General features: G+C 60.2%; 56 protein-coding genes and 2 pseudogenes (1 of these 58 cut by a window edge). 16 read left to right on the top strand and 42 right to left on the bottom strand.

The window, feature by feature from the left end; all coding sequences use genetic code 11:
• Positions 1–781 carry the 3' portion of an LLM class flavin-dependent oxidoreductase gene (locus BKP54_RS20890; RefSeq protein ID WP_084814787.1) on the top strand. Its footprint begins 320 nt before the window's first position, so only the last 781 of its 1101 coding nucleotides appear in the window; its start codon lies beyond the left edge, outside the window; the stop codon is at positions 779–781.
• Positions 778–1731, top strand: a complete 954-nt coding sequence (locus BKP54_RS20895) for an amidohydrolase family protein (protein WP_084814788.1) — start codon at positions 778–780, stop codon at positions 1729–1731. Before BKP54_RS20890 ends, BKP54_RS20895 begins: the two co-directional genes overlap by 4 nt.
• A gap of 90 nt (positions 1732–1821) precedes the next feature.
• Here BKP54_RS20895 and BKP54_RS20900 read toward each other — a convergent pair whose 3' ends face one another.
• The 5 genes from BKP54_RS20900 to BKP54_RS20920 are packed head-to-tail and all read right to left on the bottom strand — an operon-like array spanning position 1822 to position 6805.
• On the bottom strand, positions 1822–2883 hold the full coding sequence (locus BKP54_RS20900) for an aldo/keto reductase (RefSeq protein ID WP_084814789.1): 1062 nt from the start codon (positions 2881–2883) through the stop codon (positions 1822–1824).
• Positions 2884–2897: 14 nt separating this feature from the next.
• A complete protein-coding gene (locus BKP54_RS20905) occupies positions 2898–3842 on the bottom strand; it encodes an oligopeptide/dipeptide ABC transporter ATP-binding protein (protein ID WP_084814790.1) in 945 nt (314 codons plus the stop codon).
• Positions 3820–4818, bottom strand: a complete 999-nt coding sequence (locus BKP54_RS20910; protein ID WP_025430801.1) for an ABC transporter ATP-binding protein — start codon at positions 4816–4818, stop codon at positions 3820–3822. Before BKP54_RS20910 ends, BKP54_RS20905 begins: the two co-directional genes overlap by 23 nt.
• Before the next feature lie 2 nt (positions 4819–4820).
• Complete coding sequence (locus BKP54_RS20915) at positions 4821–5819, bottom strand: ABC transporter permease (RefSeq protein ID WP_084814791.1); 999 nt, start codon at positions 5817–5819, stop codon at positions 4821–4823.
• Entirely contained in the window at positions 5819–6805 is a 987-nt protein-coding gene (locus BKP54_RS20920; RefSeq protein WP_025430803.1) for an ABC transporter permease, read from the bottom strand. The genes BKP54_RS20915 and BKP54_RS20920 overlap by 1 nt, the downstream gene beginning before the upstream one ends.
• A 298-nt stretch (positions 6806–7103) precedes the next feature.
• On the opposite strand from BKP54_RS20920, the gene BKP54_RS20925 reads away from it, so the two are divergent.
• The 7 genes and pseudogenes from BKP54_RS20925 to BKP54_RS20955 all read left to right on the top strand — a co-directional run bounded on the left by BKP54_RS20925 (position 7104) and on the right by BKP54_RS20955 (position 14542).
• Complete coding sequence (locus BKP54_RS20925; protein ID WP_084814792.1) at positions 7104–8144, top strand: ABC transporter substrate-binding protein; 1041 nt, start codon at positions 7104–7106, stop codon at positions 8142–8144.
• A 13-nt stretch (positions 8145–8157) separates the two neighbouring features.
• Positions 8158–9390 carry an acyl-CoA dehydrogenase family protein gene (locus BKP54_RS20930; RefSeq protein ID WP_025430805.1) on the top strand — a complete coding sequence of 411 codons (1233 nt, stop codon included), beginning with the start codon at positions 8158–8160 and terminating at the stop codon, positions 9388–9390.
• A 10-nt stretch (positions 9391–9400) separates the two neighbouring features.
• Positions 9401–10435 carry an ABC transporter substrate-binding protein gene (locus BKP54_RS20935; RefSeq protein WP_084814793.1) on the top strand — a complete coding sequence of 345 codons (1035 nt, stop codon included), beginning with the start codon at positions 9401–9403 and terminating at the stop codon, positions 10433–10435.
• Positions 10432–11310, top strand: coding sequence for an NmrA family NAD(P)-binding protein (locus tag BKP54_RS20940; RefSeq protein WP_084814794.1), 879 nt, complete (start codon positions 10432–10434; stop codon positions 11308–11310). Before BKP54_RS20935 ends, BKP54_RS20940 begins: the two co-directional genes overlap by 4 nt.
• Entirely contained in the window at positions 11307–12557 is a 1251-nt protein-coding gene (locus BKP54_RS20945) for an NAD(P)/FAD-dependent oxidoreductase (protein WP_084814795.1), read from the top strand. The genes BKP54_RS20940 and BKP54_RS20945 overlap by 4 nt, the downstream gene beginning before the upstream one ends.
• An 18-nt stretch (positions 12558–12575) precedes the next feature.
• Entirely contained in the window at positions 12576–13226 is a 651-nt protein-coding gene (locus BKP54_RS20950; protein WP_084814796.1) for an NAD(P)-dependent oxidoreductase, read from the top strand.
• Positions 13227–13241: 15 nt separating this feature from the next.
• Positions 13242–14542: pseudogene (locus BKP54_RS20955) on the top strand (NtaA/DmoA family FMN-dependent monooxygenase).
• 183 nt (positions 14543–14725) lie between these two features.
• Here BKP54_RS20955 and BKP54_RS20960 read toward each other — a convergent pair.
• From BKP54_RS20960 to BKP54_RS36640, 15 genes and pseudogenes are all read right to left on the bottom strand, one after another.
• On the bottom strand, positions 14726–15223 hold the full coding sequence (locus BKP54_RS20960) for a GNAT family N-acetyltransferase (protein ID WP_084814797.1): 498 nt from the start codon (positions 15221–15223) through the stop codon (positions 14726–14728).
• Positions 15220–15516, bottom strand: a complete 297-nt coding sequence (locus BKP54_RS20965; RefSeq protein WP_084814834.1) for a DUF1778 domain-containing protein — start codon at positions 15514–15516, stop codon at positions 15220–15222. Before BKP54_RS20965 ends, BKP54_RS20960 begins: the two co-directional genes overlap by 4 nt.
• A 247-nt stretch (positions 15517–15763) precedes the next feature.
• Entirely contained in the window at positions 15764–16681 is a 918-nt protein-coding gene (locus tag BKP54_RS20970) for a LysR substrate-binding domain-containing protein (RefSeq protein WP_025430813.1), read from the bottom strand.
• 73 nt (positions 16682–16754) lie between these two features.
• On the bottom strand, positions 16755–18143 hold the full coding sequence (argH, locus tag BKP54_RS20975; protein WP_084814798.1) for an argininosuccinate lyase: 1389 nt from the start codon (positions 18141–18143) through the stop codon (positions 16755–16757).
• A gap of 56 nt (positions 18144–18199) precedes the next feature.
• A complete protein-coding gene (locus tag BKP54_RS20980) occupies positions 18200–19561 on the bottom strand; it encodes an MmgE/PrpD family protein (protein WP_084814799.1) in 1362 nt (453 codons plus the stop codon).
• The gene (locus tag BKP54_RS20985; RefSeq protein WP_084814800.1) at positions 19554–20447 is read right to left on the bottom strand and encodes a polysaccharide deacetylase family protein; all 894 of its coding nucleotides are present in this window, start codon (positions 20445–20447) and stop codon (positions 19554–19556) included. Before BKP54_RS20985 ends, BKP54_RS20980 begins: the two co-directional genes overlap by 8 nt.
• The gene (locus BKP54_RS20990) at positions 20444–21337 is read right to left on the bottom strand and encodes a polysaccharide deacetylase (protein ID WP_084814801.1); all 894 of its coding nucleotides are present in this window, start codon (positions 21335–21337) and stop codon (positions 20444–20446) included. Before BKP54_RS20990 ends, BKP54_RS20985 begins: the two co-directional genes overlap by 4 nt.
• A gap of 168 nt (positions 21338–21505) precedes the next feature.
• Entirely contained in the window at positions 21506–22333 is an 828-nt protein-coding gene (locus BKP54_RS20995) for an ABC transporter substrate-binding protein (protein WP_025430818.1), read from the bottom strand.
• 34 nt (positions 22334–22367) lie between these two features.
• Positions 22368–23129 carry an amino acid ABC transporter ATP-binding protein gene (locus BKP54_RS21000; protein ID WP_025430819.1) on the bottom strand — a complete coding sequence of 254 codons (762 nt, stop codon included), beginning with the start codon at positions 23127–23129 and terminating at the stop codon, positions 22368–22370.
• Positions 23129–24016, bottom strand: a complete 888-nt coding sequence (locus tag BKP54_RS21005) for an amino acid ABC transporter permease (protein WP_025430820.1) — start codon at positions 24014–24016, stop codon at positions 23129–23131. The genes BKP54_RS21000 and BKP54_RS21005 overlap by 1 nt, the downstream gene beginning before the upstream one ends.
• Positions 24017–24522: 506 nt before the next feature.
• Positions 24523–24966: a D-aminoacyl-tRNA deacylase gene (gene dtd / locus BKP54_RS21010; protein WP_025430821.1), complete on the bottom strand. Its 444-nt coding sequence runs from the start codon at positions 24964–24966 to the stop codon at positions 24523–24525.
• Between the two features lie 361 nt (positions 24967–25327).
• Positions 25328–25846: a hypothetical protein gene (locus BKP54_RS21015; protein WP_245317869.1), complete on the bottom strand. Its 519-nt coding sequence runs from the start codon at positions 25844–25846 to the stop codon at positions 25328–25330.
• 90 nt (positions 25847–25936) lie between these two features.
• Entirely contained in the window at positions 25937–26452 is a 516-nt protein-coding gene (locus tag BKP54_RS35250) for a hypothetical protein (protein WP_128090459.1), read from the bottom strand.
• Between the two features lie 229 nt (positions 26453–26681).
• Positions 26682–27110, bottom strand: a complete 429-nt coding sequence (locus BKP54_RS21020) for a SyrB-like regulator (RefSeq protein WP_084814802.1) — start codon at positions 27108–27110, stop codon at positions 26682–26684.
• 289 nt (positions 27111–27399) lie between these two features.
• Positions 27400–27589 (bottom strand): annotated as a pseudogene (locus tag BKP54_RS36640) (hypothetical protein); the annotation flags it as partial.
• A 260-nt stretch (positions 27590–27849) separates the two neighbouring features.
• Here BKP54_RS36640 and BKP54_RS21030 point away from each other — a divergent pair.
• Together BKP54_RS21030 and BKP54_RS35890 are read left to right on the top strand one after the other, a co-directional pair.
• On the top strand, positions 27850–28716 hold the full coding sequence (locus tag BKP54_RS21030; RefSeq protein WP_025430823.1) for a hypothetical protein: 867 nt from the start codon (positions 27850–27852) through the stop codon (positions 28714–28716).
• 100 nt (positions 28717–28816) lie between these two features.
• Positions 28817–28972 carry a hypothetical protein gene (locus BKP54_RS35890; RefSeq protein ID WP_158071713.1) on the top strand — a complete coding sequence of 52 codons (156 nt, stop codon included), beginning with the start codon at positions 28817–28819 and terminating at the stop codon, positions 28970–28972.
• 345 nt (positions 28973–29317) lie between these two features.
• Here the strand turns inward: BKP54_RS35890 and BKP54_RS21035 are convergent, their stop codons facing one another.
• The 4 genes from BKP54_RS21035 to BKP54_RS21050 all read right to left on the bottom strand — a co-directional run bounded on the left by BKP54_RS21035 (position 29318) and on the right by BKP54_RS21050 (position 32757).
• Complete coding sequence (locus tag BKP54_RS21035) at positions 29318–29554, bottom strand: hypothetical protein (protein ID WP_025430824.1); 237 nt, start codon at positions 29552–29554, stop codon at positions 29318–29320.
• Between the two features lie 444 nt (positions 29555–29998).
• Complete coding sequence (locus BKP54_RS21040) at positions 29999–30502, bottom strand: SRPBCC family protein (protein WP_084814803.1); 504 nt, start codon at positions 30500–30502, stop codon at positions 29999–30001.
• A complete protein-coding gene (locus BKP54_RS21045; protein ID WP_025430826.1) occupies positions 30486–30842 on the bottom strand; it encodes a helix-turn-helix domain-containing protein in 357 nt (118 codons plus the stop codon). Before BKP54_RS21045 ends, BKP54_RS21040 begins: the two co-directional genes overlap by 17 nt.
• Positions 30843–31518: 676 nt before the next feature.
• Positions 31519–32757 carry a M20 aminoacylase family protein gene (locus tag BKP54_RS21050; protein WP_348626750.1) on the bottom strand — a complete coding sequence of 413 codons (1239 nt, stop codon included), beginning with the start codon at positions 32755–32757 and terminating at the stop codon, positions 31519–31521.
• Positions 32758–32999: 242 nt separating this feature from the next.
• Between BKP54_RS21050 and BKP54_RS21055 the strand changes: the two genes are divergently transcribed.
• Entirely contained in the window at positions 33000–33698 is a 699-nt protein-coding gene (locus tag BKP54_RS21055) for a GntR family transcriptional regulator (protein WP_025430867.1), read from the top strand.
• 248 nt (positions 33699–33946) lie between these two features.
• Here BKP54_RS21055 and BKP54_RS21060 read toward each other — a convergent pair whose 3' ends face one another.
• From BKP54_RS21060 to BKP54_RS21095, 8 genes are all read right to left on the bottom strand, one after another.
• The gene (locus BKP54_RS21060) at positions 33947–34396 is read right to left on the bottom strand and encodes a gamma-glutamylcyclotransferase family protein (protein ID WP_025430868.1); all 450 of its coding nucleotides are present in this window, start codon (positions 34394–34396) and stop codon (positions 33947–33949) included.
• The gene (locus tag BKP54_RS21065) at positions 34393–36108 is read right to left on the bottom strand and encodes a cobalamin-dependent protein (protein WP_198956852.1); all 1716 of its coding nucleotides are present in this window, start codon (positions 36106–36108) and stop codon (positions 34393–34395) included. Before BKP54_RS21065 ends, BKP54_RS21060 begins: the two co-directional genes overlap by 4 nt.
• Positions 36109–36217: 109 nt before the next feature.
• A complete protein-coding gene (locus BKP54_RS21070) occupies positions 36218–37036 on the bottom strand; it encodes a pyrroline-5-carboxylate reductase dimerization domain-containing protein (RefSeq protein WP_128090460.1) in 819 nt (272 codons plus the stop codon).
• Between the two features lie 74 nt (positions 37037–37110).
• Positions 37111–38067 carry an oligopeptide/dipeptide ABC transporter ATP-binding protein gene (locus BKP54_RS21075; protein WP_025430871.1) on the bottom strand — a complete coding sequence of 319 codons (957 nt, stop codon included), beginning with the start codon at positions 38065–38067 and terminating at the stop codon, positions 37111–37113.
• Positions 38064–39071 carry an ABC transporter ATP-binding protein gene (locus BKP54_RS21080; RefSeq protein ID WP_084814806.1) on the bottom strand — a complete coding sequence of 336 codons (1008 nt, stop codon included), beginning with the start codon at positions 39069–39071 and terminating at the stop codon, positions 38064–38066. The genes BKP54_RS21075 and BKP54_RS21080 overlap by 4 nt, the downstream gene beginning before the upstream one ends.
• Positions 39072–39119: 48 nt before the next feature.
• Positions 39120–39959: an ABC transporter permease gene (locus tag BKP54_RS21085; RefSeq protein ID WP_025430873.1), complete on the bottom strand. Its 840-nt coding sequence runs from the start codon at positions 39957–39959 to the stop codon at positions 39120–39122.
• Complete coding sequence (locus BKP54_RS21090; RefSeq protein WP_025430874.1) at positions 39956–40885, bottom strand: ABC transporter permease; 930 nt, start codon at positions 40883–40885, stop codon at positions 39956–39958. The genes BKP54_RS21085 and BKP54_RS21090 overlap by 4 nt, the downstream gene beginning before the upstream one ends.
• Before the next feature lie 135 nt (positions 40886–41020).
• Positions 41021–42622 carry an ABC transporter substrate-binding protein gene (locus BKP54_RS21095; RefSeq protein ID WP_025430875.1) on the bottom strand — a complete coding sequence of 534 codons (1602 nt, stop codon included), beginning with the start codon at positions 42620–42622 and terminating at the stop codon, positions 41021–41023.
• Positions 42623–43091: 469 nt separating this feature from the next.
• Here BKP54_RS21095 and BKP54_RS21105 point away from each other — a divergent pair, with 469 nt between their 5' ends.
• The gene (locus tag BKP54_RS21105; RefSeq protein WP_025430876.1) at positions 43092–43295 is read left to right on the top strand and encodes a cold-shock protein; all 204 of its coding nucleotides are present in this window, start codon (positions 43092–43094) and stop codon (positions 43293–43295) included.
• 86 nt (positions 43296–43381) lie between these two features.
• Here BKP54_RS21105 and BKP54_RS21110 read toward each other — a convergent pair whose 3' ends face one another.
• From BKP54_RS21110 to BKP54_RS21120, 3 genes are all read right to left on the bottom strand, one after another.
• Positions 43382–43675 (bottom strand): hypothetical protein, encoded by a 294-nt coding sequence (locus BKP54_RS21110; protein WP_198956853.1) that lies wholly within the window; start codon positions 43673–43675, stop codon positions 43382–43384.
• A 784-nt stretch (positions 43676–44459) separates the two neighbouring features.
• Positions 44460–45077 carry an RES family NAD+ phosphorylase gene (locus BKP54_RS21115; RefSeq protein WP_025430878.1) on the bottom strand — a complete coding sequence of 206 codons (618 nt, stop codon included), beginning with the start codon at positions 45075–45077 and terminating at the stop codon, positions 44460–44462.
• The gene (locus tag BKP54_RS21120) at positions 45078–45740 is read right to left on the bottom strand and encodes an XRE family transcriptional regulator (RefSeq protein WP_084814808.1); all 663 of its coding nucleotides are present in this window, start codon (positions 45738–45740) and stop codon (positions 45078–45080) included.
• A 488-nt stretch (positions 45741–46228) separates the two neighbouring features.
• On the opposite strand from BKP54_RS21120, the gene BKP54_RS21125 reads away from it, so the two are divergent.
• The gene (locus BKP54_RS21125) at positions 46229–47026 is read left to right on the top strand and encodes an inositol monophosphatase family protein (protein ID WP_084814809.1); all 798 of its coding nucleotides are present in this window, start codon (positions 46229–46231) and stop codon (positions 47024–47026) included.
• Here the strand turns inward: BKP54_RS21125 and BKP54_RS21130 are convergent.
• The 7 genes from BKP54_RS21130 to BKP54_RS21160 are packed head-to-tail and all read right to left on the bottom strand — an operon-like array spanning position 47007 to position 54085.
• Positions 47007–47825 carry a glycerophosphodiester phosphodiesterase family protein gene (locus BKP54_RS21130; RefSeq protein WP_084814810.1) on the bottom strand — a complete coding sequence of 273 codons (819 nt, stop codon included), beginning with the start codon at positions 47823–47825 and terminating at the stop codon, positions 47007–47009. The genes BKP54_RS21125 and BKP54_RS21130 overlap by 20 nt on opposite strands.
• The gene (locus BKP54_RS21135; protein WP_084814811.1) at positions 47822–48877 is read right to left on the bottom strand and encodes an ABC transporter ATP-binding protein; all 1056 of its coding nucleotides are present in this window, start codon (positions 48875–48877) and stop codon (positions 47822–47824) included. The genes BKP54_RS21130 and BKP54_RS21135 overlap by 4 nt, the downstream gene beginning before the upstream one ends.
• A gap of 36 nt (positions 48878–48913) precedes the next feature.
• Positions 48914–49723 (bottom strand): ABC transporter permease subunit, encoded by an 810-nt coding sequence (locus BKP54_RS21140; protein ID WP_025430883.1) that lies wholly within the window; start codon positions 49721–49723, stop codon positions 48914–48916.
• The gene (locus BKP54_RS21145) at positions 49720–50574 is read right to left on the bottom strand and encodes an ABC transporter permease subunit (RefSeq protein ID WP_025430884.1); all 855 of its coding nucleotides are present in this window, start codon (positions 50572–50574) and stop codon (positions 49720–49722) included. The genes BKP54_RS21140 and BKP54_RS21145 overlap by 4 nt, the downstream gene beginning before the upstream one ends.
• A 17-nt stretch (positions 50575–50591) precedes the next feature.
• Complete coding sequence (locus tag BKP54_RS21150) at positions 50592–51734, bottom strand: extracellular solute-binding protein (protein WP_084814812.1); 1143 nt, start codon at positions 51732–51734, stop codon at positions 50592–50594.
• A gap of 36 nt (positions 51735–51770) precedes the next feature.
• Positions 51771–52700 (bottom strand): carbohydrate kinase family protein, encoded by a 930-nt coding sequence (locus tag BKP54_RS21155; protein ID WP_158071715.1) that lies wholly within the window; start codon positions 52698–52700, stop codon positions 51771–51773.
• Positions 52700–54085, bottom strand: coding sequence for a 6-phospho-beta-glucosidase (locus tag BKP54_RS21160; RefSeq protein ID WP_084814814.1), 1386 nt, complete (start codon positions 54083–54085; stop codon positions 52700–52702). Before BKP54_RS21160 ends, BKP54_RS21155 begins: the two co-directional genes overlap by 1 nt.
• Positions 54086–54208: 123 nt before the next feature.
• On the opposite strand from BKP54_RS21160, the gene BKP54_RS21165 reads away from it, so the two are divergent.
• Positions 54209–55000 (top strand): GntR family transcriptional regulator, encoded by a 792-nt coding sequence (locus BKP54_RS21165; protein WP_128090462.1) that lies wholly within the window; start codon positions 54209–54211, stop codon positions 54998–55000.
• A gap of 28 nt (positions 55001–55028) precedes the next feature.
• The gene (locus tag BKP54_RS21170) at positions 55029–55505 is read left to right on the top strand and encodes a YdeI/OmpD-associated family protein (RefSeq protein WP_084814815.1); all 477 of its coding nucleotides are present in this window, start codon (positions 55029–55031) and stop codon (positions 55503–55505) included.
• Positions 55506–56042: the final 537 nt, after the last annotated feature.

The following is a 56042-nucleotide window of genomic DNA, read 5'->3' on the forward strand; positions in this document are numbered from 1 at the left end:
TGGTGGATCCGACGCGGATCAGGCTCGCGACGGCGACTTCGAGGACCACGATACCCGCTACGCCCGCACAGACGAGTACCTGACGGTGCTGAAGACGGTCTGGGAGAGCGACCAGCCCTTCGACCACGAGGGGCGCTTCTATAAATTCAAGGGCGCCTTCAGCCAGGTGAAGCCCTTCCAGAAGCCACGGATTCCAATTTCCTTCGGCGGTTCCTCGGAAGCGGCGATCGCCGTTGCCGGCAAGCATGCGGATATCTACGCGCTCTGGGGCGAACCGCTCGACGGCGCGCGGGAAACCATCGGGAAGGTGCGGGCGGCTGCGGTTGCCAATGGTCGCGCCGCAGACGATATCCGCTTCACCCTCGCCTTTCGTACCGTCGTGGCGGAGACTGAAGACGCGGCCTGGGCAAAGGCAGCGGATATCCTCGATAAGGTCAAGGCGCAGGTCGCACGCTCGGCCGGCGGCAACGGCGAGAAGCTGCCGACGAACGTCGGTTCCGTTCGCCTACGGGAGGCCGCCAGCCGCGGCAAGGTCCTCGACAAGCGGCTGTGGACCGAAGTCGCGGAAGCGAGCGGCGCCGGCGGAAACTCTACAGCGCTGGTCGGCACGCCTGAGCAGGTCGCCGACGCCATCCTCGATTACTACGACGCCGGGGTCTCCAACTTCCTCGTTCGCGGCTTTTACCCGACGGAAGATACCGTCACCTATGGACGCGATGTCGTGCCGCTCGTCAAAGCGGGTATCGCCGAACGCGAAGCCAGAAAGGTTGCAGCCGAATGACCGCGCCGCTCGATATCGTCGACATCCATGCCCATCTCTGGCCGCCAGCCTGGCGCCCGGGCGGCAGATATGAAAAGCCAGCTGGCGCATTTTCGCCGGAGATACACCGAAAGATCATCACCCCCCAGGCACTCGTCGATGAACTCGAGCAAAGCGGCGTATCGCTAGCCGTGGTTACCGCGACGGTCGAAAGCCTCTTCGGAATGGAAGGGATCGTGCCGCTTAAAGCGGTCCGGGAAGCCAACGACTGGCTGGCAACGCTTTCGCATGCGCATCCGACGCTCACCGGCTTTGCTGTCGTCGACGCCTTTGCCGGGGAGGAAGCGGCGCGCGAGGCCGAACGGGCGATCGTGGAGCTCGGTCTGACGGGTCTGGTAATTGACTCTTCGCGCGACGGCAAGTTCATCACCGATCCCTCAGCTCGACCAACCCTCGACGTCGCGGCGCGTCACAAGGTTCCGGTGTTCGTCCACCCCGTTGCGCACCCGAACGCAGAAGCTTTGATCAAAGGTGCCGGCAATCTCGGCAATTCGCTCGGGCGTGGTCTAATGAACGGCGTCGCATTCCTGTCGGTGATCCAGTCGCCCATCCTTGATGAACTGCCGGACCTGCATCTGGTCTTTGCCACCCTTGGTCTTGGCGCAATCGTCCAGGCGGCGCGCGGCGGCATCTACGGTCGCGCCGAGCGGGCGGCGGGACGGCGGCCCAACATCTACTTCGATACGATGGGTCATGATCCGGACATCGTCCGAACGCTCACCGGTTTTTTCGGTGCGGAGCGGGTCCTCGCCGGCACGGATTGGCCGATCCTTGCGGCTCTCGACCGGGACGAATTTCAAGAAAGTCTGGCGCAGGCCGGGCTGAATGAGCGGGAGGCACGCCTCGTCGCCGGCGGCAATGCCCGGCGCCTCCTCGGCCTGCGGCATGATCAAGCCGCGGCAGCAGAATAGGCCCGGCAAAACGAAGCCCCGGATCACTGATCCGGGGCTCTCTCTTTACAAGAGAGCGGCAGCGATGGTGCGCCGCCCGGTCGAAACCCGTCAGGCGACTCGCTGAGAACGGGCAAGCGGAACGATCTCGGCTTCGGTCGCACCGAAACGAGGCTCGCGGCCCTCAAGTGGATGGCCCGGATCGGTGAAGCCCGGGGTGGACGGATGACCAGGCGCGACCAGGCGATCGACCAAAGCCTCGTCTTCCGCGTCAAGCTTGACGCCAAGCGCGCGGATGTAGGCATCCCAATGCTCTTCGGTGCGTGGACCAGCAATCGTCGAGGTGATCAGCCGGTTGTTCAGCACCCAGGCAAGCGCGAAATCGGCGGCCGCGATGCCCTTAGCGTGGGCATGTGCGGCAATCTGCTTGGCGATCGCGATCGATTCTTCGCGGAACTCGACGTCATGCATGCGCTTGTCGCCGCGCCCGGCGCGCGTATCGGCGGCCGGTGCTTCACCGGGATTGTACTTGCCCGTCAGAACGCCGCGCGCCAACGGGCTGTAGGACACGGCACCAAGTCCGTAAGCGGCAGCCGCCGGCAACTGCTCCGCTTCGGCGGTGCGGTTGACGATGTTATAGAGTGGCTGGCTCGCGATCGGCCGGTCGATGCCGAGTTGATCGGCGAGGTGGGCGACTTCAGCGATGCGCCATCCACGGAAATTCGAGACCCCGAAATAGCGCAGCTTGCCGGCCTTGATCAGATCGGCGATCGCCCGCACCGGCTCTTCGAGCGGCGCATCGAAGACGGCGCGGTGGAAGTAGAGGATGTCGATATAGTCCGTGCCGAGATTGCGCAGCGAATTCTCGACCGTCTGATACACCCACTTGCGCGAATAGCCGCCGAGGTTCGGCCCCTTCTGGCGCGAGTTGACGAACTTCGTGGCCACCACCCAGTGATCGCGATGCGCCTTGATACCACGCCCGACCACTTCTTCCGACTTGCCGTCGTGGTAGACGTCGGCCGTGTCGATGAAGTTGATGCCCTGTTCGCGCGCCTTGTCGATGATGCGAAAGGCGACGTCATCCGGCGTCTGGTTGCCGAACATCATGGATCCGAGCGTCAGCGGCGACACTTTGAGGGCACTGCGCCCAAGATAGCGATACTCAACCATTCAAGTTCTCCATTTCAGTTGATGTGGTCCGCGACATGACAGGCCACCTGATGGCCGGGTTTTATGGAGCGGAATTCGGGCTCGGCGACGCGGCAAAGCTCGGTCGCCATCGGGCATCGGGTGTGGAACCGACAGCCCGATGGGATGTTGCTCGGGCTCGGCAGATCGCCGCCGAGCGGAGCGGCCTGTCTCGGCCGCGAGGGATCGGGAACGGCGGCCATCAGCGCGCGCGTATAGGGATGGCGCGGGTCCGACCAGAGCGTTTCGTTGTCGGCACTTTCCACGATCCGGCCGAGATACATCACCAGAACCCGGTCGCAGAAGTAACGCACCACCGACAGGTCATGGCTGATGAAGAGGTAGGAGAGACCAAACTCCTTCTTCATCTCCACCAGGAGGTTCAGGATCTGTGCCTGGATCGACAGGTCGAGTGCAGAAACAGGCTCGTCGCAGACGATCAGATCAGGGTTAAGCAACAAAGCGCGGGCAATGCCGATCCTTTGCCGCTGGCCCCCTGAGAATTCGTGCGGGTAGCGATTGATGGCATCGGCAGGCAGCCCGACCTTGGCGACGATGCTGGCGACCGTGCGACGGCGCTCCGACCGGCTGCCGGCCTTGTGCACGATCAGCGGCGCTTCCAGGATTTCACCGATTGTGTGTCGCGGATTGAGCGATGCGAACGGGTCCTGGAAGATCATCTGGATCGATTTGCGCACGTTTCTGAGCCGCCCCTGATCCAGTGCGGTGATGTCCTCGCCCTTGAACTCGATCTGCCCCGCGGTCGGATCGACCAGGCGCAGAAGTGTCTTGCCAAGCGTCGACTTGCCGCAACCGCTTTCGCCGACAAGCCCGACGGTCTCGCCACGCTCGACCACGAGATCGACGCCGTCGACCGAACGCAACAAACCGTCGCGGGTCTTGTAATGGGTCTTGAGATCAGAGGCTGAGATGAGCGGCATCGGGGACGGCCTTGAGGGACGAGGTGAACGGGCAGGCAACGAGCCGGTCCGGCGTTTGAGCAATCAAGGGTGGTACCTGATGGCCGCAGCTCGCGCGCGCTTGGCGACAGCGCGGCCTGAAAGGACAGCCGACCTCGCCTGCCGCCGAGACGATCGATCCGGGGATCTCGGTGAGCGGACCGTTCAGATAGTGAAAATCGGTCTTCAGACGCGGCGAGGCCGAAAGCAGCCCGCGTGTATAGGGATGCAGCGGATCGTTGAAGAGATCGCCAGGCAACGCCTGCTCGACCTTGCGGCCGGCATACATGACGACGACCTTGTCGGCCCATTGCGCGACGACGCCGAGGTCGTGGGTGATGAGCACCACCGCCATCTGCAGTTCGCGCCGCAGGGTGTCGAGCAGGTCGAGCACCTGCGCCTGGATCGTCACATCGAGAGCCGTCGTCGGTTCGTCGGCAATCAGCAGTTTCGGTCGGCAGGCAACCGCCATGGCAATCATGACCCGCTGGCGCATGCCGCCCGACAGTTGATGCGGATAGTCGTCGACCCGTTTTTCGGGGGCCGGGATACGCACGAGCTTCAGCAGCTCGATCGCCCGTTCGCGCGCCGCCCTGCCCGAGAGCTTTTCATGCACCTTCAGCACTTCGCCGATCTGCCGGCCGATCGACATGACGGGATTGAGGCTCGTCATCGGTTCCTGGAAGATCATGGCGATCTCGCGCCCGCGCAGGTGGCGCATTTCGCGCGCATCCAGATCCAGGAGGTCCCGGTCGTCAAAGACGATGCGGCCGCTGGTCACTTGTGCTGCGCCCGGCAGCAATTTCATCAGGGCGAGCGCCGTCAGCGATTTGCCCGAACCGGATTCTCCGACGATCGCCAGCGTCTCGCCCGCCCCGACCTCGAAAGACAGATTGCGGACCGGTTCGGCGCGCGGAAAGCCGATGGTGAGGTTTTCGACCTGAAGCAGCGGCGCCATCGTCAACGGTCCTGCGAGAAGCGAGGATTGAGGGCGTCGTTCAGACCGTCCCCTATGAGATTGAGCGCAAGCACGGTGAAGACGATCGCCAGGCCCGGAAGCGCGGTCAGGTACCAGGCGGTTCTGACCAGCTCGCGGCCGGTGCCGATCATCGAGCCCCAGCTCACCACGTTCGGATCGCCGAGGCCCATGAAGGAAAGCGCCGATTCCATCAGGATCGCGGTTGCGACCATGACCGAAGAGGTGACAATGATCGGCGGCAGTGCGTTCGGCAGGATCTCACGGAAGATGATCCGTCCATGGCCAAAGCCGAGGCTGCGTGCGGCCATGACAAAATCCTTTTCACGGATTGCACGGAATTCGGCCCTCGTCAGCCGCGCGACCGTCGGCCAGGAGATGACGGCGATCGCAAGCGTGACGGTGGTTGCCGAAGGTTGGACGATCGCGACCAGAACGACGAGAAGCACGAAGCTCGGCAGGGTCTGGAAGATCTCGATGAGCCTGACCAGGAGGTCGTCGACCCAGCCGCCGAAGTAACCGGCAATCGCACCGACAAAGACGCCGAAGGTGAGACCGAGCGCTGTCGCCATAAGCCCGACGAACAAGGAGATGCGCGAACCGTGCAGGATGCCAGCCAGAACGTCACGCCCAAGAGAATCCGTGCCGAGCGGGAAAGCCGGATCCTGGCCCGGCCAAAGGAACGGTTTTCCGACCATCGACAGGGGATCGTCCGGATAAAGCACCGGCGCCAGCAGCGCGACGGCGATCACGAACGCGAGAAATGCGGTGCCGAACAGCGCATTGGGGTTGGCGAGAAAGACCTTCAGTGCCCTCCGCCCGTTGGTGAGGGCGACCGCGGCGGTTGGCTGGGAGCGCGCGTCGGGCGCCTTTACGTTGGACCAGGCCGGACGTTCCGGCGCGGTTGCCTGCTCGTTCGTGGCCGGAGCAGCATAGGCGCCGCCCGTGACAGCTGGAAAAGCCCCGAAGTCAGTGGCGGACATCAGCGAGCTCCAATTCGGGGATCGAGCCAGGCGTGGACGAGGTCCACTGCAGCATTGGCGATGATGACGAGAAGAGAGGACAGGAGCAGGATGCCGAGCAGCACGGTGAAATCCCGCCCCATGACCGCCTCAAAGGCAAGTCTGCCGAGACCCGGCCAGCTATAGACCGTCTCCACCACCACCGCCCCGCCGAGCATGCCGCCGATATGCATGCCGGCCATGGTCGTGATCGGGATCAGCGCGTTGCGCAGAATGTGCCTTGCGGTCACCCCAAACGGCGTCAGCCCCTTGGCATAGGCGGTGCGCACGAAATCCTGGTTCTTGACTTCGAGCATGGCGGCACGTGTCAGCCGCGCATAGATCGCGACGTAGAACAGCGCGAGCGACGTCGCCGGCAGCACCATATAGCGCGCCTTGTCGAAGAGCGCCGGGAACCCTTTCAGCTGCGAGCCGATCGTGCCCGCACCGCCGCTCGGCAGCCAGCCGAGCTTGACCGAAAAGAGCACGATCAGCATCAGGCCGATCCAGAAGCTCGGGATCGAGTAGAAAAGCAGCGAGAACACAGACAGCAGCCGGTCGGGGATCCGCCCTGCAAATGTCGCCATCAGCGATCCCAGGACGACCCCAAGAAGGATCGCGATGAAGAGGGCCACAGCCATCAGGGTCAGCGTTCCCGGCAGGCGCTGGGCGATCAGGTCAGCGACCGGCATTCCGTAGCGCGGGGAAAAGCCGAGGCTGAACTGGGCGAGGTTGCCGAGATAGGTCGCCAGTTGTTCAAGCACCGGGCTGTCCAGCCCGAAGCGGGCTCTGAGCGCGGCGACACTCTCTTCCGTCGCCGATCCCGCCTCGCCTGCCAGAACATCCGCCGCGTCGCCAGGTGCCAACTGCAAAAGGAAGAAATTCAGGATCACAATCCCGAGGATCGTCGGAACCGCCTGCAGAAGCGTTCGTCGAAGCGTTCGCGCAATTCTGATCAGCACCGGCATCGATGTCGCCTCTCCGTTTGGCTGTCCGCCAACAGCGAACCTTCACCTCGGCCTGACCTTTCGCCGTGGATGATTTTTATAGTTGACTAATTACATAGGCTTTGTCAAATCTGTTTTAGTAATTTCGCCCTGCGATCGCTCGATTACAGGAACACCATTCCTGCGAATTCGCGCGAGCCGCACCATTTTTGGAATACAAATCCGAAATTAGTACGACCCTCGCAATGACCGACCAGGAAGACGCGCTCGAACGAAAAACGCTTCCCGGCACATCCCATCAAAGACAGCGGAGGATCCCGTGACACGCAAGAATGCCATCTCACAAATCTGGTACACCCGCTGCCCCGTGCCGACGCCAGTGGGGCTTGCCACCCAGCTTGGCCTCCTCGACACGGTATTTGCCGCCGAGGGCATCACGCTCAACTCCATTATTGACAGCAAGGATCGCTCCATCCGGTCCAGCCACTTCGATCACCATCTCGACTATTCGTTTCGCCATGGCGGCAATGTCCCGCCGATCCGCGCCCGCTCGGAAGGCAACCCGACGCGGCTCGTCGGCATCACCTGGACGGATGAGTTCCAGGCCATCATCACGCTGCCGGCGACCGGGATCAAAACGACACGCGACCTCGTCGGCCGGCGCTTCGGCATTGCGCGCCGTCCGCCAGGCATCGTCGACTTCATGGCCGCTACGGCGCTGAAAGGCCTTGTTTCCGCTCTTTCGCTCGAAGGGCTCGCACCCTCCGATGTCGAGATCGTCGATATCCCTCTTTCCGAAAGCGTGCTCGACGGTAGAGAGGGGCCGCAGCTCTACGGACTGCGAAACCGACAGGCCTATGGTCCGGAGATCGCCGCGCTGCTGCGTGGCGAGGTGGACGCCATCTATGTCAAAGGCACGCCCGGCATTGCGGTCGCCAATCTCTTCGCGGCCCACACGGTCGTGGAATTCGGCTTCCACCCCGACCCGAAGATCCGCATCAATTCCGGATCCCCACGGGTGCTGACCGTCGATGAACGGCTGGCGGAAGACCGCCCCGATCTCGTCGCCAAGCTGATCGCGACTTTGAAGCAGGCCGGTGCCTGGGCCGAAGAACATCCGGACGAGGTGCGCCGCTTCGTTGCCCGCGAAGTCGGCGCATCGGAAGAGGTCGTGGCTGCGGCCAATGGTCCTGATCTCCACAAACATCTCGGCATCGGCCTCGAACCGGAGCTTGTCGAGGCGATCGGGCACTACAAGGACTTCCTGCATGAATGGGGGTTCCTGGCCACGAACTTCGAGATCGACCAGTGGGTCGACCGCCGTCCCTGGGCAGAGCTAGAAACCCGCGCTGTCGCCTGAACGAGAGAAACCGATGACCGATCCCACACGTTTCGAGCCGGTGATTGCCAGGGCCGAAGAGCTCGGACAACGCTTCGCCCTGACAGCACGTCACTACGATGAAACCGGTGAATTCCCGTTCGCCAATTTCGACGCGCTCCATGAGGCGGGACTGCTAGGCCTGGTAACGGCGCCCGAGCACGGCGGTCTCGGTGGCGGACTGACGGAGGCGCTCTCTGTCATCTCGGCAATTGCCCGTGGTGAGCCCTCAACCGCTCTCGTCCTTTCGATGCACTACAACCAGCACTATTCGGTGCGCACCTCAGGCAAATGGCCGCTGCACCTTGTCGAGCGTGTTACCAGGGCCAACCGCGAGGGCGTGGCGCTGATCAATGCCGCGCAGGTGGAGCCACGCGTCGGTTCGCCGTCGCATGGGTCCTTGCCGGAAACGATTGCCCGACGCGTTGGGGATCAGTGGCGCATTACCGGCCACAAGACTTATGCCACCGGAATTCCGCTGCTGCGCTGGGTGTCGGTTCTTGCGGTGACCGACGAACCCGAACCGCGACTGGGCTCGTTCCTCGTGCCGACATCGGCCGACGGCATTCGCGTCGAAAAGACCTGGAACGCGACGGGCATGCGGGCAACCAACAGCGATGACCTGATCCTCGATGACGTCGCGATCCCGCTGGAGGATGTTCTCGACATCGCACCGGCGAGCGAGGGCCTGAAACGCGACGAGCGCATGGGCGCCTGGTACTTCAGTCTCGTCCCGGCGATCTATGACGGAGCCGCGCGCGGTGCACGCGACTGGCTGATCGACTTCACCACCTCGCGGGCGCCGGCAAGCCTCGGCGCGCCGCTTTCGACCGTTCCCCGCATCCAAGATGGTCTTGGGGAGATCGAGGTCTTGCTGACGGTCAACCGCAGGCTCCTGCGCTCCATCGCCGAAGATTTCGACAGCGGACGCGCCTTTGGCGCTGATGCCGCCGCGGTCAAACACACGGTGATCGCCAACGCAATCACGGTGACGACCCTTGCCCTTGAGCTTGGCGGCAATCCTGGCATCAGCCGTGACAATCCGCTGGAACGTCACCATCGTGACGCGCTCTCCGGCAAGGCGCACGCGCCGCAGAACAACCTCATTCGGACGATGCTCGCCAAAACCGCGTTCAGTCGGCATGCCGCTGCGCCTGCCGTCGCCATCGAGCCGGTACCCGTTCGGCCTCAACAGCAACCTCGTCTTGCCGTTGTCGGCGGCCGCTAGGAGTTCCGTGATGTCATCCCTCTCTTCCGTCTGGTACACGCGCTGCCCCGCCCCGACCCCACTGTCGATCGCCCATCAGCTCGGCTGGATCGACAAACAGTTTCAGAGCGCCGGCGTTGCCGTCCGCTCGATCCGCGACAGCAAAGACCCGTCGGTCCGCCAGAGCCATTTTACCCATGCGCTGGATTACTCGTTCCGGCAAGGCGGCAACATTCCACCCATCTGGGCGCGATCCGGCGGTCGTGAGACACGCGTCGTCGGCATCACCACAACCGACGAATTCCAGGCAATCATAGCGCTTCCAGGTTCCGGCATTGCTACAGCGGGTGACCTGAAAGGCCGCCGCATCGGTGTGCCGCGCCAGCCCAATTCCTACGTCGTCGACTTCCAGCGGGCCACCGCGTTGAAAGGCATCGTCTCGGCGCTTTCGCTCGACGGCCTCGATCCCCGCGATGTCGAACTCGTCTATCTCGACACCAACGAGGGCAACCTGATCGAACGCGGCAATGCCACCTTTCTGGGCTTGAAGCGCCGATACCCCTATGGCGACGAACTTTTGGCCCTGGCCGCGGGCAAGATCGACGCTTTTTTCGTCAAAGGTGCGGAAGGGATCGTGCTCGCCAATCAGATCGGCGTCGTGGTGGTGGCGGAATTCGGCTTCCATCCGGATCCGAAGATCCGCATCAACAATGGCACGCCAAGACCGCTGACAGTCGACGCCCGCATTCTTGACGAGTATTTCGACCTCGTTGTCGATTTGGTGTCGACCGTTGCCAGTGTCGGCGACTGGGCGGCTTCGAACCCGGATACGGCGGTTCGGTTCATCGCCAACGAGATCGGCGTGGGCGAGGACGCAGTCTGGGCGGCCAATGGCCCGGACGTCCATCGCCATCTCGGATTGGCACTGGACGAAGACCAGGTCGCCGCGTTCGATCACTTCAAGCGCTTCCTTCTCGATTGGGATTTCATCCCTGATGATTTCGATGTCTTCGGCTGGATCGACCGCCGACCACTGGAGGCCGCCTCGCAGCGGTCGGCCGCATGAGCGCCACGCCGATCCTCGTTACCGGCGCCACCGGCAAGCTCGGGCGTCTCGTTGTCGAACGACTGCTCGCGCACGGGCAACCGGTTCGCGTCTTTACCCGACGCCCGGAGACGGCACGTGCCCTGTTCGGCGAAGCTGTCCAGATTGCGGCCGGTGATTTTGGCGACCGCGCCGCACTCGACGCGGCCGTTCGAGGCGTTGGACGCCTCCTTCTGTTGTCCCCCATCAGCACGAGGCTCGTCACGGATCAGATCGCTGTCGCCGATGCTGCCGTCGCCGCAAACGTGGCCCGCATCGTCAAGATATCGGGCTCCGACTGGACGATCGAGCCGCCGGGGAATTCGATCTCCGGCGAAGCGCACGCGGCGGTGGAACGACACTTGAATGGCCTTCCGACCGAGGCCGTTTCGCTTCGTCCCAATGCCTGGATGCAGGTCTCGCTCGCCAACACCATCCGGCACGCCATCAAGAACAATCAGGTCGTCGCAGCCAACCTCGATGCCGGCATCGGCTACATCGACGCCCGTGACATTGCCGATGTTGCCGTGCACCAACTCCTGGCCGATCGCGTCCGGGGCCGCACGCTCAACCTCACCGGCTCGGACGTGGTCTCATTCCATCAGATTGCTTCTCTACTGGCGGCTGCGTTGAAACGGCCGGTTGCTGCACTCGAGAAGCCGCCCCAGACGGTTCCAAAAGATGGTGACTTCGAACATCGCGCCGTTGCGCAATTCGTAAGGTTGATCGCTGCCGGCCGCGCCGCGACGACGACCGACGTCGTTCCAACCCTGCTTGGCCGTTCGCCTCGTGCCGTCGCCGACTTCATCCACGAACAAGTGACCGCCGAAACTGCCGTCCCCGAGTACCAGCCATGACCATACCCTTCGTCGACGTTGCCATCATCGGTGGGGGACCGGGTGGTCTCGCACTGGCGCAAGGCCTGAAGAAGAACGGCATAGACACCGCCGTCTTCGAACGCGACCCGGTCCGGTCGGACTATGTGCAGGGTTTTCGCATGCGGATCCGGCAACGGGGTATCGACGCCCTTCAGGCGAACCTTCCCGCGCATCTCTTTCGAGCTTTCCTTGATACGCTTGGGCTTGCGCCAACGGAAAACCTTGTCCTCGACGAAACATTCCAAAGGCTGGAAAACGCAGGTCAGGGATCAGGCGAGCCCGAAGATACGCATATCGAGAAGTCGGTCAGCCGGATCACGCTCCGCCAGATCCTTCTGTCCGGTCTCTATGGCATCTTTCACACAGGCAAACGGTTCGAGCGCTACGAGCAGCTTGCCGACGGAACGGTGCTTGCGCATTTCGCCGACGGAACGGCCATACACACCAATCTGCTGGTCGGGGCCGACGGGGCGGGGTCGGCGGTACGTCGCCAACGTCTGCCTGACCTCCAAAGCATCGACACCGGCGTGCGGCGGCTGGCCGGCAAGATCACGATCGACGAGGCGGAACGACAGGCCATCTCGCCGCTTCTCACGGAGTTCAATACCAACATTCGCCCGCGCGACGGCCGCGGCCTAATGATCACCAGCCACCGGGTCGATCCATCCGTCTATGCCCGTTACGACTTTGTCAGTGCAGAAGACCCCGGCCACCGCGACATCCCCGGCTTCCACTTCAACAACTCGACCAGCTACACCTGGTGGAACACGGCCTACGATACCGACGAACTCGGGCCCGACGAGGTGCTTGAATCTCTCGACGGTGAGGCCCTGCTCGAAACGCTCCTTCAGCGCATCGGCCACTGGGACGAGCGCATCCTGAAGCTCATTCGCCACAGCGATCCGTCGACGGTCGCCTTCCTCAAGGTAAAGAGCTCCACGCCCGGCGCGGTCTGGCAAAGCGGTCCGGTGACGCTGCTCGGCGACGCCATCCACGCAATGACCTATTTCCGCGCGCTTGGCGGCAACACCGCCCTCTACGATGCCGGCTTGCTCGTTCGCGAGCTCGTGGCTGCACGGCGCCATGGCAAGCCGGCGCTTGCCGCCGTGAACGACTACGAAAACGCCATGCGCGAACACGGCTACGAAGCCGTGCGGTCGTCACTTTCAGCCATGCAGCGCAATGTCGGCGCCAATCGGCCGCTGAAGGCCATACCTGCCCTCTAGCATCAGGAAAGATTGATCATGCCCATCGTCGTCTTCGGCGCTTCCGGAAACATCGGCAGCAACATCTGCAAAGAGGCGTTGTCGCGCGGACACCGTGTGACCGCCGTGACCCGCTCCACCGCGCTTGAACCCGCCGAACGCCTGACGGCCCTGAAGGCAGATATCGCCGATCCGGAGGAGGTGGCAAAGATCGTTGCCGGTCACGACGCCGTCATCAGCGCCTATAGTCCCGGCCTGCGCCGCCATTCGGCGGAGGATGCCGCTGATCTCATCGAGAAAGCACATGCCTCCCTTTTCGAAGGCGTCAGACGCGCCGGTGTCCGCCGCATCATCGTCGTCGGCGGGGTCGGAAGCCTAGAGGCAAGCCCCGGAACCGACGTGGTCGACAGCGATTTTTATCCCGCGGACCACAAAGCCCATACCCTGCGCAACCGCGAGATCCTGCGCAGCCTGAAACGCGGCGAGCACGACCTTGACTGGACCTATGTTTCCCCGCCCTTGTCCATCAAGGCCGGGGAGAGGACCGGCCGTTTCAGGCTGGGCGAAGATGCACTGCTGCGCGACGATGCGGGCGAAAGCCGCATCTCCGAAGCCGACTTCGCCATCGCCATTCTCGATGAACTCGACAAGGGACAGTCCATTCGCCGCCGCTTCACTGCGGCCTATTGAAGGACTTTCGTTCGCATGCCCCGTACGCTCAACCTCAATGTCGGCATCAACACGACCGGCTATCTACCGGCCGCCTGGAAGTACCGCAGCGGCAACCGCCACGACATTTACGATCCCGGCTACTACAGACGCCTGACGGAACTCGCTCATCGCGGACTGTTCGACGCCGTGTTCTTCTCCGATCATCCGGCACTGATGACCGACCCGAACAGCCGGCCATTTCATACCATTGACCCGCTGATCCTCTGTACGGCGCTCGCCGCGCAGGTGCCTGACATCGGTTTTGTCGCGACGATGTCGTCGACCTACAATTCTCCCTACAATCTCGCCCGCCGGACCCAGTCGACCGACATCGTTTCCGGCGGCCGGCTGATTATCAACATCGTCTCCTCGTTCAACCCGAACGTGGCTGCCAATTTCGGCTCAGCACCGTTGCCTCCGCGCAGCGAGCGTTACGCCAAGGCCTCCGAATTCCTCGACGTCGCCAAGAAGCTCTGGGCAAGCTGGGATCCGGCCCGGGAAGGCCATGTGCCCGACGAACGTTTCTGGGATGCAACGAGCGCACAGACGATCGACCATGAGGGCGATCATTTCACGGTCAAGGGACCGTTGAACGTTCCCCGCGGCCCGCAAGGCCATCCGGTGATCGCGCAGGCAGGCGCTTCCGAGGGCGGCATCGAGCTCGCGGCCCGCCACGGCGAGATCATCTATTGCAACATCCTCTCCCGCCCGGCCGGCCAGGCTTCGGCAAGAAGGTCAGGGATCGCGCCGCAGCCCTCGGCCGCGACCCCAAGGGCATCCGGATCGTGCCCGGAGTGGTGGTGATCCTCGGCGAGACGAAAGAAGAAGCGTGGCGCAAGCACGAACTCTTCAGCGGCGCCGGCTCGGAGGACGGTCTGATCGCGCGGTTCGTCAAGGAAAACGGCATCGATCCCGCCGGTTTCGATCCGGATGAGGTGCTCAACGCCGATCGCTTCATCCCGGATCCCAACCGTCTACAGGCGGTCGGGATGGGCTTGGGGCTTTCCGATCTGCTGACGCATGAAAAACTGACGGCAAGACAGGTGGTGCGCCGCTCCGAGGGTCATCATCGCCTGCTACTTGGGACTGCAGAAGAGGTGGCGGATGCGCTTATCGATTTGTGGGACGACGGCACCGTCGACGGCTACACGCTTCAGCCGCCACGAGCACCCGACGATATCGAGGAATTCGTGAAGAAGGTCGTCCCGATCCTTCAGGACCGCGGTGTGTATCGCAACCGCTACGAAGAGCGAACTGTGAGGGAGCGCTACGGTTTGCCTTTTCCGGCAGATTGAAGAGCCACGCCTTCGACCTCCCCATCTTCGCGGCCGCCCCCGCGTCATCGCACCGCTCTTTCGGCGAGAGCAATCCGTTCCGGTCGATACCTTATGCGATTCCAGAAGCACAGACGTGAACATGCGTGACCAACAGGCACGCGCTGACTTCTGCTCTGGGGCAAATTTGTTCCCAAGCTACGGTTAGAAGTTCAGCGCGCTTTTGAGATCATGCAACCCGACCACCAGCATCATGGGGTCCGATGGCGAAGGCAGGAAGCCAACCGCCTCATAGAAGGCCTGCGCGCTATCGGAAATCGCATGCACCAGCACGCCGCGGATTCCCAGGATTTCTGCAGCATTGAGCAGGCGTAAACCTGCGTCGCGCACCAATGCTCTGCCGATACCGCGCCCCTGATAGGCCCCATCAATGGCGAGGCGGCCGAGCACGGCAACTGGAATTGGATCTGGCATGTTGCGCCGAAAACGGCCAGGTGCTTCCGGCTGCTTCACCGCGCCGGAGGCGAGTGCGTAATAGGCAACGACGCGGTTTCCCTCACACACGACGAACGTTCGCGATGCGCCGCCTATCTGATTGGTACGGGCGCGGCGACGCAGCCAGTCGTCCAGTTCGGGCACGCCGGAATTAAAATCGGCCAGTTCATGGTGGTCGGCCAGTGGTGTCGGTGCACTGAGAGTCACGCCTCATCCCACGGTGCTTTGGTCGACATAGTGCGCTTCAGGCGCTCATTAGGTTGCACGGATGCATCGAGCCGGGCAAGGTACTCGGCATAGATTTCGGGGCTGACCGTGAACACGGAACGCTCTAGCAGCACTTCCTCAGCGCGGCGCTCGGAAGCCTCAAGCATGAAATCCGTGCGCGTCTTACCAAGCAGCTCGGCGGCGCGGTCGATCAAGTTGCGTGTCGCAGGCTTGATGCGCATATTTAGTGGCACACTTGCGTCCGGACTTTTACTCGTGTGGGTGGTAGGCATGGGAAACTCCTGTCTGCCCTCATTAGATAGCGTAACGACATCATCTTTACAAGAGTCCGTAAAGATGATGTCGTTACAAATTCCGACCCAGGCTTCAGCCGCGTTAGGTTCATTGCACGCTATTCGAACCGCTGAGAGCAGCGCTACCCTCACGTAGGTCGTTCCTAGCACATTGATTTCGTTAGAAACTGACCGATTTTCCATTGGATATTGAGCTCGATGGCGCAGACGAACAACTGCGACGCAATTACGATCTAGGCGACGCGGTCTCCGGACACGATTCTGACAGCCACTCCACCAGATCCGCCACTTTCCTGCGGGCTTCGGCTTGAGCGGGATAGATGGCATAGTAGCCGTAGCCGCTGTCGATGATGCGCGGGAACGGCCTTACCAGTTCCCCGCTCTGCAAGTCTTGTCTTGCGAGATAAAGGTCGCCCATCGTGACGCCGTAGCCGCTTGCGGCTGCCGTCATGGCAAAATCCTGCGTATCGAAGATCTGGTTGCGGGCCGCACGAAAATCGTAGGCGCCCTCCGCCTGCAGCCACAACGTCCAGTCGCTTTGACGCGGGTTGGAGTGCAACAGTACGCAGGACGAGAGGTTATCGAGCGTCGACGGATCGCCGAGCGTTCCGGCCATGGTGGGTGCACACATCGGCGTCAGTTTTTCCGGAAGCAGCAGAAAAACGTCCATACCGGGCCAATGACCATTACCGTAGGTGATCAACAGATCGATGTCACCGACCGTGAAAGTCGGGCGGGCAAACCAAGCCGTGTCGATCGTGATATTCAGATCTTCATGCCGACTTTGCAATTCCGGCAGCCGCGGCAGAAGCCACCGCCGGGCAAAGGTCGGGGGCATCCTGATAGTGAGCGACCTGCTCTTCGTTCGCGTCGCCTCGAACGAGTTTCGCAACGAGACGAGCAACCCGTTGACTATCGGCATGATTGCCGCCCCCTGCTCGGTGATGACCACCTTGCGCGTGTGGCGCTCAAACAGACTGCAGCCGAAATAGTGCTCAAGCTGCTGGATCTGGCGGCTGATCGCACTCTGGCTCAAGTTGAGTTCGGTGGCGGCAGCCGTGAAGCTGCCGGTTTCCGCAACGATCGAAAACGTCTGGAGCGTCTGCAATGGCGGCAAGCGATTTTGTTCGAAAACCGGCTTCAAAGGGCTCCTCCGCAATGGCAACCGTAGCATTTAAACAGTCGCCACCTCGGCGGTAAAGCGCTGAATGGCTCGATCAGGCGAGAAGCGAACGAAGTTCGGCGATGGCGCTCCTTACCTGCTCGGGCGCGGTCCCGCCCGGATGATTGCGGCTGGCAACGGAGCCCTCGACGGTCAGCACTTCATAGACATCCGCGCCGATGACAGGGGCATGGGCCTGCATCTCGACAAGCGGCAGGTCGGAAAGCGTTGCAAGGTCCTTTTCGCGAGCAGCGCCGACGATTGTCGCTACAGCATGATGGGCATCGCGAAACGGCAGGCCGGCACGCACGAGATAGTCGGCGAGATCCGTCGCTGTCGAATAACCCTGTTCAGCCGCCGCCAGCATCTTCCGGTCGCGCACCTTGATCGTCGGGAGCATCTGGGTAGTCACCGTGACGGCGCCCCGCACATTCTCCAACGTATCGGTCAGCGGCGGCTTCGATTCCTGCTGGTCCTTGTTGAAGGCCAGCGGCTGCGCCTTCATCAACGCCGCCGAAGTCGCGAGGTTGCCGATGACCCGCGCCGCCTTGCCGCGGACCAATTCGGCAAGATCAGGATTGCGTTTTTGCGGCATGATCGAGGAGCCGGTGCAGAACTGGTCGCCGACTTCGATGAAGTCGAACATCGGTGTGCACCAAAGGATGACTTCTTCGCAAAAGCGAGAGAGATGTCCGAGGATCAAGGCGCCGGCGGCGCAGATGTCGACGACATAATCCCTATCGGAAACGGCATCGAGCGAGTTGCGGAAGGCGCGGGCAAAACCGAGTTCCGCAGCGCTATAGGCCGGATCGATCGGATAACCCGTGCCGGCAAGCGCTGCCGCGCCGAGCGGAGAGACGTTGAGCCGCTCGCGAGCCTGTTTCACCCTTTCGATGTCGCGCAAGAACATCTCAGCATAGGCCATCATATGGTGACCGAATGTGACGGGCTGTGCGACCTGCAGATGGGTAAAACCAGGCATGATCGTATCGGCATGCTCGTCAGCAAGATCGACAAACGACAGCACCAGCGCCATCAGCTCAGATGCAAGCGCGTCCAACTCGGCACGGGCATAGAGGCGAATATCCGTTGCCACCTGATCGTTGCGGGAGCGCGCCGTGTGCAGCTTCTTGCCGGCGTCGCCGACGAGTGCGGTCAGGCGATTTTCGACATTCATGTGAACATCTTCGAGCTCCTTTTTCCAGGCGAAGGTGCCGGAGCGCATCTCCGCGGCGATCTGATCGAGCCCGCCCTGGATCTGCCCGTTTTCCTCTGCCGTCAGAATCCCCGCGCGCGTCAGCATGCTGGCGTGGACCTTGGAGCCGGCGACGTCGTAAAGTGCGATGCGCTTGTCCTGGTCGAGGCATTCGTGAAAATCGCGGAAGTCCGTGGAAACGGCTTCCTTGAAAAGCGGCGACCAAGTCGCGTGTGCCTGTGCTGTCATCTGATCCTCTCAGCATTTTCTAGGGGTTTGGCTCCGGCACTTGGGCCGACGTGGCGTCAGTGCAGTAGCTCCAGAGGAGCCCGAGCATCGACGAAACTGTCGAGCGCAAGAACGCAATCGCGCAGGTAAGCAGCCTTTTTCTCCGGCAAGACGGTGCCAGAGAGCTCGTTGTATTTGCCGATCAGTCGGTCGTCGCTCAGTGGATTTGCAGGGCTGCCGAGCGGGAACTCCACCGTGGTCTTCAGGCGCTTCCCGTCCTGCGTTGAAAGGGCAATTGCAGGTTCCGCCTCGTCGGACATGGACGGATCAATGCGCACCTCAATCCGGCCGAGCCATTGCTCGATGCTCGCGTCACGCCAAGCTCGCTCCTCAAGCTCTGCGAGCGACACCTTGCCGTACCGGAGCCGTGCGGCGACCGCATAGGGCAAACTCATCTGTGCCTGCGCCCGCGAGCTCAATGTCTTGCCACCGCACATGCCGAACTGGAAACCGCTCATGTCGACGGTGATCGCAGCGACATCGGCACTCTTCAGATCATGATCGCCAAGCAACTTGTCGACCGCGTCGATTGCCGAATGGGTGCCGCGGCAGGTGGCATGAGGTTTGATTGAGCAGCGGTTGATACGCCAGTTCTCGCCGAACGCGCGGTCGAGTGCCTCCAGATCCCCCGCGCCCCGACAAAACGCCTGAAAAAAGCTTCCCCACGCACCCTCTTCAAACACGCCGCCAGGACCGGCAAAGCCGCTGGCGGCAAGACGCGCGGCCAGAAGACCCCCTTCGGCGGCACGGCCGGCGTGAAGCTTCTTCGCCGGGCTGCCATCGTGGATAAAAGCCCATGTGCCGCTCGCAAAGGAACAGGCAAGACCAAGCGCGGAGGCCATTCGCTCGGCATCAAAACTAAGCAAGGTGCCAACGGCCGCAGCGGCGCCGAAGATGCCGCAAGTTCCTGTGGAGTGCCAGCCGAGCCCGTTGTGCGTCTCGTAGCCGCCGGCCGCTTCCAGCACGCGCCGGCCGACCTCGTATCCGATCAAGACGCTTTTCAGGAGTTCCCGGCCATGAACCGGTCGCTGTATCTCTCCGAGGGCAGCCACGACTGCCGGCAGGACGACGGCGCCTGAGTGGTCGCAACCACCGCTATCATCGAGTTCGAGGGCATGGGCCGAAACGCCGTTGACGAGAGCGGCGGTGCGGGCATCGAGCAAAAGCGGCGTTCCCCAAATGACCGAAGCGCCGTTTGACGCCCCAGCACCGAGAGCCGACAGTGTCATGCGCGTCTCGGCGGAGACCGAGCCCGCTACAGCAACGCCGAAGGTGTCGAGAATGTGCAGCTTCGCCTTCTTGACGGTCGCTTCGGGAAAATCATCAAACGCCGTGGCGACGACCTTGCGCGCCAGCGAATGCAGGACGGTCTCAGTCATGGGATTGATGCTCCCGCTGATAAGCATCGTAAACGCAAAGGGGGTGGGACCGCGGCGGCGCGACGCCGATTGTCCGATACCAGTGCGCGATCATCGCGCCGGTGGCGAACCATACGTCGTCGAAGCCGCAAATGTGCGCCAAGAGATCTTCGACGATTGAGATTCTTCCGGGCGTGCCGCTCCATTCCGGCCGAAGCTGAAGTACGTAGCAGAGACCGAAGCGACGATAGGCCTCGAACTCCGCGATCCAGTTGTTGAGAACGCCGTCATAAGACGGGATGCGGCTTTGACCCTTGGGGAAGGCCGGGGTGAAGTTGAACTGGAAATAGGGACGATCCTCCAGCTCGACATGAACCGGTATCTCGATCAGACGCGAGGGATGCAGATAGGGAACGTCGTCGCCGTTAAGCGAAGCCGACCACGAGTACCCCGCTTCAGACAGCAATCGGTCGAAGCCGCGCGGCCAGTTTCCGCCGGGGAGACGAAAGCCTGTCGCTGCCCGGCCCGATAGCCTTGCGAGGACATCGCGCGACCGCTTCAAGAGCTCCAGCGCTTGCGCCGCCGGCAGGCGATCGTGGTGTTCGAAGGCCCAACCATGGCTTTCGAGATCATGGCCGGTTGCGGCAACATCCGTCAGAAGAGCGGCATGCTCTTCCGCTACCTGCCCCGGCACGAACCAACTGGTAGCGATTTCGGAGGACGCAAAGGTCCGGCACAGCCTTTCGACACCGCGCGCAGCGCCATATTTCCAGACGGAGAAGCTCTTGCTACGCTCAAGGAGATCCGGAGCGGTGGCCACCGCATCCATGCCGTCGTCGAACAGCACAGAGACCAGAACCGCGCAGCGCTTGCCCTCAGGCCACGTCATTGCCGTGAGTTCGTTCATGCCGACCTCCCATGCCGGTCACCGGGGGAATGCTGGTCGATCCACCAGCGAGCGATATCGCCGCAACGCGCCGCCCACACCGCGTCGCCATGTGCTGCTATTGCCTGGAAAAGCCCGTCCAGGATCGAGAGACGGCCGGGTTTGGCGCAAACCTTGGGATGCAGGATGGTCGTCCAGCAGAGACCCTCGCGGTGGTATCCCTCGAACTCGGCGCACCAGTTCTGCTCGACCGTGCGGTAGTCGGAGATCCGGTCGAGGCCTATGGGAAAGTCCGGCTCCTCCGTGTAGGCGAGCGCCGTATAGTCGTCGATGTCCCAGCGCCCCGGGATTTCGACGAGGCCATGTTCGGGCGTGGCGCTCGGGTGGAAATAGGGTCGATCGTCGCCGCGCATCGAGCTCGAATAGAGCACGCCGAAGGCGCGCAGGATGTGCGCAGTTTCCTCACTCCAGTCGCCCGATGGCGTGCGAAAACCGATCGGGGTGACGCCAAGCCGCTCCTGAAAGATCGCGCGGGAGCGCTCCATGATGTCGAGCTGCTGCTGGCGGCTCAGATCGATGAAAACTTCGTGGCGGTGTCCGTGATAGGCGACCTCGTGCCCTTCGCGGACGATACGCTCGCAGCGCTCACCCCAATGCAGCACGACCCATGTAGGAATGAAGAAGGTTGCCTTGAGGTCATAGGCGCCGAGCAGATCGAGCAGGCGCGGCAGGGCTTTCCAGGGACCGTAGGCGCCCTGGGTGAAATAGCGCGGGTTGGAAAGCAGCGACCCGTCGAGCATTGCGTCGCCGGTCGGTCCGTCGACGTCGAAGGCGAGCGCGACGGCGGATTGTTTTCCGGCTGGCCAGCGCGAAGCCCGAAGGTCAGCGGAAAGGGAAGGTTCGGTGAGCATGGTGTTTGTCCGGTTGGCGACCGCACCCGACCGGAGCGCCGGGAGCGGTTTTCTGAAGTCAAAGCTCTGCCGTTCCGGCTCCGCGGCCGGTTGAAAAGCGGTAGAACTCTGGAATGGTTGCCGCCCGGTCGTCTCAGAAAGATCGGATGCGCGGGCGGAAGAGGCGGTTTACTTGACGCCGTTGATCACGGCGTTCGGTACGGCGTTATGGACCAGGCCCCACTTCGTCAGGAGTTGGCTATAGGTGCCATCCTTGATCAGCTCGTCGAGCGCACCGGCAACTGCGTCGCGCAAGCCCGAATTGTCCTTCTTGAAGCCGATGCCAAAGGTGTCGTTGCTGATGAGTGGATCGCCGACCAACGTAAATGTGTCCGGCTCGACGCGCATCTGGTAGGCGATGGTTTCGATGCCCTGGACGACGGCGTCATAACGACCCTGCTTCATGCCGAGGCGGGCGGCGTTGGAATCGGCCGTACCTTCGAACTTGATCGCCGCCTTGCCCTTGCCGACGCAATTGGCCTCGCTCCAGCCGGTAACGTTCTCGCCGAAGCTGGTGCTGCGGCTGCCGGCGACCGTCTTGCCGCAGAGGTCTTCCGGCTGCTTGTACTGTTCGCCGCCGGCCTTGGTCGTGAACAGGATCGGGCCGCTCGTCAGGTAGTCGACGAAGTCCATGCTTTCCTGGCGTTTGACGTTGTCGCTCATGCCGGAGATGATCACGTCGCCGCGCCCGGTCTGAAGGCCGCTCTGAAGTTCCTGAAAGGCGGAGGTGACAAACAGCGGGTTGAGCTTGAGCTTTGTGGCGATCGCGGTCGCCAGATCGACGTCGAAACCATCGAGCGTGCCCTTTTCCGGATTGACGAACTCCATCGGCGGATAGATCGGATTGGTGAGGATGCGAAGCTCGCCGTCGTTGACGAGGTTGAGCTTGGTCTCGGCCGCGGCGGCGCCGGCGGAAAGAAGCGCGAGTGCGGACACGGCTACCCTTAGAAATTTCATGTCATTCTCCTCTTGAGGCTGTTTTCTTGGTTTTTCAAAGCACCGCAGAAATGAAGCTCTTCACTCTGGGATTTGTGGGATTCTCAAGGATCTCGGAGGGCGTCCCGGTTTCGACGATGCGTCCGCCGTCCATGAACACCACCCGGTCCGCGACCTCTCGGCAGAAACCGAGTTCGTGGGTGACGACGATCATCGTCGTGCCGGCGGCAGCGAGCTCCTTCATGACCCCGAGCACCTCGCCGACAAGCTCCGGATCGAGCGCGGACGTCGGTTCGTCGAACAGCATCGCCTTCGGCTTCATCGCCAGTGCCCGGGCGATTGCGACGCGCTGCTGCTGGCCGCCCGATAGCTCGCCCGGATAGGCTTCCGCCTTGTGGGCAAGACCAACGCGCTTCAGCAGGGCGCGCGCTTCCTCGGCGCATTGCTGTTTCGGTCGCCTCTGAACGCCGACCGGTCCTTCGATGATGTTTTCGAGCACGGTGCGGTGCGGGAAGAGGTGAAAGCGCTGGAAGACCATACCGACGGACTGGCGCTGCCGTGCGATCTCTCCGTCGGACAACGGATAGAGACGGTTTCCGTCACGCCGGTAGCCGGCAATCTCGCCATCGACGGTCACATAGCCGCCATCGATGCTCTCAAGTTGGTTGATGCAGCGCAGGAACGTGCTCTTTCCGGAGCCGGACGGACCGATGATGCAGACGACCTCGCCCTTGCAGATGCTGAAATCGATGTCCTGGAGCACATGGAAGGTGCCGAAATATTTCTGGAGGCCATGGGCGACGATAAGCGGTTCCATCAGGCAGCCTCCTCGACGGTGGTCTTCGGCACCGGAGCAGCTTCCGTCCGTCGGGTGGCACCCCACCCCTTGGAGAAGTAGCGCTCAATATACATCTGCGCGATGCTGAGGACGGTGACGACAGCCATGTACCAGATGGCAGCAACGATCAGCAGTTCGATGACGCGTGAATTGACGTAGTAGATGTCTTCGACGCTGCGCAGCACTTCGGAATACTGGATGACGCTGGCAAGCGAAGTCAGCTTGACCATGCCGATCGTCTCGTTGCCGATCGGCGGCACGATTACCCGCATCGCCTGCGGCAGCACGATCTTCAGGGTGGCGCGCAGCTTCGTCATGCCGATCGATAGCGCAGCTTCCGTCTGTCCGCGATCAATGGAGAGAATGCCAGCGCGAACGACCTCAGCCGTATAGGCGCCCTGCTGGATACCAAGACCCAGAAAGGCGGCGACGAACGGCGTCATCACATCGACGGTGCGCAGCGAAAACAGACCGGGGATGCCGATCGTCGGGAAAATCAGTGCGAGATTGAACCATAGCAGCAGTTGCAGCAGCGCCGGCGTACCGCGAAACAGCCAGACATAGCCGACGGAAACGCTCCGCAGCACCGGATCGTCAGACATGCGCATCACGGCCGCGAGAACACCGAGCAGAATGCCGAGCGCCATGGCCCAGAAGGTCATGATGATGGTGTTGACGACGCCGGCCATCACCGCCTTCGAGAACAGGTTCTCTCCGACATAGCTCCACGCAATGTCGCCGAGCCAGAAGGCCCTGACGAGCAGGAGCAGCATGGCGATGAAAACGAGGGCCAGTATCTTCGTGCCGATCTTGCGTCGCGGCACGACGACAAACTGGCCGGGATCGGCAAGTCTGGTATCGCTCATTTAGGTTCCCCGAAGCTTCGCGCTTCACTGTTGTTCTGGATTGATGTCAGCCTAGTCCTGACGGCTCGGCCCGCGCAAACGAGATATCGACATACAATTCATGCGTCGAATGCATAAATCCGAATTTCTGCTGGGCGACTAATTGCACCAGGCACCACAAACGAAGCCTTCTGAATCAAATATCTACTCGACTCTCCAACGATCCTGGCCGCGTTTTCTCTCTCGGGATCAGTTCCTCGATCTCGGCCCCAGGGGCTGGCGCGCGAACCACTCGATCAATGGATCGACGTCTTGATGCGCCGGTTGCGTGAACGGCGGCTACCAGCTGACGTGCGTGGAAGCCGTGGATTCGCTCGGAATTCGGATTGCGACGCTACAATCGAGGCGACGAGCAGCGAACGGTGCCACAGGCAGGCCTGGGCGCAGTGACGCTGTGACACAAAAATGAGCGCACCAGGCGCCGACCGCACAAGCGGCCAGAGCCCGTTCGCGTGCGGTTTGACCGGTTAACTGGACGTCGTATCCAGCCAGATCGTTACAGGACCGTCGTTGGCCAATTCCACCCGCATGTCCGCGCCGAAGACGCCATTCGCAACGGCAACGCCAAGTGCCGAGACATTGGCAGAGAAGTTCTCATAAAGGCGTTTGCCCTCGTCCGGCGGCGCAGCCGTAGAAAAGCCCGGGCGGTTGCCTTTCGTCTCGGCGGCCAACGTGAACTGGCTGACGATCAGAGCTGAGCCGCCCACATCGACAAGCGAGCGGTTCATGCGATCCGCATCGTCCCTGAAGATGCGCAGGTTGGCGATCTTGCGCGCCAGCCATTCGCTTTCCGTTTCAGTGTCGCCCTTCATCGCACATACGAAGACCAACAGACCATTGCCGATTTCCCCCGTCACCGCACCGTCGATGGTGACGCGCGCAGATGAAACGCGCTGGATCAGTGCTCTCACGGCGACGATCTCCCTATGCCTTCGCGCTCTTATCGGCTCCGAGGCAGTCGCGATCAAGCCCTACCCATAACTTCGCGTCGACGGTCAGGAGATCGTCGTTGAAGTCGTAATCGGAAGCATAGAGCGGCCGGCCGTGTGCGACCCGTCTCTGCCCCGAGAGCTCATTCCGAACGATACATTATGCGATCCTCGAAGCACAAAAGGTACATTCTAATTCGAAGTGAGACAATCCAATGATTTCAATGGCTTACCCTTGAAGATTTTGGGATGTCACGAAGCTATTCGCTGCTGAATCTGGCTGATCGTCGCCGCCTTTCGTTAGGCGCAACTGTGTGGCTCATTTGGCGCTACGCTGTGGAATTCAAACGACACCAAAACGCGCAAGCATCTTTCGAAGACGCATATTTTGTTGAAGAAGATGTTCTGTCAGCTGGCCCTTGAGCCGCTGATTCTCCTCTTCAAGCGCGGTCAACTCGTCGACAGGTTCTCCGCCCGACACGGCGGTCGATCGCGCAATCGGCATGCTTCTCGTAGCCTCAGTTTTGACACTCACCTGGCGCCGGCGCCTCGCTCCTCGTGGAGAACGCGGCGCTGAAGATTCCTCTTTCGATTCTGAAACTGAATTGAAAGGTGGATCATTATCTTGCGGTGATGGATAGGTTTGCTCCGCCTCCACTGGGGAGGCTGTAATCAGCTCACCGTCACCGGTTTGAGTGTTCTCCGTGACGTGAGTTTCCAGTCTCGGGTCCGGCTGCGGATCGCGGTCTTGGGCCCGAGCCTCTGAGACCACACCGGGTTCGAAAAGATGCGGCGCGTCAGCTTCAGCCTCACGCACCAGAGCCTTGAGATCTGTGTCGCCCCAGATGGAGGTAGGCCGCATGGACGACCGTCGCGCGCGATTTGAGTTCGACAACGAACTTTCGTTGTGGTGTTTTCATATGTGTCCGATCTTTGAGATTGTAGGGCAGGCTCAGGATATATCGAAACGCTCAAGCATCTTCTTAAGCTGAACATTCTGCAAATGCAGCTTTCGAGCCAATTGAATTCTCAGTTGCTGGATTTCATCGTCAAGGCCTAACACCTCGTCAAAGAACACCCCTCCAGACGAAGAAGATCGTGCATTTTGATCGCTGTTTACCACGGCTTCGCTCTGCGCAATCACGTCCGTACGGGAATTCTTCGCATGTCCTGGCTTCTTTGCCCGTGTTGTTCGTGGAGGCTTTTTGCCGGTCTCGCTTTCCGGCAGTATCGGATGCGCTTCTGCACTGGATCGGCTGACTTCTTGACGCGCGGGTGCTTGGGCCTCTTCAACATTCCCTGGCCCGTCGCCAACGCGCGCGGTATCGACCTCAGGTTCAGTTTGATCTGAAGATGCGGTCGCTACGAGCCCAGCAGATCGGTTTTCACCGTGCTCAGATCGGCGGGGTGCTTCCGTTGGGTTTTGTGCAGGCGCCGACGCTCGCTGCGCTGTGTTTTCGTTTGCCATAGCATCAGCATCATGCCCAACCGAACCCCCTGGTGTCTCGGGCGGCCCTCGCCGCGACACCAATTGAGTAAGGAATTTCCAAGGTGATTTCATTGCGCTTCAACCTCGAGCAGCCCGCACCACGACGTTTCCGCAATTTGAGTTCCGGGCTCACGACGTGAGCCCGGCGAAAATCTGTCCGACCACGAATGTAGTGGACACGGTCGATCGCTCAACCGCCCCTCGGTGATCAATCGAGTCCGAGCCGCTTGCGCAGGTCTGCGTTTTCGGCACGCAGCTTGTCTGCCAGAGTCTTCCGGAGCCGCTTATTTTCTTCTTCGAGCTGAATAAGGTCTGCCATCTCATCCATCGCCGGAAGAGGCACGTTAGCCGATCGCTCGGCTTGCTTTGGCGCCCGCTTTTTTCTCGTGCCTTTAGTGAGGTCCTTCGCCGCGCTGTTGCCAGCGACTTGCGTTTCGGTAGACGTTTGGTTCGCGTCTACGCCTTGTTCGCTACGCTTCTTGCGGCCCCTGCGTGCTTTCACGAGTGGTGTTGCAGACGCTTCGGCAATTGCCTTCGGACGCCTTGGCGCGCGCTGTTTTTTAGGCGCCGGTATTTCTGCCGGTGCAGCCGTTTCTACAACGTCGGTAGTCGAGCCCGAACTGTTCTCGTCAGCCATAAATCATCTCCCTCTGTGGTAAGAATTCTTTTCGGCGGAGAAAAAGGCGGAGTCAATAAGCGCTGTGGAGATCCGACCCACGCCCGCGTCTTTCAGAAGTTCTCTCGCGCGGTTAAACCTGTGCTCCCGCGTGCTTTGAGAGTTGTTCAGTAGTTCCGCTACACTCTTCGCCTGTAAGTCTTGGGGCAAAGCGCGAACGTGTGTGCTGCCCGTCGGGATCAGGAAGAAGAGAACCCCGAGGTTGTCGCCGAGGGGTCATTGCGAGCGCTTGCATTCCGGTAATATCATTTCGTTGGTCGGCGCTGTCGTAGCCGACTGGACCGTCGAGATCCTCGTCGCGGAAGTCGTTCGACGCGTTGGCTGTGGCGTCGCGCCCCGGAGAATGCGCGGGAATACAGTTGCTCGGTGCCATGGGCCGATCCGACGAAGGCGCCGACGATCCGGTGCAAGTAGATCTGCATGGCGTTTTTCGCCAAGCCCATCGGCGAGACTGCCGGCGTGCTCTCGACACTTACATTCATGCCATCAGCTCAATCGCACATTGGAAACCGTCCTCGGCACCATTGCGATATTCCTCTAAACGCATCGCTTAAGTTCATGATCGCGCCAGAACTTGTAAATTATTCTGATCGGTCTATCTCCGCTTGTACTTGCGTTACGGCTAATTTAACCGCAATCTACGGGTGTGATCGCAAAGGGCGAAATCCTTGGTTGCCGGATTCCCGGGAGGACTGGGATCATGGGACACGTGCTTGCTGCACGAGAATACAAACTACTACTTAAGGCGAGTGAGTTTCAGGCAAAACCAACGCTACAATCCGCCAACGCGTTTTGGACGTCGCGGATTGCGGGAATTGTCTCGCTGATAGACGAGGAACCTGAACCCTTCGAGAGGGTAGTCCATACAACCATCCGGTTCTGGGATACGGCGGACTGCGTCCTGTCGAGAAACGATCTCATCCTGCGAACGCGCGAAGAGATGGATGAGAACTTTGTTTCGGCCGGTACATTCGAGACAACCTTGAAGCTACGCATGCCCGATCAGTTCGTGGTCGCGACGACGTCCTTCGCTGAGGACGGTGAGGGCCCAGAGACAAAATTTGAGGAAGACATCGGTCCGCTCGAAGTTGTCGGTCCAGGAGCGGGGACTCGCGTCATTGTTCCCGTCAAGAGGTCGACGAGAAACCGGTTTTCCCTCTCTACGACCATCGAAGGCAACTCGCAGCAGCGGCCCGTAAGGCTCGCCGATGTTTTTGGAATGTTCCCTGGGGTGGGAGACCTGATCGGCGAGCAGGCGACCAGTGCAGATTTGGTCGGCGGATCAATGATCCACGAATACGCATTCAAGAGAGCCAAGGCAAAGTTCAGCGATAACATCGATGGCAAATTCACGTTGAGCCTTTGGTGCTTCGATGGGCCTGAGGCCAAGCCGAGCGTCGCAGAACTCTCCTTCACGTGCGAAACGCAGAACGGAACCATGCCGGGCAAGGCCGCCCACGGAGCCTACCGGCTCTTCATCGCATTCCAGAACCAACTGGCCGACATCGTTGACTCTGAAAATGCCAGCAAGACGGCGCTGGCGCTTCCGAAGGGGGACGCTAGCTAAGCTGTCTTCATTCGGCAGACGACGGCTGTTCGAACAGCCGTTGTGACCAAGTGCGCGCTCACGCTACCTCAAGAGCATTGACGTCAGCATCGCAGATAGAATGCCGCATCCGAACTACGTTGCCCGGAAGCGCCATGGCGCCACGCCGTGGATCCGAACGATCGCGACCATCGAAGAGCAGCGCTCCGATGAATCAATGGAGAGTTGGATCACCGTCAAAGATGAAATCAAATGGTTCAAGAGCAACTTTGCGTAAGCCCACGCCGGTCGACGCCAGTCGATCCCCTCGACAAGCATGGAAAGTGGGGCCTGTGTCAGGTGCGCCACGCCATCCTTCGCCATCGGCCAGGGAAAATATCCGCGGATCAGAACCAATGACCCAGTTTTTACCATTCCCCCCTGATACACGTTCATTCGGCAAGACATGAACTTGGCCGGGCTGGAATGACTGATTTATGGCCGATCGCTACCAAATTGCTTGGGCAGCCCGCCCGGAACGGCGGCGGCACTTCAATTCGCGCTTGAGGTCAAAACTTGGGTGTCAGGCCATTGAGGGTGATCCGGCCGTCCAAATGCGACCTGTCTGGCGTCAATGGAAGCTTCATGAAGCCGAGAACTTCACCGTCACGCCGCGCTGGCGAAAGTAGGCCTGCATAAGCTTCCTGCCAGAACGATTATTTTGCATGAGCTTAGCAGGGTCGAACACGGCCTCTTTCAAACCTACCCGCACCAACGCTTCCTTGAGGGTCGCGATATGCACATCGATGTCGGCATTGTCCGCCTGGAGCGATTCATAAATGCGGTTTGTTGCATCTGCTACGGTCGGCTCACTCACGATTATTTTCCCTTTGGCTGGCGCTTACCACATTTTCTTGCTTGATCCTATGTTTGTGAAAAATGCCCACTTCAAGGCGAAGGCCGTGGCGCCGCTTCAGCACCGTTTAGTGCATCGGATTGCCCGTGGGGGTCCCTCTGCCCCGGGCGCCTCCCTCGGGACAGCGCCACTGACCGCAAACCGTGCGAAGCGACAGTAGCGTCTCGATTGCAAGGGGCGGGTTGCGCTGGTCTGCCTCCAGTGCCACATGTCTTCGAATGCGGACGGAAGGTTCCAACCCATCGCCTTCCATTGCCGTCGACGCTATCGATCGCCGACCGCCTGATCGATGAGGCGCCGCAGCATCTCCGGCAGGTCAGTCAGGTGGGCGCACAACAGCCGCGACGGCACCGAGCGGAATCGCCCGTTTCGGCCGTCCCCCCCCCGAGGCGAGTTTCCCGACCCGCGCTATTCGCCTTTACTGGAAAGCAATTCGTCGAGCTGCTCCAGCTGTTCCGGCAATGCGGCCGCCGAGCCCTGTAGTGCTTCCTCAAGCGCCTCCTTGGACGGATAGATTTCGTGGAAATTCAGCAGCGTCTTCCCGCCCTGGTCCTCGAAGGTCACTGTCGTGACCGCGCCCTCTTCGCCCTCGTCGTTGGTCCAGACGATGCGCTCGTTCGGCACCACCTCGAGATACTTGCCGTAGAAGGCCATGGTGTCCGAACCGCCGGCGCCGAATTCCAGCCGATATTTGCCGCCGGTACGGACGTCCATATCGCACAATACGAGCGAAACACCAGATGCCGATTTTGGCACCCACCAGCGCTGGAACAGCTCGGGCTGGCTCCACGCCCTGTAAACCGTGCTCGGCGGCGCATTGAATGTCCGCGTTACGACGAGTTCGCGATCCCCTCTGCGCTCGACTGACATGCGGTTCTGCTCACCACTTGGACTGTTAACTTGCTGATTCATCGCTTCCCTCCTTTTTCATTTCGCTGAGGATTTCGTCCAATGCTTCGAAGCGGGCCTCGAAGAGCTTCCGATGCGCCTCGATCCACTCGGCCTCTGCCTTGAGGCCGCGTTTCCCAAGCTTGCAGGTTCTCACCCGTCCGACCTTCTGCGTGACGACGAGCCCCGCCCGCTCGAGAACCTGGATGTGCTTCTTCATGCCGGTCAGTGTCATCTGGAACTTATCCGCGAGACTGGTGATCGACGCGTCGCCTAGCCCAAGCTGATCGATTATCCCGCGGCGGGTCGCATCGGACAGCGCCGCAAATGAGAGATCGAGGGGAGGACTAATATACTGAACCATATAGTTCAGTGTTTAGCCTGCTCGCGCAGGAAGCGCAAGCGTCCCGATCTTTCCCTGCCATAGACCGGTCATTCGAGGTCATGCATCGCGGCGGCGGCAGCATCGTCTGCTGCGGGTCAAAAGCGGACCCTCGAGCCGCTGTCAGCTTTCAGCGCCTGCTTCCCGCAAGCAGTCCGCCGGCTAACGTGAAGAGTTTCGGGCGCCGCGAGGCGTACGAAAGTCCCCGAGGAAGGAACCCGCGGGCCACAGTCGAAGGCTATGGAGATTTCAGTCTGCGGCTCATGTGCGCGGTACCAGGATCGCAGTCAGGGAGTGGGATGATAGATGGCGGGCAGGTCGCTTCTTTGCGCGCCCGCGTTGCTTTCCGGGCCTGGCCGAGGCTCGTCGCAACCCTGTCGGCAGCGATGATCACCACGGACGCATGCGGTTTGACCGGTTAAAAGCCTCGTCTCGGAGGATCAGCATCGCGACGGCTAACGGCCGGGATCCGGGAAGCCTAGGCCCGGCAAGCCGCTCCGTTTGATTGAGGGTCGCATCAGAAACAGCCACCAGTACTCGTCCCCTCACCTTCCCTGCCTGACCAGCGAGCGGGCGATATCGATGATGTCGTCTCTGGCTGCCGTCAGATCATCCTTTTAAATGTCGCGTTCTTCGGTGACGCGGGTCAGTTCTCGTCTCAGCCGCCTGATCGGCTTTGCCCTTGCAGACCTCGGGGCTGTTCAGCCTGACCTCTAAACCTAAGCCGCAGCTTTTCAGATTTGCAACCGTCGTTCCACAATCCGCGCCATGATGCTGGCGCAACCGGCAAAATCGCATCATCAAACACATAGCGCGGATTGTGCACCGGAATAGTTCCGCCGTGGCCGAGCGTGCAATACGCTCCCGGGACTGCTTTCAGCATATCCGCAAAATCCTCACTTCCGGTCACAAGATCTTCGGAAACGCGGATGTTTTCGGCGCCGACAATCTCGGCGGCGGCCGAAAGAAAGGCATCAGACAGGTCCACGTCGTTCACCAGAACGTCAAAGACATTTCGGATTTCCACGTCGATCTCGATGCCGTGCATCCTGGCGAGCCCGGCGCAGATGTCTTTGATCCTGCTTGTGATCAGGTCGCGGACATCGTCGTGGAAGTACCTAACGGTGCCTGCAATCGTCGCGGTGTCAGGCAGGACATTGTATGCGTTTCCGCCATTGATCCTGGTCACGGACAACACCGCCGGCTTTGTCGGCGGGATGTTCCGGCTAACAATGGAATGCAAAACGCCCACCAGGGCCGATACGATCATGATCGAATCGCAGCCATCTTCCGGCATTGCGGCGTGGCTGCCAACACCCCGCACCGTGATATCGAAAAAACAAGCGCCGGCCATCGCCACGCCCGGCTTGATCTTGACAAGCCCGGGGGTTCCATTCGGATTGTTGTGCATTCCGTACACTTCGTCACACGGGAACCTGTCGAACAGCCCGTCTGCCATCATCGTTTGCGCCCCGCCCAAGCCCTCCTCTGCGGGTTGGAAGATCAGCACCGCCGTGCCGGCGAAATTGCGGGTGGCGGCCAAATAATGCGCTGCGCCCAGGAGCATGGTGGTGTGAGCGTCATGGCCGCATGCATGCATGATGCCATCGGTTCGCGAAGCGTACGGAAGCTCAGTCGCCTCATGAATCGGCAGCGCATCCATGTCCGCCCGCAGCCCGACCCGCCGGGTCCCCTCGCGTTTGCCACGGATTATACCCACCACGCCAGTCGTCCCCATCCCGGCATGGACGTGGTCGACGCCATACCGGGTCAACAAGTCCTGGACGATCGCCGAGGTGCGGTGTTCCTGGAAACCTAGTTCCGGGTGGGCGTGTAGATCGCGCCGTATCGCTGTAAGCTCGGCAGCGCGCTCCGCTACCTGCGGCAGTACTGGCATAGAGGTCTCCTCGGCTGGGTTGGTTTTGGCTTGGAACGGGGTTAGGTTCAACTCCGCGCGTCACGGGCAGCGCTCCGCATCGGGCGCTGAGCAGCGCCCCTGCCCCCGCATATTGCTGGTCCTCGGCGTGCCCTTTGCGATGGGTTTCAGCGCGCGGAATTCTGGTTTTTCGAAGCCGAAAATACCGCACTCCGCCCCGCTAGAATATTGAATATTCGCGCAAAAACTGCAATACATGTCGGATGGCAAAGCAACCAATTGAACCGGCGCAGACATCACCCGATCTGACCCATAAGGCCTATCTTGGCATCCGGCAGATGATGTTTCACAATGAAATTGTCGCTGGCCAAAAAATACCTTTCAAAGATCTCGCCGAACAGATGGACATGAGCGTAACGCCCGTGATCCAGGCGTTGAAATACCTCGAGTTCCAAGGGCTGGTTCGGCGCGAGCCCAACAAGGGGTATTTCATTGAAGCCCTCAAGCTCGAAGAGGTTGAGGAACTCTACAAGTTTCGCAAGATGCTGGAGCTGGTCTTGCTTGAGGAGATGATGGCAGTGCTGGATCAGGCCGGCATCGTCGAGTTGCAGGCCGCGCATGACGCCTATCTCGCCTCCCTCTCGGGAAACCTGACCCACCAGAAACTCATCACGGACATGGGTTTTCACCTGACGATCGCGCGGCTGGCAAAGCAGCCTATCCGGCTCAACGCCCTAAAGACCGTTTTCGACGTCCTGCACCTGAAGTACAAGGCAAGCCTTGGCTACGTTACCCGGGAGCAATCGAACCAGGCCGATCACGGACTAATCCTCGATGCCATCATCGCTCGCGATGAGACGCTCGCAAAAACCTTGATGTCAAACCACATCGAGAACAGCGAAAAACACGCCTATCTGAACCTGCAGCAGATGATCAATGAAAAAGCCGCGATCAAGTTCTAAAGCGTGCCTCGATCATCCAGATTCGCTTCCCACGCTTCAGGCCATTGATTTTACACACATCATTGGCGCGAAGCCGCTGCCTGCACATTTTTGTACGACATGCTTCTAGCCTCCCTGTCCGGCAAGCGGATCTGAGCAATCGTCCCCAAAGCGGTCCCGATCGTTCAAATCCGCTTCTAATGCGTCAGGCCTTTGATTTTACGCATCTCGCGCAAAACCGCTGCCTGCACACTTTGGGCGACATGCTCCTAGAGAGAGTCCTGGTAGAATTTCTCGATAGTCTGGACATAGGCGGGCTCAAGCTGCAGTTCCTTGGCGCCTTCAAGCATGCCTTCGACATAAGATCTCGAGGGTTTGAACGGGCCTTGCGGGTCGATGACCTGATAGAGTTCCACATCGTGCCATTTGCCATCGTCCCCCATCGCGATGAAGGTTTTGCGGTCATAGTCCCCGATGTAATAGCCTTCTTTGACATCCAGCTCGCGCATTTCGGCCTCGGGCACCTCGAACAGCGCGCCATGCACCATTTTTCCGGGCGCCTCGATGATGTTGCTGATGCCGGCCTGCTGCTTCTTGGACCAGAAATTGAAGCGAATTTCGTAGTTCGGGATATAGCCCTTCATCAGAAATTTCGCACTCGGCAGGATCGTGTGCAGGAACTTCACTTGCAAATTGGAACCATAGGCAAAGTGTATCATGTCTTTTCCTCACATGTTGGTTTCTCGAGTGTAAGAAGGGCGCCAAGCCGGTTTCCAAGGCCGCAATCCGTGTGGATTCCGACCTGGGCCAGCTCTGCCGTAACGTCGACCGGCAGATCGAGGTCGCCGCGCTTCTGGTTCAGAACGCCCCCGAACAGCACCGGCGCGCGGACCTGTTTTTCCGCAAGCGCGTTCACCAGCATTTTGCCGTAGTCCAGCGCCATACCGTTGTGCGTGCTGATGAGGATTGCATCCAGCGGACCTTCGCCGGCCTTTTCGGCGACCTGGTCGGGATCGGCTTCGGCGCCCAGATAGACAACCTCGGCGCCGGTATTTGTCAAAAGCCAGTGCAGCACCATGATCGCGTGCTCATGCACATCGGTCGAGGCAAGGAGTATCCTCTTGCCCGCGATCCTGTCGGCGAGTTCCGGCCGTTCGAACCGCGGCAGGTTGTCCTTGTAACACTGGATGGACTGGCCAAAGATATCGGTGGGCACGATCACCGTGCGCGCGCGCAATTCCGTTGCGTCCGGTTGCCCCGCGCCAAACAATTCCTCGAACAAAGCCGGGCCCAGTTTCTTGAGCGTATAAAGCATTTGCAGTGGGTTCGCGGTATCGACGCCGGCGGCCCGGAGCCCGCTCAGGGCATTCTCGAAAACCCGTTTGCCGTGACGCCGCATGTGATCGGCGAACGTGCGGCTGTCGGAAAAATCCACGCGCGAATGCAAACGGCGAGCCGTGGCTTCAACTCGGTGCCCCAGAATCTGCGCCTCGGCAATTTCTTCCCAGGACGGGGACCGGAACGCCTCGGTCACGGGCAGCGGCAAAACCGCATGGCCGGTGGGGCACTCCAGTTGTGCCATGATGTCCCAGAGCAAATACTCCGCAACCAGTCCACGGTTCTCGTCGAAGTTCCGCGAAAAGGAAATCGTATCCCCGTAGAACATCGAGCCGACGCAATTTCCGTCATGGATCTCGTTCAGCGCGAATACCCAGCCGGCCCGCTTGACGGGATCGGACGTCAACCCGCCGATACAATGAGACAGCTTGGCGCCCAGCAGGTCTTCAACGATGTATTTCTCAAGATAGGCCCAGCCCGCAACCGTCGTGCAATCGAGAAACAACGCGCCGAATCCGTCTTCAAGATACGAATGCAGCATCACGCCCCGATCCCGCAGCGCGCCGAGGATCGCGATCGATCTGGTGGTTTCCACGGCAGTTGCAACGTGATCGTGCCAACCCGGCGCCTCATGGGCGAAATACTGCGAGAGGTTGCCGATGGTCGTCACACCCGCGCGCAAAGCTTGCACGGTGTTTCCGGTCGAGGCGGGAAATCCGATCATGAAGTCGCCCATATGCGGCTGGATCGGCGTCATCTGTCCGATCTGGCTCCAGTGCGCGGGTGTTTCCAGCAAGGGGCCGGTTTCCGCAGCAGCCTTGCTGCGCATCGCCTCGGGCAGGCCCATGCGGCGATCAAGGCAAAGACCAGCGCGGTGCACCTCGATATTGTTGAGGTTGGCCTCATGAAAGACATTGGCGAGCGCCCGTTCGGTCAGATCCCAGCTGCCCATGCCGATATGCGCGTGATAGCTGATTTCACCGCTCGTGATGCAGGCCCGTTTGAATTCAGCCTCCGATTCCACGCCCCATTTGTCGAAGGCCGCGGTGCGCCCGATCCTGATGGTTTTGGCAATTTCACGCGCTTCGTTCAAAAGGGTTCCGCAATTGGGCAGCCGATCGGCCAGGGATTGCCGCGTTACCTGTTCGAACCTGGTCTGGGTCATAGCGAGCCTCCGATCCGGATTTGCATGTGTCGCATCGTCAAAGGCCGCTCTTCAACTTGCGGACGACGGCGTCGAGCGCGCCGCTCCATGCGGCAAGGCCACCGGCCCTTTCGACCTCTTCCATGCCCCGTTCGGAGATGCCTCCGGGAACAGCGAGCGACGCCCAAATGTCCTGAAAAGGTACGGTCCTGTCGTGCTCGGCCATGGCGCTCGCCCCGCCGATTGTCTCGACGACCAGCGCGCGCGCCATGGCGCCGTCCAGACCCTGCGTCGCGCTCCAGGCTGCAAGGTGATCCATCAGCGGAAACATCATCGCATAGAAGGCACCGACCAATGCGGTCGCGGCCTCGAACTGGTCTTCCGTTCGCAGGGCATGCACGCGCCCAAACTGTTCCAGAACGTTACGCGCCGCGGCATTGTCCGGCATCAGCAACACCGGGCTCTTGTTGATCGCAGCGCAGGCGACCGGCAGCGCTCGCACTGCCGTTGCCCCGCCGACCACTCGCTGCAAGCGTTCCAGCGTCACCCCGGCGGCGACCGACACCACGACCTGATCCGTCGAGAAGGTCAGACCTGCAAGCGCCGCCTCCACATCCGCCGGGCGGGTTGCCACGATGACGACCGACGCGCCGGCAATCGCCTCCTGCGGCGTGTCAAACACCGCGGCGCGCGGATGGCGAGCTGCAACGCGCTCGCGCCGCTGCGCGTGCGGGAAAACAGCCGCAGGGCCGTCGTTCCGCCAGCGTTCTCGAAACCTGCGACGAGATACGCCGCAAAATGCCCAACGCCGATTATGCAAACTGTCCGCGTCATTACCAATCTGCTTTCTGTAATCTATTTTATAATTACAAATCAAATTTCATAGAGTCAATCCGTTGCGGGATGGACGCGCCGACACACGCCTAAAAATGGCGGAGAACGCCTGAAACGTCACAGGTTGTGACAGGAAACCGAATGATCCTCGGCAATAGCCCTCAAGGTTGGCGCAACCGATTGGCAGACAGCGGTCTTGCGCACGCATCGCGTATGAAAAGGGCAACTGCTCGGCGCCTTCAGAGGGCTTGAAACGTCACCTTGAAGCACAATCCGCGAGCCACGGCTCCGTGGATCGGGCACCGGGATCGCGGACAGAAGCGCCTGCGTATAGGGATGCTGCGGATTTGAGAACAAAGCCTGATATGAAGCGATCTCGACGATCTTGCCCAGATACATGACTGCGACCCGATCCGCGACATGTTCCACGACCGCAAGGTCATGCGAGATGAACAGGTAGGAGAGGTTGAATTCTTCCTGCAAATCCAGCAGCAGGTTGATGATCTGCGCCTGGATCGAAACATCCAGCGCCGACACCGCCTCATCGCAGATGATCAGCTCGGGGCCAACCGAAAGCGCGCGCGCGATACCGATCCGCTGTCTCTGGCCACCTGAGAACTCATGCGGGTAGCGGTCTGCGTGCCTGGGGCTCAACCCCACCTTTTCCAGAAGATAGGCGATCCGGTCCTTGCGTTCCGCGGCGGTCATTCCGTGAATCTTCAGCGGCTTGTCCAGCGTCTGCGTCAACGTCTTGCGCGGATTGAGCGACGAATAGGGATCCTGGAAAACCACCTGAATCCGTCGTCGCAACTCCAACTGCTTGTCCCTGGGCAAGGATTGCAGGCGGGTTATATCCACCCCATCAAAGACGACATCGCCGCCGGTGGCCTGTACCAGGTTGACTATCGACATGCCTGTCGTGGTCTTGCCGCAACCGCTTTCACCGACGATGCCCAGTGTCTCGCCCCGCGCCAGGGTAAACGACACACCATCGACCGCGCGGATTGGCAAAGCCTTGGCGTTAAAATGGACCTTCAGATCGTTGACCGTCAACAGAGCGCCCGATGCCGTCATGTCATTGCTCCCGCCAGGGTTCCAATTTTGATGCACCGGGCCATGCGGTTCTCGCCGACCGCTTGCAGTTCGATCGCGCTGCCGGCGCATTCGGGGCCGGCGACCGAGCAGCGGTCGCGGAACGCACAACCGGCCGGAAAATCGATGAGACTTGGTACCATGCCCGGAATCTCCTGCAGGCGGCGGCGTCCCTCTTGCGTCCGGCTGCCGAGTTTGGGCACCGATCGCAGCAGTGCCTGGGTGTAGGGATGCTGCGGGCTGTCGAATATCTCGTAGACCGAGCCGACCTCGACGACCTGTCCGGCATACATCACGATCACCCGCTGCGCCATTTCGGCAATGACGCCGAGGTCATGGGTGATCATCAGCACCGCGCTGCCGAACTCGTCCTTCAACCCCAGGATCAGATCCATGATCTGGCTCTGGATCGTCACATCCAGCGCCGTTGTCGGCTCATCCGCGATCAGGATTTCCGGGTTGCAGGCCAGCGCGATGGCGATCATCACGCGTTGGCGCATGCCGCCCGACATATGATGCGGGTAATCCCTGACCCGCTTTTCCGGCGACGGGATCTGCACCTTGCGCAGCAGCTCGATGGCGCGGTTCATGCTTTCCCGGCGGCTCAAGTTTTGATGCCATTGCATGACCTCGGCGATCTGGTCTCCCACGGTGAGCAGCGGATTGAGCGAGGTCATCGGCTCCTGAAAGATCATCGAGATCCTGTTTCCGCGGATCGAGCGCATATAGGCGTCGTCCTGCGCCAGAAGATCGATGCCCTTGTAGCTGACGCTGCCGGCGGCAATCCGGCCGGGCGGCGATTTGATCAGCCGCAGGATCGACAACGCAGTCACGCTCTTGCCCGAGCCGGACTCGCCGACAATGCCCACCGTTTCACCCGGATCGAGATCAAACGAAACATCCCTGACCGCCGGCACGACGCCGGCGGGGGTGCAAAACTCCGTTCGCAACCCGCTTACTTGCAAAAGTTTGGCCGCCTTGGGCATAGTTCTTCCTCGTGTCGTGCGGGAAACCGCGTGTCGTGCGCCGGCGGATTACGCGTTGTTCTTCAGCACGCTTCTGGGATCCAGAATGTCGCGCAGTCCGTCGCCAAAAAGGTTCAGGCCAAGAACGGTGATGAAGATCGCCAGACCGGGAAAGATCGAGAGCCAAGGCGCGGTGAAGAAGAGATCGCGCGACGACGACAGCATGCCGCCCCAGCTTGGCATCGGCGGCTGCGCGCCGAGCCCAAGGAACGACAGCGCGGCCTCCATCAGGATCGCCTCGGCGCAGCCGAGGGTGGCAATCACCAGCACCGGCCCCAGGACGTTCGGCATTATCTGGCCGAAGATGATGCTGGTCTTGCTGTATCCCAGCACTACAGCGGCGTTCACGTAGTCGCTCTTTTTGATCGACAGAACCTGCGCGCGGGTCAGACGACAGGTATAGGACCAGTTCGTCAGCCCGAGGGCGAGATAGATGTTGAACAGGCCCGGCCCCAGCGCCGACATGATCGCCAGCGCGAACACGATGACCGGGATCGACAGCATAATGTTGGTGGCCCCCATGATCAGCTCGTCCCAGAACCGCCCGAAATAGCCCGCGACCAGCCCTAACGAGACGCCGATGATGGTGTTGGCGATCTGCGTAATCAGGCCGACACTCAACGACACCTGCGCTCCGTAAACGACGCGCGAGAACGCATCGCGACCACTCGTATCGGTGCCGAACAGATGCGTCGCGTCCGGCGGCAACTCGGCACTCAACAGATCCGCGTCGTTGATCGGGTCGAACGGGGCGATCAAGGGCGCGAAGATCGCCATGAGCGTGACAAGGGCGACGATGAGGCCACCGTAAAAGAGGTTCTTCTGTCGGAAAACGCGGCGCAGGTTCATTTGAAATCAATCTGTGAGTTGATCACATTGTAGAGAATGTCGACGAGCAGGTTGACGATCAGAAACACCATGACGATCACCAACAGGCAGCCCTGCGCCACTGGGATATCCCGCTGGAAGATCGACTCGACCAGCAAAGATCCAATCCCCGGCCATGAGAACACGCGCTCGACGACGACCGTCTGACCGATCAGCGATCCGAACAGCATGCCTGCGGTCGTCAGGATCAGCACGAAGGCGTTTCGAAAGACGTGCTTGTAGCTGATCTTGAATTCCGACAGCCCCTTGGCCCTTGCGGTGCGGATATAGTCCGCCGACAGCACCTCAACCACGGCGGCGCGGGTAATGCGCGCCAGCAGAGCGCTGTAGCCCACGCCCAGCGTCACCGCCGGCATCACTAGGTTGGCAAACGCGCCGTCTCCATACCCGGAGGTTGGCAGCAAGCGCATCATGTAGCTGAAGGAATACATCAGGAGGATGCCAAGCCAGAATTGCGGGATTGAAACACCCACCACCGCCGCCACGGTCGCAAGCCGGTCGGGCCAAGCCCCCTGTCTTAGCGCCGCGACAAACCCTAGCGGAACGCCCAGTGCGATCGCGATCGCCATCGCGGAGAAGGCAAGTTTCAGCGTCGCCCACAGCCGGGCGAACACCACGTCGGCCACGTCATAGCGCCGCAGATAGGACTGGCCCATATCGCCTTGGGCCAAGCGGCCGACATAGTTGAAATACCGGACATAGGCGGGCTTATCCAATTGCAGGTCGGCCTTCAGCTTCTCGACAACCTCGGCGCCCAGCTCAAGCCTGCCTGCCGAACTCAACGCGGCATTGCCGGGGATGACGTTCAGCAACAGGAACATGATGAGCGTAATTCCCAGTATCGTCGGGATGAACTGAAGAATGCGGCGAATGGCAAAGGAACGCATGTCGGTTTCTCTCTGTCGTCACCGGAAAGCCCGTGACGACACATTGCGGTGCTCGGGGATGCAGCTGATATGTCGGGAGATGGAAAGAACCAGTCGGCACTACTATCGCAATGCTGACTGGTCGATGGACGTCAACTATTTGCCGGAACGAGGAGACGTGGATTCAACCCAGACATCCGCCATGTCCTGGTACATGATCTCGATCGCGACCGGCTCAAGCCCGTGCACCCATGGCTGAACGGCAAGAACGGCCTTGTTGTAGTTGAGGAGCCACACCGCGGCGTCATCGCGGAAAACGGCATCTGCCTGTTTGATGAGAGCAATCCGGGCAGCCGGATCGGTTTCCGCCTGAGCCTTGTCAAGCAATGCATCATACTGCGCATTGTTGTAGTGCGCATAGTTGCCGGAGGTGTTCGCCGTTTTCGAATGCCAGCGTTTCAAAGCCACCAATGGCTCTGGGCCTGAACCGAACGACCAGATGATGCCCTGAAAATCGTCCGCAACCATCTTGTCGTAGAGGATACCCTCCTCCAGCTGCTGGGTCGTTACCTTGATGTTGATTTTGCTAAGATACTGGCCGACAACCTCCGCAACCGCGACACCATAGGACATATTCGCGCTTCCGAGGATCTTCAGCTCGAAGCCGTTTTCGTAGCCGGCCTCTTTCATCAGCGCCTTGGCTTTGTCCAGATCAAAGCCAAGCCCCGTCGCCCCACGGTCGAACCCCTCCGAAGATTCCGGCAACCAGCCCACCGGATTGTATGCCTTGCCCTTCAGGAACTTCTGATTGATGGCGTCCTCGTCAATCGCGTAGCTGATTGCCTGACGCACCTTCCTGTTGGCAAGCGGCTCGTATTTCTGATTCCACACGATCAGACGGGTGAACATCTCGGCGACTTCGATCAGGTCGCCGGAATATTCGGAATCGTTCTTGTAGCTGCTGTATTGCGGTGCTTCGACAATGATCGAATCCAGCTCCTTGGCCCGGAACGCGATATCTCGCGACGCGCCTTCCTGCATGATCTTGAATGCGACGGAATCGAGATAGGGTTTTCCCTTTTCATAGTATTCCGGGTACTTGACCAGCGAAACTTCGCTGCCTTCGACCCATTCCTTGAACTTGAATGGCCCGCTTCCAACCGGTGTAAGCCCGAACTTTTCGCCCAGCCGCTCCACCTCTTCCTTGGGTACAATCGCTGTACCCGGCAGGTAGAACTGGTAGGCAGGGTCGACCTTTTCGGTCAGGGTGATCGAGAACGTCCTGTCGTCAATCACCTTCACCCCGGCCAGGGTCTCGGCCTCGTCCTTTTGCAGCGCATTTGCGCCAACGATCACCTGCAGGTAGCCCGACGTGGGGCTGACCGGATCCATCGTCAGCATCCGCTCGTAGGAATAAGCAATATCGCTGGCGACGAGCTTGCGCCCATTGTGGAAGGTCATGCCATCCTTCAGCGTATAGGTGTATGTCAAGCCGTCGTCTGATGCCGCGACAGCCTCCGCCAGTTCCAGCACCGGCCTCTGTTCTTCCGTGCTCCACATGTAGAGGGTTCTGAAGATGTTGTTCGTGACCAGATGGTCCTGCTGCTTGGCTGTTTTGTGCGGGTCCAACGTCAGGATGCTGCCATCGTAGGGCGCAACAAAGTTGAACGTTCCTCCGCTCTCGGCAGCTTTCGACGTAACACCTGCGCCGACCACGGCGAGACAGGCAAGCAGGCTTATGCGCAAGGTATGCTTCATTCGTTCCTCCATATTTTCATGCCTTCACGCTTGTTCCATGCCGTCTAACGCGGCTCGAGCGTTTGTTGAAAAACCCGGCCGGCCATGACCCGCGCGCAGCGATAATATCGCGATATCAGAAACCGCCCCCACTTCCAGAGAGAATTTATGAGGCGTATGCAATCATGTCAATAATTATAAATAAAATTAGAAATCATATTTTTATACCATCATCCATCGCAGCCTTAGCGAGGACACAAGGGTGCACGGAAGTTGCCCGGCAAAATTCAACGAGAGCTCAAGAAGGAAGATATCCGCTACCGTTCCCGGGGCGATCTCTCGCTCGAGAACCGAGACGGGCAGCGAGTACGCAAGCGAACTTTCGCTCAGACGAATGAAAAAGTTCGCCCGCCATGCGCGGTTGCGGGAGAGGGCCGCGTCCAATAAGCTCTGGCGGCAGTTCGCAAGCGCTCAGTTGACGAGGATGATCATGGCGACCGGTACCGTTAAGTTTTTCAATCAAGACAAGGGCTTTGGCTTCATCACGCCTGACAACGGTGGAGCGGATGTGTTTGTCCATGTGTCGGCGGTCGACGACGCAGGCCCGCTTCGAGAAGGTCAAAAGGTCAGCTACGAGCTTGGCCAGGACCGCAAGACCGGAAAATCCAAGGCCGAAAACGTCAGGTCAGCCTGAACTGCTTGAACCTCACCTCGGACATCGCATGACCGGATGCGGTCGGCATGACGACGAGAGCAGACGCCAGAAAGCAGATAACCGGTTCAGGTGGGTTCAAAGCCAAGCACGAAATCGATGACCTTCGACGAGGACATTTCGCAGGGCTTCAGGATGGCGCTCGCGTCAGAGAGCACATAGAGGTTGAAGCTGACGACATCCGCTCCGCCCAGCTCCTCGCCATACAACCACACTCGTTTCCCATCGGCCGAGCGCCTGACGGTCGCGCTCCATCGACGGCCCTGGAAAATTCCGTGCACGTAACCCTCAGGAAGCTCCGCAAGCGCCTTCTCGAACTTAACCAGAAACGCAGTCGATAGCTCAGACGCCGACTGCGTCATGGCGCCAGGCACTCGTCACAAATGCCACAACCGTCGGCGTCCATCCGCGAGGCTGACCGCTTCTTTTGACAACAGAGGCATATCATCGCGTTTCCCAAGTCACCTTCATCGCGTTCTGGCGGGATGACTTCGGTTTCGGGGACGGAAAGGACATTCGTTGAAAGCTGATCCATCTCGAGGCTCCATGTCGAGGATTCCTCAGAGATAGGAAAGTTCCAGACAGGCGCAAGTGCTGGCGCGCAAAGCCGAATTCACCCCAGGAGCGTCACTTGGTCGATAGCGTGTGAATAGACCGCCCCCTCCCTTCCCTTGCAACCGCCCCAGCCGGTCCGGTCGGGGGCTTGCGAGCTGAAGCGTCGCATTTCTAAATGGCTGAAGACGCCGGATGGGACACTTATACTTTGCACAACCGCGGACAGCTCAACCTGGCCGCCACATAAAAGGGCACAAAACCGGGACATCCTGGCGACAGAAGTCCGCTTTGCGCCCATTTGCGGTCATAGTTGAGCTAGCTGCCTGCCAGACAGCATAGGTGCTGGCTCCTCAATACAAAACAGACCGATCTAAGGTTTCTGGGGTCCGGTAAGGGGAATGTTATTGGACACTAGCGTGTTCGGCTCGGCACGCTGGGCAACAGGCAAGGTGCTGCAAAAGCTCTCTTCGAAGGACGATGGTTTACTAATCGGCCGTGATCCGACAACGGACAGCCCAGGCGGCGCTTCGTTAGCCTGCCCTCCCGGATACTGACGATTCTGAGAAGAAGCAGCAGGCGGTATGCACCCCCTCAGGGGACATCAACGAGACTTACGCGAAGGTCATTGATGACGGTGGCGAGTCCACGCGCGCCAATCAGTGGTACGAGGCGCACGGCGGCAAGCTTCGAGACCGCTCGGTCAAAGATCGCGAGGTTCGTATGTCCATTCAGGCGCGATGGGTAGATGATGCCGTCCGGCTGGGATCCGTGTTCATGAAACGCAAGCGACCATGCCCGCGCCAGGCTCTGGCGAGAAGATTTCGCGACATCTGTCGGCACGCCCATCCTGATCGCATGGTCCTCACGCAGATCGACAAGGTGGAGTTCCGCGTTGGTCTCGATTTCCGCGTAGCGCCGGGCGTAAAGTTCTTTCTCCTCGATTGGAAGGTCTCCGATGAGGCCGTCGCGTCGGTCGCGCAGAACTGCTTCCAGGAAACAGACCTTGAGGGTGTCGCCAAGATAAAGAACGCCAAACCGTTTGGCGGCGTCACGCCGGCGAGGATCGCTGAATCGGCTCGGCGTCTTTCCGTAGCCCAACGGATCGGGGAAGGCGCTTCCATAGATGCGTCCAAATTGGCGACCAGCGGGTACGATCTCGATTTCGAGCGGAAAATTCTCAAAACCCGCCGGCGGCTTGATTGCAGCCATTTAGCGAAAATCACCGCGGGCAACGCTTTCGGCCGCGGCAAGGATGTCGTCGTCATGGCCGCGTTTCAGCGCATCGAGCCCCGTCCGCTCATCCAGAGCGCCATGCGGCGTAATCAGGAAACGGTAAACCGCCCATGCGCTGCCCAGAATCGCATGCAACTTCCGGAGCGCAGCATAGGGCCGTCCGTCCCGGTCGAGTTGCCATGCCGGAAAGCGGAAGCCGCGTTTGGCGCCGTCGAGCCCCAGAACCTGTCCATTCTGACGCTTAGTGTTGACGGTGACACGTGACACGCCAAGCAGATCGGCAAATGCGTCCGCGCTCAGCATGTCGTCCTCGGCGAGGATTTCTGCAACGCGCCGTCGCCCGCGCTCCCGCGCCGTCGCCAGCGCGGCCTGCAGCTCGTCATCGGGAACGGCCATCGCTTCGATCGGAAATGCATCCTCTCGAAGCGCGGGCTCTTCCTCGACGACCGAAATCGTCTGCGCTCCGGCCTGCGGATCCACGACCACGCGGAAGCTGACCTGATGGCCAGCCTTACGGCTCAGTTGAACCGCCTTGGCATACTGCCTGATAAGAGCCTTTTCAAAATCGGCCTTCCGAGGCAGCTTCATCGAGAGTGCGACGTTGGAAGAATCGCTGTCTATTGTTTTCGTGATGGACATTGGCTTCAGCCTCCTGCCCTAGTATTTAGGTGCGGCGCGATAGCTCGTCAAGTTCGTTAAGTTTGTAAATAGGTGCGATGCCGGTCCGGAATTCAACGGGTAGTTCGATCCAGCGCCGCGCTAGATCGGGTGAGCGGCACTTTTTAGTTGAGAACGAAACCACTGTTTGCCCCGGAAAATGTCTTGGTCGCCGTGCATATCATGCCGACAAAGCCAGTCGACTTCGAGGCGCTGGAAAACAGAGCGTACTAGGCGCCGGCAGCAGCGCTGCCAAGGCAAACTCGCGAGATGTGGTGGAGAACAACAAAAGGCACCTCGATGCCCAGGGGCAAAGCCATAATGCTCATCTCAGCCACAACTTCTGGCGAGTAAGCCAGTCGAAGCTGTGCGCAGCCCCCACCTGGCGGCCACACCGATCAATAACTTGCTCAGCTGAAAATGACCTGTTATGACCAGTCCGATGTAAACCCTCTTTGGAAAGGCGATCCATGTCATTTCAGCCGAGCGACGTAGCCTCAGCGATGATAGATGCGGCGCGCGCTGGCGGTGCCATCGCTCTAAAATACTACGCTGCGAACGAGACCATCGGCATGGTTGAAAAAGCGCCCCGGGACTATCAGTTGGCGGCCGACATCGCGACCGAACGCGCGATTGCAGCTGTGCTCAATGAGAAATGCCCGGACGCGGGGATTGTCGGCGAGGAAAAGACAAGCGACCGGGCTGGAGACGGCCGGCGGACATTCATCATTGACCCGATCGACGGGACGTCGAACTTCGCGTTCCATATTCCATTCTTTGCGCAGGTCATTTCGCATCTGGAAGACGGCCGAGTAACGGCTGGCGTCGTCTTCGACCCAATCCGTGACGAAATGTTTGTCGCGGAGGCAGGTAGAGGCGCATATCTGAACGGCAAGCGGCTGCCCGTTTGCGGCGATGTGTTGCCGGAGCGATCCGTGGTCGGTGTCGGACTTCCCATCCCCGGACAGGTCCAGGGGATATCGGTTGAGCGCTATCACGCCGCCCTGCGCGCGGTGATCGACCGGGCGGCCGTCACCAGGCGGCTTGGTTCCGCTGCGCTTTCCGTTGCCTATGTCGCAGCCGGTCGGCACCACGCTTGTTTCGAAGATGGGCTCGACACGCTCGACTATCTCGCTTCTGCACTGCTGGTCAGGGAGTGCGGAGGCGTCGTCACCGACTTCCAGGGAAACGAGCAGAATGGCAATGGCGCAGTTCTCGCCAGCGTGCCGGCGCTTCAACCCTGGCTGCTTAGTCTGTTTGGGGAATGACCCGGTCTAGCATGTTTTCAAGAGCGAGCGGCTCGTCCGTGGTGACTTGATCCACGCCGGCCTGAACCAGACGGCGCAACGTCTCGTCCACCCCGTGGTGGTCGGCATTGAGTGTATATGCGTCGACCTTCATGCCCGCCGATTGAAAAATCGAAACGACGTTCACACCGGCATCGAGCCCGGCAAGTATGATCGGGTATTCGAGATAGACATATGACGCGAATGGCACCCTGCCGACAGCGTCGCGAGCAAATGCCTCAAACGCCAAGGTTTGCTGCAACTCTACCAGTGTGTCATCACGGCAAGGGTCATAGCCGATCTTGAGCCCCGGTAGGCCGGCGCCAAGGCTGAGCAGTCCTGCCGGATCATCTCCCGAAAGGATAAAGCGGTCTGCACAATAAGCGAGACAATCATGAAACCGCTGACGATGACCATCCGAAAGCGCTCTTATGTCGTCCTTGAAATCGAGCTGCATCAAGGCATTCGGATGAACCACCTCGCTGCCCATCGCGGCGGCAAGATCGCCAAGCAGCATGGGTTGCAGGTCGGTCAGATGACCATCATCGGTGCGCATTACCATTGACCTGACATCCGACGACGTGAAATCCCGCACCGGACCAGCAGCACTCGTTTCCCGATCGACAGTCGCGTCGTGCAGACAGACGAAATCGCCGTCACCCAGAGCGCGAAGATCCACTTCCATCGATGCGCCGCATGCTGCGCCCAGCAGCATGCGGCTCCGACCGAACGCCCCGTCGGTCCGCACCTGGCGCAAACGGTGCCACTTGAGAGTGATCATCTGGCGGCGGCTGCAGACCGGAAGACGTCGTGCCCATCCTTGAAAACGGAGAAATGAACGGGATCAAGGAATATTTCCTGGCCCGGTTCGAGTACCGTCTCCGTGTCGGCATGTATCTTCACGCGGTTGACGCCGTCGGTTGTCGCCTCGACGGTGCGGTAAGCTCCGAAATGGACGACCCTGGTAATCTTCGCCGATGCCGAAGTGTGTCCACCTTGGGCAGCGATCGCCAGCTTCTCCGGCCGAACAGCAAGCGTTGCCTCACCATCCGGCAATGGTACTTTTACTCTGAAACCGGCAGCATCCATCACCCCCGACGAAACACGCCCGTCGATCAGGTTCATCGCGCCGATGAAGCCGGCGACAAACCTGTCCTGCGGCTGTGCGTAGATATCGGCTGGTCCACCGACTTGGTTGATCTTTCCAACCGACATCACGACGACCCGGTCCGCTATCGCAAGCGCCTCGTCCTGGCCGTGGGTTACAAAGACGGTGGTGATGCCAAGCTCGCGCTGGATGTTACGTACTTCCTCGCGCAGCCGCTCCCTGAGATGTTGGTCGAGGCTGGCGAAAGGTTCGTCCATCAGCAGGATTTTCGGCTCCAGAACGATGCATCGCGCGATCGCAACGCGTTGCTGCTGACCGCCCGAAAGACGCAGCGGGCTGCGCTTGCCATAGCCGCTGAGACCGACGAGATCGAGCGCTGCATCGACCTTGCGGGCAATTTCCGTTCGGCTCATCTTTCTGAGCTTCAACCCGAACGCGATGTTTTCAAAGACGTTCATATGCGTCCAGAGCGCGTGGCTTTGAAAGACCATCCCGGTCGGGCGGCTTTCCGGCGCGCTCGCCGTTACGTCGATACCATCGATGAGAACGCTACCTGCCGTGGGGTTTTCGAAGCCTCCCATGATCCGCAGGAGCGTCGACTTGCCCGATCCCGACGGTCCGAGCAGGCAGACCAGTTCGCCCGATGCTATTTCGAGAGAGATGTCGCGGACTGCGGCCACGTTGCCGTAGCGCTTCTCGATTCCCTTCAATTCCAATTTCGCCATTTCAACAGAACTCCGACAACACGCGTGCGTGCGGCGTCATGCGCCAAATCCTTTTGCAAACTGGTTCGACGCCAGGACACGGCGAGCAAACAACAATGCGATGAACGATGGCACCCAAAGCAGAACCGAGAGGACGGCCCCATATTGCACCACGATCTGCCCGGTAATCATCTGCAACATCACCATTGGCATCGTGCGCAACTTGGGAGCACCGACCAGCCATGCGCCTTCTGTCTCGTAAAAGGTCGAAACAAATGTGAGCAGCATCGCTGCCCCGATAGCGGGGGCGGCTTGGGGAATAGTGATGCGTATGAATGTCCGCACGGGCCCGGCCCCCACATCACGCGCGGCTTCCTCTAACCGACGGTCGACGCCGCGGAATGCCGCCGACGGGAGCCAGATCATGATCAGCATGGTATTCAGCAACTGCACCAGGACGATGCCCCAGAACGTGCCCACAAGGCGCAGGCTCAGGAACAGCGTCGCGATCATCACGATGAGCCCGAATCGGGGAAAGGCGTTGATTGCGAGGAACGACATCATGAAGGTCCGGCGCCCGACGAACTCCATCCGTGCGAAGGCATAGGCCGCCGGCAGACAGATCACCGCCGACAGAAGCGTCACAGTGACCGAAAGGGCAAGTGACAGGCGCAAGGCCGACAGAACGTCGGCCCGCGCCAGGGTCGTGTGCCAGTAGCGCAAGCCCCATTCGGTCGGAAGCAGCGCCGGGTAGGTCCATTTCTCGGCAAAAGCCCAGAGAAAGACCGTCGCGATGGGCATCACCACATAGGCAATGAGGACAAGCATGATGACGATGCCGACGATGGTACTGGCGCGGATCTTCATACGTCCTGCTTTCTCGTCAGCATGACGACATAGAGGATGCCAAACACGGAGCAGGTCAGGAAAGTGATCACCGCCTGCGCTGCGGCAAAATCGGGCTGACGGACTTCCGAAAATGTCCTCAGCATGTAAGGGCCCATCATCTCCGGAGACGCCGGTCCCAGCATGTAGGGGATAACGAACGAGCCGAAAAGGCTGATGACGTTCAAGGCGACCACGACCAGAAGCGAGTCGACCATGAGCGGCAGAATGATACGATGGAATATGACGACATAGCCGGCTCCGACATCGCGGGCGGCCTCGATTGCCTCTTGTGACACCTTCGCCATGCCAGCCGTCAGGATGAGCAAGGTCAGGGGCATATGGTCCCAGACCAAGCCGATGACCGGCCCCCACGGAGTCAGATATGGCGAGTTATAGGATCTGAATCCGACCAACTCCAGCAGTGACTGAAGCAGGCCGTTCGGGCCGATGTATCGAATGAGCGCATAGGCGACGATGATGCCTGGCACAAACATCGGAAAAAGCGCCAAGGCTTGAACGACGGCGGCCAAGCGGCTGCGGGTGAAATGCAGATAGATGGCGATCGGCAGACAAATGGCGATCAACAGAACCAACGTCACCACCGTCGTCCACACGGTGCGAACATAGTTGGCAACACTGTATGGATCGGTGAAGAACCGATGATATCGAGCAAGGCTCCAGGAGACGGAGCCGTCGGCTGCGGTCTCCTGGAGTGTTTGCAGGACAGAAACGCCAGCGGGATAAAGCAGCAGGCAGACCATGACTGCAAGCGGCGGACCGATTAGCAGCAGCCCTTTCAGGTTTCGTGTAGAGTTGCCTTCGCTTCCCAAACCAGCGCTCCGATCTCTTAGTTTCGCGCGATCGCGGGCGCGACGTTGCGATACCAGCCGTCATTGACAGCGGCTTCCCACTCGCCGTCGGGGAAGGCAGGAATCGACTTCGGGATGATGTCGGCGTTTGCAGTGCGGATCTCGTCCGAAAGATGAGACCATTCGATCGACGGAAAGCCGGCGATCTGATCGACGATCTGTTCCTGGACGGCAGGCGAAATGAGGACGTTTGCGAGTTTGGTCGCAGCCTCAATGTTCTTGGCATTTGTCGGAATGGTGCAATAGGCAAACCCGCCAACGAATGCCAGATCCTGCAGTTGCGCGAGCTTGATATGAGACGGTAGCTCACCCGATTTCAGGCCGGACAGGGCCTGATCCGACCAGGTTGGCACCATCGAGACGACGCCCGATACAAGCAATTGCAGCGACGGCGTGTTGCCGGCCGTGTAGGATCCGCCCTGGTAGAGCGAAGGTGCGAGATCCCTCAGGATCTCCCAGGCCGGCGGCAGCATCGCGTCGGCTTTTTCCTTGCTGAAATTGGCTGCCGTGAATGCAGACGGGTCTCGTCCGTTGGCTTCGTGGATCGCGCGCCGCACGAAATTGCCGCCGGATCCGCCCTTGTCCGGACGATTGTAGATGAACTGGCCGGGCGTTGCCTTGATCCAGGCCGTCAGTTCCTCCCAGGTCTTTGGAGGCGTCTGCACCTTGGTGGAGTCATAGGCCAGAACCACCTGTGACCCACGGTATGGCAGGCCGAAATTCGTATCGATCGCAAGCTTGTTGAGCTTCGAATAGTTGCTCATCGATGCCTTGGAAAAATCGAGCCAGAGACCGGCATCGATCGCGCCGACGGTATTGCGTGGATTGAAGGCCTCCATCACATCGACCTGCGGATCACTCTTCGTCTTCAGTGCCGCTAGGGCACGATCCGCCAATGCCATCATCCCCGAGTTTCCGTCTGATACCGTAACGTTCACGACGAGGTCCGGGAGCTCTTGCTGCAATGCCGGAACAACGACATTGGACCAGAAATCTGCCACGTTCTGATCGCTTCCCACGATCACTTCAACCGCCCCGTCAGCGCTAAAGGCTACCCTGGGGCTGATGGCAATTGCCGCAGCAGCTGCCGCTGCGGATGCAAGGAATTCCCGACGTTTCATATGCATGCTCCCACGTTGCGTTTGATGTGTCGTTCTCTACCAGGTAGCTTCCGCCATGCTTTGAAGAAGCTCACTTTCGCGGGGCAGCGCCTTGCCGCCATGCGCCGTCACCGAGGCCGACCCGCAGGCAACCGCCGCTCGAAGCGCCTTCTCAATCTGCCAGCCCTGCAATAATCCGTAGATGAAGCCGGCGTTAAAACTGTCGCCGGCACCCGTCGTGTCGACGACCTCGACTTGCGGCGCACCAATTTCGATGACATGGCCCGCATGGAGTGCGGAAGCGCCATATGCGCCGCGCTTGATCACCGTAGTCGGGCAATATTCGGCAAACGCCAATAGCGCCGCATCATGGCTCTCACTGTTTGTCAGCCGCTTTGCCTCGGTCTCGTTGCAGATGAAGCAATCCGTGCGGCGCAGAATCTCGGCGAGATTGCCATCGGCTATATCTTCGTCGACATGCTGGCAATCCAGGCAGCAAAAGATGCCGATGGAGCGGGCAAAGGCGAACAGATCTGCCAAGTCGCTCCGGCAGGTGAGCCCTTGCACGATGAGGACACGCGGCCCGAGCCGTTCGATCTCAGCCTTTGACGGAAGCGTCTCGTCCCCTTGGAAGTGACTTATGAACCCGCGGTCGTGTGCCATGGAGAAGGCAGCGCTCAGGCGTATTCTTGCCTCTGCGCGGCGCTGGAACAGAGAAGCGTCGATATCATCTCGCGTCGCCGCTGCGATCATCAGCTGGCTGAAAAGATCAGCCCCGGTCTCGCACCACCAGCCGACCTTCACACCGAGCAAGGAAAACGCGCGCGCCGTCGTATAACTGGCTCCTGGGACGGCATCAAAGTTCTTCGACCACACGTCAGCGCCGAGCTTTGGTATCTCGCCAAGACCGGAAAAAATCAGGTCGTAGTAATACTCGCCGGCGAGCACCACGTCGTAAGGGGAGGCCCTGCACCGCTTTGAGAGCATCAGCGCCATTCCCCGGCAAAGGGTTGATGTGCAGCGATGTATTGCTCGACCAACGGCTCCGCGCGCGAGTAGGACAACACAAGCGGATGCGCCACAAGCGCCTCTACGGCGAGATCCTTCCGCCGCTCGGCAATCGCCCTGACGGCGAGCCGCTCGTAACGCTTGATGTTGTGCACGAGTTGCGCTTGAGCCTCCGGCATAGCCCCGATTTTTTTTGCCTTGATCCCGTCTCGGCCGACGACGCAGCTCACTTCGACGACGTCATCCGGACGAAGGCTGTCGATAGCGTCCCCGTTGCGCACGTTCAATCCGATATGGCACTCGGCTCCCGATTCCATCGCATCGATGATATTGAGCGCAACGCCGGCATAGCCCTCGCCGACACCGTCCGCGGCATGCGCACTGACCGCGCGGATGGCCCTGTCGGCATCTTCCATGCTCGGCGCTTCGGGCCGCGCGTAATGCATGTAAGTCGCCTCGCGCCGCTGCTCATAGGCGAAGTAGGCAGCCAGGGCAGCATCCGCATCGCGCTCGACGCCAATGGCAGAGAGTTCAGCAATCAATGTTCGATTGAGATCGCGCACTTCCTCGCCACGGGTGCGCGCATCGGCCTGGATGTCTCCAAGCGCCTTCTCGGCATAGTAGAAGTAGTAGAGATATTCGTTGAGCCAAAGGCGATGCCGCCGGATAATCGACGGATCAAAAATGCGCTGCGCCGTTTCGGCAAGAAACGCATCGTCATCCAGCAGGTCTTGCAGAACCTCGCGCCCTCCAACGACCGCCGACCGCGTGAACGATAGATGATTGAGACCGAAGACTTCGGTCTGCACGTCCCTGACGGCAACACCGAGCTTCTGCGCCACCGCTTCCTGGGCCGCGTTGGCACCATCACAGATGCCGACGACACGATCGAAGCCTGCGTCGCTCAAAGCCTGGGCCACCAGGCCCGCCGGGTTGGTGAAGTTGAAGAGCCAGGCATCCGGACTGACCTCTTTCAAAAGCCGAGCATATTCAGTGATGACGGGAATGCTGCGCAACGCCATGGCAAAACCACCGGGTCCGGTGGTCTCCTGGCCCAGAACGCCGTGGGACAAGGCAATCCGCTCGTCCTTGACGCGTCCGTCCTCGCCGCCAGGCCGAACAGTCGTGACCACGTAACGCGCGCCCTCAAGGGCTTTCTCGGCAGTCACGGTGGCTGAAATGCGGACGGGCGACTGCATCCTGAGAGCAATCTCACGGGCGAGCCCACCGAAGATCTCGAGTTTCGATTGATCGACGTCATGCAGGCAGATTTCGGTAAGCCCACTGCGTTCGGCCCTGCGAAGGGCCGAAGCCACGAATAGGGGCGCTCTTACGCCGCCGCCGCCAATCAGAGTGAGCTTCATCGGATACCTCAGTTGTCTATTAATGCAGTCGTAACTGGTCATATCCAGACATGTCAAGATAGACCGTTGCCTTGCCACCATATTTCGTGCAGCACTGGAATCGTCACAAACGGTACGGAAAAGATGCCCGCAAAAAAGCCGACAATTCGAAGCAATCCGTTGGCGGAACGCGCCCGGCTGAAGCCGCTGGATCGCGATGACCAGCAACCTCTCTACAGGCAGGTCAAGCAGAACATCCTGGATCTGACGCGTGACGGCACGATCCCCGCACATTCCAAACTTCCGTCCGAGCGCGAGCTGGTACAGGCATATGATGTCAGCCGCATTACAATCAGGCAGGCGCTTGTGGAACTCGTTCAGGAGGGCCATCTGCAAAGCCAGCCAGGCAAGGGCTTCTACGTCGCCGAAAGAAGTGAACCGTTCGAGTTGCACTTGCTGACGAGCTTTACTGCCAACGCGATCGCCAAGGGCATGATGCCCGGCAGCCGCCTGCTGGAAGCCAAGATCTATGCCGCTCCGCCGGAGATTTCACGCGCGCTCTACCTGCCAGAAGCGGCTGACGTCGTGTTGTTGAAACGCCTTCGCACGCTCGACGACGTGCCGGTGGTCATACAGTATGACTGGCTGCAGCCCGTCGCATGCCCGGGCCTGCTGGATTTGGACTGGTCGACTGGAAACCGTTCGCTCTACGCTGAATTGCGCGAGCGTTACGGCCTGCGCCCCGTGCGTGGACAGACAACAATCAGTGCGCGCTATCCTGATGAAGACGAGATTGCATTGCTCAAACTGGAACAAAAGACCGCGGTGCTGACGTTGGATCAGATCGCGTTCTCCGCCGAAAACCGACCTATCAACATATCAACCTCGGTGCACCATCCCAGGCGCTATCCCCTGAGCATTCAACAGGGCGAATAGGTACGCGCAGCAGCATTGGATTTGGACGATGTCATCTAGCGACAATCAGAACAAAAATGCAGGCAGGGGAGCAGGGACGTTCCAGGCGAAGGTTGTCCCTTCCGGCAATGCGACAGGTGTCGAGGTCCCCGATGCAGTACTGAAAAAGCTGGGTCCTGGAGGTCGCCCACCGGTGACTGTGACAATCAATGGCTTTAGTTGGCGCACGCGGGTGGCGGCCATGCGGGGGCAGCGGCTGATAGGGATCAGCGCTGCCCATCGCGCCGCCGCCAGGATCAGCGAAGGCGATATAGTCGAAATCGAAGTCGAGCTCGACGAGGCGCCCAGGGAGGTCGCCGAACCCGCAGAGCTCGCCGAGGCGCTCAATAACTCTCCGCAAGCCCGAATGGCTTTTGACCGCCTGCCTTTTGGGCTGCGGCAAAAGCACGTCAACGCGATCCACGAGGCCAAGACCGCAGAAGTGCGGGAACGCCGCATTCGCAAACTGGTCGATAATCTGAAATAAGCGCGCGCGATGAGTGCATGGACAATCGATCAGGCGTGAAAAACAGGTCGCGCTCGACCGGTAGGCTGAGCTTGCCGGGCACGGATCAGAGGGCGTCGAGGCTAGCGTAGCCGAGTTCCGGTTCGCAGACTGAACAGATGAGCGAGGTCGGAGGCCTCCGTTCTGCGCTGACATCGGCCGCCGCTAGGCCTGACTGCCTCGATGCACGGTAAACTCAGCGATGACGCGCGGGCCGGTGTGCCCACTATTGCCGAACCGATAAGCGCCTTGAATGATAGGCACGCGCTTGAGCCTGCAACGGTGCCTAGCAAAAGCGGAAGGCATGCACCCGCCATATCTAGAAGTGCGTCAGAAAGCTTCACTTTTCCCTCCACTGCGAAATTGAAGGCGCAGGTAGAATGGAGCGATCTTGGAGTCGGCATCGTCCGCCTGCTTAGTGGGAGAAGGCAATGTTTAGACAGGTTCTTGCACTCGCGTTTATCTGCCCCGACTACGATCACGCTCTCGACGTAAATGTCAGGAGCCCGAACGGGCAGA

The sequence above is a fragment of the Ensifer sp. 1H6 genome (assembly GCF_001976035.1).
Taxonomy (GTDB): domain Bacteria; phylum Pseudomonadota; class Alphaproteobacteria; order Rhizobiales; family Rhizobiaceae; genus Ensifer; species Ensifer canadensis.

Excerpts from the sequence above, each read along its gene's own strand:
- BKP54_RS20895 (WP_084814788.1), top strand. The coding sequence starts at position 778 with ATGACCGCGCCGCTCGATATCGTCGACATCCATGCCCATCTCTGGCCG.
- BKP54_RS21155 (WP_158071715.1), bottom strand. The coding sequence starts at position 52,700 with ATGCTCTCAAAGCGGTGCAGGGCCTCCCCTTACGACGTGGTGCTCGCC.
- BKP54_RS35250 (WP_128090459.1), bottom strand. The coding sequence starts at position 26,452 with ATGGCAAACGAAAACACAGCGCAGCGAGCGTCGGCGCCTGCACAAAAC.
- BKP54_RS21050 (WP_348626750.1), bottom strand. The coding sequence starts at position 32,757 with ATGCCAGTACTGCCGCAGGTAGCGGAGCGCGCTGCCGAGCTTACAGCG.
- BKP54_RS21085 (WP_025430873.1), bottom strand. The coding sequence starts at position 39,959 with ATGAACCTGCGCCGCGTTTTCCGACAGAAGAACCTCTTTTACGGTGGC.
- BKP54_RS20990 (WP_084814801.1), bottom strand. The coding sequence starts at position 21,337 with ATGCTCACCGAACCTTCCCTTTCCGCTGACCTTCGGGCTTCGCGCTGG.
- BKP54_RS21060 (WP_025430868.1), bottom strand. The coding sequence starts at position 34,396 with ATGATACACTTTGCCTATGGTTCCAATTTGCAAGTGAAGTTCCTGCAC.
- BKP54_RS21005 (WP_025430820.1), bottom strand. The coding sequence starts at position 24,016 with ATGAGCGATACCAGACTTGCCGATCCCGGCCAGTTTGTCGTCGTGCCG.
- BKP54_RS21160 (WP_084814814.1), bottom strand. The coding sequence starts at position 54,085 with ATGAAGCTCACTCTGATTGGCGGCGGCGGCGTAAGAGCGCCCCTATTC.
- BKP54_RS21045 (WP_025430826.1), bottom strand. The coding sequence starts at position 30,842 with ATGGTTCAGTATATTAGTCCTCCCCTCGATCTCTCATTTGCGGCGCTG.
- BKP54_RS21040 (WP_084814803.1), bottom strand. The coding sequence starts at position 30,502 with ATGAATCAGCAAGTTAACAGTCCAAGTGGTGAGCAGAACCGCATGTCA.
- BKP54_RS21015 (WP_245317869.1), bottom strand. The coding sequence starts at position 25,846 with ATGCGGCCTACCTCCATCTGGGGCGACACAGATCTCAAGGCTCTGGTG.
- BKP54_RS21090 (WP_025430874.1), bottom strand. The coding sequence starts at position 40,885 with ATGCGTTCCTTTGCCATTCGCCGCATTCTTCAGTTCATCCCGACGATA.
- BKP54_RS21115 (WP_025430878.1), bottom strand. The coding sequence starts at position 45,077 with ATGGCTGCAATCAAGCCGCCGGCGGGTTTTGAGAATTTTCCGCTCGAA.
- BKP54_RS21055 (WP_025430867.1), top strand. The coding sequence starts at position 33,000 with ATGGCAAAGCAACCAATTGAACCGGCGCAGACATCACCCGATCTGACC.
- BKP54_RS21140 (WP_025430883.1), bottom strand. The coding sequence starts at position 49,723 with ATGAAGATCCGCGCCAGTACCATCGTCGGCATCGTCATCATGCTTGTC.
- BKP54_RS21150 (WP_084814812.1), bottom strand. The coding sequence starts at position 51,734 with ATGAAACGTCGGGAATTCCTTGCATCCGCAGCGGCAGCTGCTGCGGCA.
- BKP54_RS21170 (WP_084814815.1), top strand. The coding sequence starts at position 55,029 with ATGTCATCTAGCGACAATCAGAACAAAAATGCAGGCAGGGGAGCAGGG.
- BKP54_RS20965 (WP_084814834.1), bottom strand. The coding sequence starts at position 15,516 with ATGCCTACCACCCACACGAGTAAAAGTCCGGACGCAAGTGTGCCACTA.
- BKP54_RS20915 (WP_084814791.1), bottom strand. The coding sequence starts at position 5,819 with ATGTCCGCCACTGACTTCGGGGCTTTTCCAGCTGTCACGGGCGGCGCC.
- BKP54_RS20930 (WP_025430805.1), top strand. The coding sequence starts at position 8,158 with ATGACCGATCCCACACGTTTCGAGCCGGTGATTGCCAGGGCCGAAGAG.
- BKP54_RS21105 (WP_025430876.1), top strand. The coding sequence starts at position 43,092 with ATGGCGACCGGTACCGTTAAGTTTTTCAATCAAGACAAGGGCTTTGGC.
- BKP54_RS21020 (WP_084814802.1), bottom strand. The coding sequence starts at position 27,110 with ATGGCTGACGAGAACAGTTCGGGCTCGACTACCGACGTTGTAGAAACG.
- argH (WP_084814798.1), bottom strand. The coding sequence starts at position 18,143 with ATGACAGCACAGGCACACGCGACTTGGTCGCCGCTTTTCAAGGAAGCC.
- BKP54_RS20945 (WP_084814795.1), top strand. The coding sequence starts at position 11,307 with ATGACCATACCCTTCGTCGACGTTGCCATCATCGGTGGGGGACCGGGT.
- BKP54_RS20905 (WP_084814790.1), bottom strand. The coding sequence starts at position 3,842 with ATGCCGCTCATCTCAGCCTCTGATCTCAAGACCCATTACAAGACCCGC.
- BKP54_RS21120 (WP_084814808.1), bottom strand. The coding sequence starts at position 45,740 with ATGTCCATCACGAAAACAATAGACAGCGATTCTTCCAACGTCGCACTC.
- BKP54_RS20950 (WP_084814796.1), top strand. The coding sequence starts at position 12,576 with ATGCCCATCGTCGTCTTCGGCGCTTCCGGAAACATCGGCAGCAACATC.
- BKP54_RS20900 (WP_084814789.1), bottom strand. The coding sequence starts at position 2,883 with ATGGTTGAGTATCGCTATCTTGGGCGCAGTGCCCTCAAAGTGTCGCCG.
- BKP54_RS21125 (WP_084814809.1), top strand. The coding sequence starts at position 46,229 with ATGTCATTTCAGCCGAGCGACGTAGCCTCAGCGATGATAGATGCGGCG.
- BKP54_RS20935 (WP_084814793.1), top strand. The coding sequence starts at position 9,401 with ATGTCATCCCTCTCTTCCGTCTGGTACACGCGCTGCCCCGCCCCGACC.
- BKP54_RS21130 (WP_084814810.1), bottom strand. The coding sequence starts at position 47,825 with ATGATCACTCTCAAGTGGCACCGTTTGCGCCAGGTGCGGACCGACGGG.
- BKP54_RS21000 (WP_025430819.1), bottom strand. The coding sequence starts at position 23,129 with ATGGAACCGCTTATCGTCGCCCATGGCCTCCAGAAATATTTCGGCACC.
- BKP54_RS35890 (WP_158071713.1), top strand. The coding sequence starts at position 28,817 with ATGCCGCATCCGAACTACGTTGCCCGGAAGCGCCATGGCGCCACGCCG.
- BKP54_RS21165 (WP_128090462.1), top strand. The coding sequence starts at position 54,209 with ATGCCCGCAAAAAAGCCGACAATTCGAAGCAATCCGTTGGCGGAACGC.
- BKP54_RS21110 (WP_198956853.1), bottom strand. The coding sequence starts at position 43,675 with ATGACGCAGTCGGCGTCTGAGCTATCGACTGCGTTTCTGGTTAAGTTC.
- BKP54_RS21095 (WP_025430875.1), bottom strand. The coding sequence starts at position 42,622 with ATGAAGCATACCTTGCGCATAAGCCTGCTTGCCTGTCTCGCCGTGGTC.
- BKP54_RS21080 (WP_084814806.1), bottom strand. The coding sequence starts at position 39,071 with ATGCCCAAGGCGGCCAAACTTTTGCAAGTAAGCGGGTTGCGAACGGAG.
- BKP54_RS20985 (WP_084814800.1), bottom strand. The coding sequence starts at position 20,447 with ATGAACGAACTCACGGCAATGACGTGGCCTGAGGGCAAGCGCTGCGCG.
- BKP54_RS20940 (WP_084814794.1), top strand. The coding sequence starts at position 10,432 with ATGAGCGCCACGCCGATCCTCGTTACCGGCGCCACCGGCAAGCTCGGG.
- BKP54_RS20980 (WP_084814799.1), bottom strand. The coding sequence starts at position 19,561 with ATGACTGAGACCGTCCTGCATTCGCTGGCGCGCAAGGTCGTCGCCACG.
- BKP54_RS20910 (WP_025430801.1), bottom strand. The coding sequence starts at position 4,818 with ATGGCGCCGCTGCTTCAGGTCGAAAACCTCACCATCGGCTTTCCGCGC.
- BKP54_RS20920 (WP_025430803.1), bottom strand. The coding sequence starts at position 6,805 with ATGCCGGTGCTGATCAGAATTGCGCGAACGCTTCGACGAACGCTTCTG.
- BKP54_RS20995 (WP_025430818.1), bottom strand. The coding sequence starts at position 22,333 with ATGAAATTTCTAAGGGTAGCCGTGTCCGCACTCGCGCTTCTTTCCGCC.
- BKP54_RS21030 (WP_025430823.1), top strand. The coding sequence starts at position 27,850 with ATGGGACACGTGCTTGCTGCACGAGAATACAAACTACTACTTAAGGCG.
- BKP54_RS21075 (WP_025430871.1), bottom strand. The coding sequence starts at position 38,067 with ATGACGGCATCGGGCGCTCTGTTGACGGTCAACGATCTGAAGGTCCAT.
- BKP54_RS21135 (WP_084814811.1), bottom strand. The coding sequence starts at position 48,877 with ATGGCGAAATTGGAATTGAAGGGAATCGAGAAGCGCTACGGCAACGTG.